Origin of the sequence: Lentilactobacillus kisonensis DSM 19906 = JCM 15041 (assembly GCF_001434135.1) — a bacterium.
Classification (GTDB): Bacteria; Bacillota; Bacilli; order Lactobacillales; family Lactobacillaceae; genus Lentilactobacillus; species Lentilactobacillus kisonensis.
Map to the genome: position 1 here is coordinate 1 of NZ_AZEB01000004.1, position 57,671 is coordinate 57,671.

Annotated in this window: 40 protein-coding genes and 1 pseudogene (1 of these 41 running past the window's edge); 27 read left to right on the top strand and 14 right to left on the bottom strand. The window is 42.6% G+C overall.

Annotated elements, in window-relative coordinates; translation table 11 throughout:
• A pseudogene (locus FC98_RS03110) lies at positions 1–230 on the top strand (IS30 family transposase); the annotation flags it as partial.
• Between the two features lie 224 nt (positions 231–454).
• Here FC98_RS03110 and FC98_RS03115 read toward each other — a convergent pair.
• Positions 455–1,411 (bottom strand): NADP-dependent oxidoreductase, encoded by a 957-nt coding sequence (locus FC98_RS03115; RefSeq protein ID WP_054654314.1) that lies wholly within the window; start codon positions 1,409–1,411, stop codon positions 455–457.
• 499 nt (positions 1,412–1,910) lie between these two features.
• Between FC98_RS03115 and FC98_RS03120 the strand changes: the two genes are divergently transcribed.
• Positions 1,911–2,270: an iron-sulfur cluster biosynthesis family protein gene (locus tag FC98_RS03120; protein ID WP_040470678.1), complete on the top strand. Its 360-nt coding sequence runs from the start codon at positions 1,911–1,913 to the stop codon at positions 2,268–2,270.
• Positions 2,271–2,346: 76 nt separating this feature from the next.
• Here FC98_RS03120 and add read toward each other — a convergent pair whose 3' ends face one another.
• On the bottom strand, positions 2,347–3,363 hold the full coding sequence (gene add / locus FC98_RS03125; RefSeq protein ID WP_008855384.1) for an adenosine deaminase: 1,017 nt from the start codon (positions 3,361–3,363) through the stop codon (positions 2,347–2,349).
• A gap of 165 nt (positions 3,364–3,528) precedes the next feature.
• Here add and FC98_RS03130 point away from each other — a divergent pair, with 165 nt between their 5' ends.
• The gene (locus FC98_RS03130; RefSeq protein WP_054654316.1) at positions 3,529–4,881 is read left to right on the top strand and encodes an NCS2 family permease; all 1,353 of its coding nucleotides are present in this window, start codon (positions 3,529–3,531) and stop codon (positions 4,879–4,881) included.
• Positions 4,882–4,920: 39 nt separating this feature from the next.
• The gene (locus FC98_RS03135; protein WP_056949185.1) at positions 4,921–6,696 is read left to right on the top strand and encodes an adenine deaminase C-terminal domain-containing protein; all 1,776 of its coding nucleotides are present in this window, start codon (positions 4,921–4,923) and stop codon (positions 6,694–6,696) included.
• 159 nt (positions 6,697–6,855) lie between these two features.
• Here FC98_RS03135 and FC98_RS03140 read toward each other — a convergent pair whose 3' ends face one another.
• Positions 6,856–7,434 (bottom strand): TMEM175 family protein, encoded by a 579-nt coding sequence (locus FC98_RS03140; RefSeq protein WP_056949186.1) that lies wholly within the window; start codon positions 7,432–7,434, stop codon positions 6,856–6,858.
• A gap of 202 nt (positions 7,435–7,636) precedes the next feature.
• Here FC98_RS03140 and FC98_RS03145 point away from each other — a divergent pair, with 202 nt between their 5' ends.
• Both FC98_RS03145 and FC98_RS03150 read left to right on the top strand, forming a co-directional pair.
• A complete protein-coding gene (locus FC98_RS03145; RefSeq protein WP_056949187.1) occupies positions 7,637–9,040 on the top strand; it encodes an APC family permease in 1,404 nt (467 codons plus the stop codon).
• Between the two features lie 333 nt (positions 9,041–9,373).
• Positions 9,374–10,702 (top strand): MFS transporter, encoded by a 1,329-nt coding sequence (locus tag FC98_RS03150; protein ID WP_081467771.1) that lies wholly within the window; start codon positions 9,374–9,376, stop codon positions 10,700–10,702.
• Between the two features lie 237 nt (positions 10,703–10,939).
• Here FC98_RS03150 and FC98_RS03155 read toward each other — a convergent pair whose 3' ends face one another.
• The 3 genes from FC98_RS03155 to FC98_RS03165 form a co-directional block, all read right to left on the bottom strand.
• Positions 10,940–12,118 carry an MDR family MFS transporter gene (locus FC98_RS03155; protein WP_056949213.1) on the bottom strand — a complete coding sequence of 393 codons (1,179 nt, stop codon included), beginning with the start codon at positions 12,116–12,118 and terminating at the stop codon, positions 10,940–10,942.
• A gap of 171 nt (positions 12,119–12,289) precedes the next feature.
• Entirely contained in the window at positions 12,290–13,471 is a 1,182-nt protein-coding gene (locus tag FC98_RS03160; RefSeq protein ID WP_056949188.1) for an RNA-guided endonuclease InsQ/TnpB family protein, read from the bottom strand.
• Positions 13,446–14,045, bottom strand: coding sequence for an IS607 family transposase (locus FC98_RS03165; protein ID WP_008855398.1), 600 nt, complete (start codon positions 14,043–14,045; stop codon positions 13,446–13,448). The genes FC98_RS03160 and FC98_RS03165 overlap by 26 nt, the downstream gene beginning before the upstream one ends.
• Before the next feature lie 246 nt (positions 14,046–14,291).
• Here FC98_RS03165 and FC98_RS03170 point away from each other — a divergent pair, with 246 nt between their 5' ends.
• From FC98_RS03170 to FC98_RS03185, 4 genes are all read left to right on the top strand, one after another.
• Positions 14,292–14,717, top strand: a complete 426-nt coding sequence (locus FC98_RS03170; RefSeq protein ID WP_008855399.1) for an OsmC family protein — start codon at positions 14,292–14,294, stop codon at positions 14,715–14,717.
• A gap of 307 nt (positions 14,718–15,024) precedes the next feature.
• Positions 15,025–16,023, top strand: a complete 999-nt coding sequence (locus FC98_RS03175) for an Ig-like domain-containing protein (RefSeq protein ID WP_054654319.1) — start codon at positions 15,025–15,027, stop codon at positions 16,021–16,023.
• Positions 15,926–17,047 (top strand): Cna B-type domain-containing protein, encoded by a 1,122-nt coding sequence (locus FC98_RS03180; RefSeq protein ID WP_082602737.1) that lies wholly within the window; start codon positions 15,926–15,928, stop codon positions 17,045–17,047. The genes FC98_RS03175 and FC98_RS03180 overlap by 98 nt, the downstream gene beginning before the upstream one ends.
• 289 nt (positions 17,048–17,336) lie before the next feature.
• Positions 17,337–19,718, top strand: coding sequence for a BspA family leucine-rich repeat surface protein (locus tag FC98_RS03185; RefSeq protein WP_008855402.1), 2,382 nt, complete (start codon positions 17,337–17,339; stop codon positions 19,716–19,718).
• A 143-nt stretch (positions 19,719–19,861) separates the two neighbouring features.
• Here FC98_RS03185 and FC98_RS03190 read toward each other — a convergent pair whose 3' ends face one another.
• Both FC98_RS03190 and FC98_RS03195 read right to left on the bottom strand, forming a co-directional pair.
• Complete coding sequence (locus FC98_RS03190) at positions 19,862–20,356, bottom strand: C40 family peptidase (protein WP_050806223.1); 495 nt, start codon at positions 20,354–20,356, stop codon at positions 19,862–19,864.
• Between the two features lie 28 nt (positions 20,357–20,384).
• Positions 20,385–21,290 carry a DUF5776 domain-containing protein gene (locus tag FC98_RS03195; protein WP_056949189.1) on the bottom strand — a complete coding sequence of 302 codons (906 nt, stop codon included), beginning with the start codon at positions 21,288–21,290 and terminating at the stop codon, positions 20,385–20,387.
• A 406-nt stretch (positions 21,291–21,696) separates the two neighbouring features.
• Here FC98_RS03195 and FC98_RS03200 point away from each other — a divergent pair, with 406 nt between their 5' ends.
• The 5 genes from FC98_RS03200 to FC98_RS03220 all read left to right on the top strand — a co-directional run bounded on the left by FC98_RS03200 (position 21,697) and on the right by FC98_RS03220 (position 33,041).
• Positions 21,697–24,285 carry a YfhO family protein gene (locus FC98_RS03200; protein WP_056949190.1) on the top strand — a complete coding sequence of 863 codons (2,589 nt, stop codon included), beginning with the start codon at positions 21,697–21,699 and terminating at the stop codon, positions 24,283–24,285.
• 238 nt (positions 24,286–24,523) lie between these two features.
• A complete protein-coding gene (gnd, locus tag FC98_RS03205) occupies positions 24,524–25,423 on the top strand; it encodes a phosphogluconate dehydrogenase (NAD(+)-dependent, decarboxylating) (RefSeq protein ID WP_008855407.1) in 900 nt (299 codons plus the stop codon).
• Positions 25,424–25,930: 507 nt separating this feature from the next.
• Positions 25,931–27,745, top strand: a complete 1,815-nt coding sequence (gene uidA / locus FC98_RS03210) for a beta-glucuronidase (RefSeq protein WP_056949191.1) — start codon at positions 25,931–25,933, stop codon at positions 27,743–27,745.
• A 147-nt stretch (positions 27,746–27,892) separates the two neighbouring features.
• The gene (locus tag FC98_RS03215) at positions 27,893–30,388 is read left to right on the top strand and encodes a glycoside hydrolase family 31 protein (RefSeq protein ID WP_056949192.1); all 2,496 of its coding nucleotides are present in this window, start codon (positions 27,893–27,895) and stop codon (positions 30,386–30,388) included.
• A 520-nt stretch (positions 30,389–30,908) separates the two neighbouring features.
• Positions 30,909–33,041 carry a DUF5776 domain-containing protein gene (locus FC98_RS03220; protein WP_054654332.1) on the top strand — a complete coding sequence of 711 codons (2,133 nt, stop codon included), beginning with the start codon at positions 30,909–30,911 and terminating at the stop codon, positions 33,039–33,041.
• Positions 33,042–33,151: 110 nt separating this feature from the next.
• On the opposite strand, the gene FC98_RS03225 is transcribed toward FC98_RS03220, so the two are convergent.
• Both FC98_RS03225 and FC98_RS03230 read right to left on the bottom strand, forming a co-directional pair.
• On the bottom strand, positions 33,152–34,486 hold the full coding sequence (locus FC98_RS03225) for an MATE family efflux transporter (RefSeq protein ID WP_008855415.1): 1,335 nt from the start codon (positions 34,484–34,486) through the stop codon (positions 33,152–33,154).
• Between the two features lie 94 nt (positions 34,487–34,580).
• Positions 34,581–35,282, bottom strand: coding sequence for a GntR family transcriptional regulator (locus tag FC98_RS03230; protein ID WP_040470662.1), 702 nt, complete (start codon positions 35,280–35,282; stop codon positions 34,581–34,583).
• Between the two features lie 195 nt (positions 35,283–35,477).
• Here FC98_RS03230 and FC98_RS03235 point away from each other — a divergent pair, with 195 nt between their 5' ends.
• The 3 genes from FC98_RS03235 to FC98_RS03245 are packed head-to-tail and all read left to right on the top strand — an operon-like array spanning position 35,478 to position 39,460.
• Positions 35,478–37,100: a mannitol dehydrogenase family protein gene (locus FC98_RS03235; RefSeq protein WP_056949193.1), complete on the top strand. Its 1,623-nt coding sequence runs from the start codon at positions 35,478–35,480 to the stop codon at positions 37,098–37,100.
• A gap of 30 nt (positions 37,101–37,130) precedes the next feature.
• Entirely contained in the window at positions 37,131–38,555 is a 1,425-nt protein-coding gene (gene uxaC, locus FC98_RS03240; protein WP_056949194.1) for a glucuronate isomerase, read from the top strand.
• A 23-nt stretch (positions 38,556–38,578) separates the two neighbouring features.
• On the top strand, positions 38,579–39,460 hold the full coding sequence (locus tag FC98_RS03245; protein ID WP_056949195.1) for an aldose 1-epimerase family protein: 882 nt from the start codon (positions 38,579–38,581) through the stop codon (positions 39,458–39,460).
• 282 nt (positions 39,461–39,742) lie between these two features.
• On the opposite strand, the gene FC98_RS03250 is transcribed toward FC98_RS03245, so the two are convergent.
• Both FC98_RS03250 and FC98_RS03255 read right to left on the bottom strand, forming a co-directional pair.
• Positions 39,743–41,188: an MFS transporter gene (locus FC98_RS03250; RefSeq protein WP_040470665.1), complete on the bottom strand. Its 1,446-nt coding sequence runs from the start codon at positions 41,186–41,188 to the stop codon at positions 39,743–39,745.
• 668 nt (positions 41,189–41,856) lie between these two features.
• A complete protein-coding gene (locus FC98_RS03255; RefSeq protein ID WP_008855911.1) occupies positions 41,857–42,723 on the bottom strand; it encodes a helix-turn-helix domain-containing protein in 867 nt (288 codons plus the stop codon).
• A 194-nt stretch (positions 42,724–42,917) separates the two neighbouring features.
• On the opposite strand from FC98_RS03255, the gene FC98_RS03260 reads away from it, so the two are divergent.
• The 3 genes from FC98_RS03260 to FC98_RS03270 are packed head-to-tail and all read left to right on the top strand — an operon-like array spanning position 42,918 to position 45,802.
• Complete coding sequence (locus tag FC98_RS03260) at positions 42,918–44,036, top strand: acyl-CoA dehydrogenase family protein (protein ID WP_056949196.1); 1,119 nt, start codon at positions 42,918–42,920, stop codon at positions 44,034–44,036.
• Between the two features lie 12 nt (positions 44,037–44,048).
• On the top strand, positions 44,049–44,822 hold the full coding sequence (locus FC98_RS03265; RefSeq protein WP_054654334.1) for an electron transfer flavoprotein subunit beta/FixA family protein: 774 nt from the start codon (positions 44,049–44,051) through the stop codon (positions 44,820–44,822).
• A 14-nt stretch (positions 44,823–44,836) separates the two neighbouring features.
• Positions 44,837–45,802 (top strand): electron transfer flavoprotein subunit alpha/FixB family protein, encoded by a 966-nt coding sequence (locus FC98_RS03270; protein WP_169788685.1) that lies wholly within the window; start codon positions 44,837–44,839, stop codon positions 45,800–45,802.
• 178 nt (positions 45,803–45,980) lie between these two features.
• On the opposite strand, the gene FC98_RS03275 is transcribed toward FC98_RS03270, so the two are convergent.
• The gene (locus FC98_RS03275; RefSeq protein ID WP_040470998.1) at positions 45,981–47,402 is read right to left on the bottom strand and encodes an MFS transporter; all 1,422 of its coding nucleotides are present in this window, start codon (positions 47,400–47,402) and stop codon (positions 45,981–45,983) included.
• 578 nt (positions 47,403–47,980) lie between these two features.
• On the opposite strand from FC98_RS03275, the gene FC98_RS03280 reads away from it, so the two are divergent.
• The 3 genes from FC98_RS03280 to FC98_RS03290 all read left to right on the top strand — a co-directional run bounded on the left by FC98_RS03280 (position 47,981) and on the right by FC98_RS03290 (position 52,433).
• Complete coding sequence (locus FC98_RS03280) at positions 47,981–48,973, top strand: D-isomer specific 2-hydroxyacid dehydrogenase family protein (RefSeq protein WP_008855916.1); 993 nt, start codon at positions 47,981–47,983, stop codon at positions 48,971–48,973.
• Between the two features lie 245 nt (positions 48,974–49,218).
• The gene (gene gntK / locus FC98_RS03285) at positions 49,219–50,757 is read left to right on the top strand and encodes a gluconokinase (protein WP_056949197.1); all 1,539 of its coding nucleotides are present in this window, start codon (positions 49,219–49,221) and stop codon (positions 50,755–50,757) included.
• A 128-nt stretch (positions 50,758–50,885) separates the two neighbouring features.
• Entirely contained in the window at positions 50,886–52,433 is a 1,548-nt protein-coding gene (locus FC98_RS03290; RefSeq protein ID WP_054654340.1) for a glycoside hydrolase family 30 protein, read from the top strand.
• 141 nt (positions 52,434–52,574) lie between these two features.
• Here FC98_RS03290 and FC98_RS03295 read toward each other — a convergent pair whose 3' ends face one another.
• On the bottom strand, positions 52,575–52,907 hold the full coding sequence (locus FC98_RS03295) for a hypothetical protein (protein WP_008855919.1): 333 nt from the start codon (positions 52,905–52,907) through the stop codon (positions 52,575–52,577).
• A 402-nt stretch (positions 52,908–53,309) separates the two neighbouring features.
• On the opposite strand from FC98_RS03295, the gene FC98_RS03300 reads away from it, so the two are divergent.
• The 3 genes in view from FC98_RS03300 to uxaC (FC98_RS03310) are tightly spaced (at most 52 nt apart) and all read left to right on the top strand, a layout consistent with a single transcriptional unit that may run on beyond the window.
• The gene (locus FC98_RS03300; RefSeq protein ID WP_008855920.1) at positions 53,310–54,761 is read left to right on the top strand and encodes a glycoside-pentoside-hexuronide (GPH):cation symporter; all 1,452 of its coding nucleotides are present in this window, start codon (positions 53,310–53,312) and stop codon (positions 54,759–54,761) included.
• A 52-nt stretch (positions 54,762–54,813) separates the two neighbouring features.
• The gene (locus FC98_RS03305; protein WP_054654342.1) at positions 54,814–56,439 is read left to right on the top strand and encodes a tagaturonate epimerase family protein; all 1,626 of its coding nucleotides are present in this window, start codon (positions 54,814–54,816) and stop codon (positions 56,437–56,439) included.
• Between the two features lie 15 nt (positions 56,440–56,454).
• Positions 56,455–57,671 carry the 5' portion of a glucuronate isomerase gene (gene uxaC / locus FC98_RS03310; protein WP_054654344.1) on the top strand. Its footprint extends 205 nt past the window's final position, so the window shows 1,217 of its 1,422 coding nt (coding positions 1–1,217); the start codon lies at positions 56,455–56,457; its stop codon lies off the right edge, out of view.

The following is a 57,671-nucleotide window of genomic DNA, read 5'->3' on the forward strand; positions in this document are numbered from 1 at the left end:
GTATTAAGACCTATTACTGCCATGCTTATACGCCAGCTGAGCGCGGCAGTAATGAACGATTTAATCGGAACTTACGCTATTTTTATCCTAAGGGGACTTATTTTGAGCACATTAGTGCTCAAGGCTTGAAAACCACCTTACTCGAAATTAATCAGAGACCACTTAAAATACTTGACTGGCAAACACCTTATCAGGTCATGCTGACCAATTTGTCAAAAAATTCGGATTAAATTTGCAATCTACCTTAAATTATGTTATTAATCTCAGTCCTATTATAGCGAAATCAGTAAAAATCGGATAGTTTCTAAAACTTCATATCGGTCTGGGGTGGCTAATTATAAAATTTAAGCTTCCTGATTCTAAAAGTGAGCTCATTATAATATCGTGGTCAGATCCTTCTTCCCACTCATTGATCTTAGGACAGCTCCAGTCTCTAACCGCTTTGCTCCGCTCACTACACGTTTAAAATCAGCTTGCCCACCACGTGGCCGGCCTTGCTCAATTGATGCATTGTCCGCACGTTTTCCACGGTAAACGGCAACTGCTTGGCAATCTTAACTTTCAGCTTGCCAGCTCCCAGCTGAGCGCTTAATTGGGCAATGATATCGTGGCTCGGGGCGGCATTGATCTTTTCAAAGTAAACATCGTGTTGCTGGCTCAAATCAGCCGTTTTGGGTAACGTTTCAACGATTGAAATGATTCGTCCGCCCGGTTTGACGGCTTTGAATGCATCTAGTTGATTCTGCCCACCTAGCGTATCAAACACGAGGTCCGCGTTTTTGACCACTTCGTCAAAATTAGTCGATGTATAATTGATGACTTTATCGGCGCCCAATTGTTTAACGAAAGTTGCGTTTGGCTGGCTGGTGGTTGTAATCACGTGCGCATCCGCGTTATGAGCGAGTTGGATTGCCATGGATCCCACGCTACCAGAGCCTGCTAGAATTAAGACGGTTTGTCCTGTCTTAAGGCTTCCAGCGTTAAACAATGCTTCCCAAGCTGTGGTACCAGCAAGTGACAGGCCAGCAGCCTCTTGAAACGAGACGGTAATTGGTTTATGGGCAATTTTGTCCGCATCGACTCTGTAAAATTCAGCGTAAGTGCCCCGGTTACTTGGGGTGCCATATCCCATTACCGCATCCCCAGGCTTAAATCCGGAAACGTTCTGTCCCACTTCGGAAACAATCCCAGCCATTTCCTGTCCTAATATAATCGGAAATTTAAATGGATAGCGAGCTTTTCGCAAGCCGCTTCTAGTTTTCCAATCAATGGGATTAACGCCAATGCTAATGACTTTAACCAGGACTTGATTTGGACCAAGCTCTGGGATCGGCATTGTTTGTTCGGTTAATTGAGTCTCATCGCCATAATCGTTAATGACGATTGCTTTCATTTTATCTGGATTAGTCATTTAATCACCTCGAAAACATTATAACCGTCAAAAGCAAAAAGTTGAAACGAAAGAATAGATTGTGTGCAATCTAATTGACATTGCTTCTAAGGAGCGTATGGTAATTATAGGACGGCTGCGTCAGGCAGAAACCTGCATGTAAGCACCTCCGAGAAAAATTCCAAACCCGGGAATTTCCCTCGAAGGAGACTTACATTCCGGCTTCTAACCGCCTGACTCCGCTCACTACTTTTAGGACAGCTGCTCCAGGCAGAAGTCTGCGCGTAAGCACCTCTAACAAAAATCCCAGAACCGGGGATTTCTGTTAGAGGAGACTTACACTCCGACTTCTAACCGCCTGGATCCGCTCACTTATTTTTAGGACAGCTGTACAAAGCAGGGATCTACACATAAGCATCCCACCCAGAAATCCCTGGGTTTGGGGGATTTCTGGGTGGGAAGACTTATGCTCCGATCCCTAACCGCTTTGCTTCGCTCACTTATGAAGGGAGTTGATAAAATGAAATTAACAATTACGGATAGTGCATTAGATCAACTACGCAAGGCCTTTTCAGGAGACCAGAAACTACTTTTGAGCCTTGACGATGGCGTTGGTCCGTTTTCTAAGGTGGGGGTTTGCTCACTAGATACAAGTTATGATGTCATTGCCGTAGATAAGGACGCAAAAGTACCCGATTATGAATCACGGCTGACGACGAATGCTGGTGACTGGTATTACAAGGGATATTCTAAGAGATACCTAGACGATGATATGAAGCTTGATTACACTAATAACCGATTTAAGTTATCCGGCGATGGTGGTATTTTGGATGGAAATGTCGATTTGAAAGATTTAACTACCCAGAAGACAGCAAAATAACTGGTACGAAAAAAAGACCAAATGGACATGGCAAAAAATGTCACGTTTATTTGGCCTTTTTAATATGCAAAATAGGTTAGTGTGAAGCAGCGTAATCAGTTAACTGTTGGATATAAAGAGCTTTCTTTTCGTCACTGATCCAAGAAGTTTCAAAAGAGTTTCTAGCCAGAGTGACGATCTGATCCTTGGTGAGGTTAAACTTATCAGCAATTGCGTAGTAGTTGTCACCAATGTAGCCGCCAAAGTAAGCGGGGTCGTCTGAATGAATTGATACCTTAACGTTCTTCGAAAGTAATTCCAAAACTTCTTTACCCTTCATTTCTGGTGACACAAAACTGTTAGACAGTGGGCAAGAAGTTAACCCAATATGCTTCTTGGCAACGAAGTCAACTAAGTCGGGATCTTCTACGATATTAGTTCCGTGGTCTAATCGCTCAACGCCCATAATTTCTAAGGCTTGGCGGATATGTTCGATTGAGTCCTTTTGATCGATATCGCAGTGGGTAGTGAGGTGCAGGCCAGCCGCAGCAGCATCCTCAAATTGACGGGCAAATTTCAATGGTGGGTTGTTGTGCTCATCAGAGTCTAGCCCGATACCAACGATCATATCTTTGTAGTTCATGGCTTCAAGTAGGGTCTTGCGAGCCGATTCCTTTGAAAAGTCGCGTAAGAAACACATGATGAGCGAAGCGTCGACGTTTAATGCCCGGGCGTCAACCACTGCCCGGTGGAGGCCGTGAATAACCGTTTCAAAAGCAACTCCTCGGCTGGTATGGGCCTGAGGATCAAAGAAGATCTCCACATGGCGGACGTTATTTGCGGCCGCCCTTTGAAGGTAAGCAAAAGCAAGATCGTAGAAATCCTGTTCGTGTTGTAAAACGTTCATAGCGGGATAATAAACTGCTAAAAAGGAAGCTAAGTCATCGTATTGATATGTTTTTTGAACTTCTTCAATCGTTGATTGGCCAATATCAATGTGATTACGCTGCGCCAACTTTAATTTTAGATCAGGTTCTAAAGTACCTTCAATATGTAGGTGTAGTTCGGCTTTTGGTAGATTCTTGGTAAATTCTGGGGTTACATCAGTTGCCATTATTTATTCCTCCAAAAATGTTCGTGTTTTGATTACAAACAATAGTTTAACATATTATATGTAATCGTCAACATGATAAAATCCGAATAATGGTATTGAAATATTCCTAAAAATGTGGAATAATACGAAGCATAAATTATTTATTGGAAAGGGATTTTAGCTATTATGCAAAAGTTGAGTGACAGTACCATGGTGGGCGGAGGCCTGCTAGATCGCACCTTCCATCTAACGGATCAGAATACAACAGTTGGTCGGGAGCTTTTGGCCGGATTGACAACATTTGTCTCGATGGCGTACATTTTGTTCGTAAATCCCAGTGTCTTAGGTGCCGCCGGAATGAATAAAGGGGCAATTTTTACCGTTACCGCCGTTACTTCAATTCTAGGGTGTCTATTAATGGCATTTCTTGCCAATTACCCCATTGCAATTGCCCCTGGTTTGGGCGACAACGCCTTCTTTACATTCTCCGTTGTGTTAGGAATGGGGATTCCATGGCCAAAAGCAATGGCTGGCGTGTTTGTTGCTTCGGTACTCTTCACGATCCTATCATTCCTGAAAGTTCGAGAGATCGTGATTGACGCCATTCCAAAGGACTTAAAGATGGCCATGGCTGCTGGAATTGGAATCTTTATTGCCTTCGTTGGTTTACAGGGTGGTGGCATTATTGTTGCCAGCAAGACGTCATTAGTTGCGATTGGCTCGCTCACCGTTCCAACCACTTGGTTAACGATTTTTGGTATTTTTGTAATTGCAATTTTGATGGCGCGAAAAGTGCCTGGGGCCATTTTTATCGGCTTAGTTGCCACGACTATTTTAGGATTAGTCACTGGCTTGATTGCAATGCCTACCCATATTATTTCACTAGCACCAAGCATGGCGCCGACCTTTGGCGTTGGGGTTATGCACTTATCATCTGTTATGGATCCGCAAATGTGGGCGGTCGTATTGATCTTCCTGCTGGTTGCGTTCTTTGATACTGCTGGTACTTTGATTGGTTTGGCACAACAAGCTGGGATAATGAAGGATAACAAGATGCCCCGAATTGGCCGGGCATTGATGTCTGATTCGATTTCAATGTTAGCCGGTTCAGTTATGGGAACCACGCCAACCGCTGCTTACGTTGAGTCTTCAGCAGGAATTGCCGTTGGTGGTCGGACGGGATTAACTTCACTGACCGTAGCCGTATTATTTGGATTTAGCATGCTGTTTTCACCACTTTTAACCGTTGTGACTGATCAAGTAACTGCTCCAGCTTTAATTATTGTTGGTGTTTTGATGGTTTCAGCCTTGAAGGAAATCCACTGGGATAAGTTTGAAATTGCGATGCCAGCTTTCTTAACGGTTGTTGGAATGCCATTGACTTATAATATTTCCTATGGAATTGCCTTTGGCTTTTTGACTTACCCGATCTTGATGACGGTTGCTGGACGATGTAAAGAAGTGAATTACATCATGTGGATTCTGTTCTTTGTCTTTATTCTCTTGTTGTATGTATTGAATATTGTTCCAAAAGCGTAATTTGGTCTATCAATACAATTAATAGAACGGAGAAAACGAATGACAACGATTAAAGAACTTGAACAATATATTGATGCTGGCGCTGCTAAGCTTCCCGCTGATATGGTGATTGAACACGGTACCTTAGTTAATGTTGATACGTCTGAGTATTATCCAGCGGATGTTGCCATCTTTAACGGTAAAATTGTGGCTGTCGATGGTGATGTCAGCGATTATGTTGGTCCCAATACGAAGCATCTTGATGCCACTGGTAAGTACCTCGTTCCCGGAATGATTGATGGCCATATTCACGTCGAGTGTAGCAAAATGAGTATGACCCGGTTTGCCCAGGCGGTTGTGCCGCATGGAACAACCAGTATTGTTTCAGGCCTGGATGAATATATTTCAACCATTGGTATCAAAGGTTTAGACGAGATTTTTGCCGAAATTGATCGGAGCCCATTAAAGGTATTCTGGGGGCTGCCATACAAAACACCGTACACAATCCCCAAGTCAACGATCAGTTATGACGTTTCTGCCAAGGACCATGAAGCAATTCAGCCAAATGAAAACTGTTATGGCGTTTGGGAAACCGTCCGAGAAGCGGTTGAAATGAAGGATCCTGATACCCTCAAGGCAATCCTGACTGCTCAGAAGTATCACAAACCAATCTTTGGTTGTTCTCCCATGGCGACTGGCAAGGCGTTAAATCAATTCTTGATGAGTGGGGTTCATGTCGATCACGAAAGCTATTCTCATGAAGAATTTTTGGAAAAAGCCCGTAAAGGCATCCATGTAGTGATTCGTGAATCTTCAGTCACTAAATTTTTAAAAGAAAATATTCGTGCCATTACAGAAGGGGCAGCCGGGGTTGCCCGCCATACCAGTTTCTGTACCGATGATGTTAATGCCAGAGATATTTTAAATCATGGGCATCTTGATTATATGGTTCGATTGGCGATTAAAGCTGGCGTTTCTCCAATGACCGCCATTCAGATGGCAACCGTTAACGGCGCCGAAGCTTACCATATTGATGATAAAGTCGGCTCAATCGCTCCGGGAAAGGATGCCGATATTCTTCTGATCGACCAACCGGGCTCATTTAACGTTGAAACAGTCGTCAGCAAGGGGCAGTTGGTTTCCGAAAACCAAACTGAAGTGATGAGCTTCAATCCACCCAAACGATCTGCTCACATCCAAGGGAAACTGAAACACGCCCCAATGCAGCCAGCAGACTTTGACTATCGAGTTGATCAATCTGCTGGGACGGCATTGGTTCGGACAATTCACAGTGTTGGACCATTCGTGCGTAAGGCTCAAGATATTGAGCTAACGATTAATAATGGTGTCGTTATTCCAGATCCTGAAAAAGACGTTGCTTCTGTCTCAGTGATTGAACGATACGGCATCAATGGCAACCAATCACATGGGTTCATTTCCGGCTGGTCATTCAAACGGGGAGCGATTGCAACTTCCGCATCTCCAGATGATAATAATTTGGTGGTCGCAGGTGTGAACACCAATGATATGGCTGTAGCTGTCAACACGCTGATTGAGTGTGGTGGCGGTCAAGTTGTTGTGGTTGATGGCAAGGTGGTTGCTTTATTGGAATTACCAATCGCGGGGATTACAACCGATTTAACCCCAACTCAACTCGCTCAAAAAGAAATCGAATTAAAACATGCTGCTGAACAACTTGGCAGCACGTTACCAGATCCGCTGTTCTACTTATCGTTTCTCCCAATTACCGCTATTCCAGATTTAGCGATTACGGATAGCGGGAACGTTGATTATACGAAGCTGACATATTTTAATCCAATTCAGGCGGTTAAATAAGTAAGCCGACTCAAACACTTAAGGACTAATTTTTGTTCTACAGAGTGGTCCGATCTTCGAAGTCAAAATTTGATACCTATATAAATTAAAACGACCCCCATATAGCGTTATCGTTTGCGATAAGGGGGTCGTTTCGGTTTAAAAGAGTGCGATTGTAAGCTACAGTCGTTTAATATTATTTTCAATCCGTTTATAGGGCATGATCCAACCCATCATGACCAGGAAAGTACCAATCATTCCGAATTCATGCCAGACAAACGTGAGCAGAAATACAACGATGAAGGCAGCTAAGGTAATGAGGCTCTTGGGTTCATGGCGTAAAGAAGCAACCAAAATCTTGTGGTCTTTGTTAGCGTGTAACAGGCTGATTCTGAGAAAATTCCAGGCTAGGTTTACGAAAATAAATAGCAGCGTGTACAATTGAGAACCAAATAAGCTTTTGGGATCATTATTGACAATTTCGGTTGCAAAGGGAATAAACGATAAGAAGAAAAGGAGGACGGTGTTAGCCCAAATAACCAAGCCATCAATTTGTTTAACAATTTGAAACATATGATGGTGATTTCCCCAAACAATGGCGAGGAGAAAAAAGGAAATGGCATAGGCAATCAATTGCTCATGCATGTCCCAAAGGCCTGACCAGGTATACGTTTTAGGTGTTCCAAGTTCCAATACTAGGACGGTCATGATAATTGGAATGATGGCATCTGTAAATGCTTCAAGTCGATTTTTAGTCATGAATTTGCTCCTCTGTGCAGCTTTCTTGATAGATCACTAACATAAGCATACAATATTTAGCGCTTTCCTTTCCAAATAATGACTTTATTTTCGATGGAATCGGTTTCAACTGCCGTGATGAATTGACTTTTAATGTCCCAGAAAGTTAAAATAGACTAATAATTCTAATCAAGAGTTAATTTTCCATCTGGAGGTTACATATATGTCATTAGGTTCAAGAATTTTTAAGCGGGAAAAAATTGATCGCTACCTTGAGACCGATAAAAAATTCGTTAAAACCATGTCGGCTTTTGACCTGATTTCGCTTGGAATTGGGGCGGTGATTGGGACTGGTATCTTTATTTTACCCGGGACGGTTGCCGCTACTAAGGCGGGACCAGGAATTATTTTATCCTTTATTGTTGCCGCGATTGTCTGTTCGACCGCTGCGATGTGCTACGCTGAATTCGCATCCGCATTACCAGTTGCTGGAAGTGCTTATTCATATGGTAACTTGGTGTTTGGTGAAATTATTGGCTGGGTATTAGGCTGGGCGTTAATTTTGGAATACGTTTTAGCGGTCGCTGCGGTTTCAAGTGCTTGGGGAGCTTACTTCCAGTCGTTCCTGGCTGGGTTTCACATTGGGTTTCCTAAAGCGATTTCTGGACCATTTGTCCCAAGCCAAGGGACTTATGGAAATGTGATTGCCATTATTATTGTTATTTTTATTTCATGGATGTTGAATCACGGAATGCGGTCGTCAGTGCGACTAAATAACGTGATTGTGCTTGTCAAAATTGGGATCATTTTACTGTTTATCTTGGTTGGAGCGTTCTATATTAAGCCAACTAACTGGCATCCCTTCCTGCCATTCGGTTGGCATGGCAGCAATGGTACTGGCGTAATGGGTGGCGCGGCTGCTGTCTTCTTTGCATACCTGGGCTTTGATGCCGTTTCGAGTTCAGCGGCTGAAGTGAAGGATCCAAAGAAAAATATGCCGATCGGAATTATTGGGACGTTAATTGTGGCAACGATTTTGTACGTTGGTGTTTCGATCGTCTTAACGGGAATGGTTTCATACACCAAGCTTAACGTGGCCGACCCGGTTGCCTTTGCCTTACAATTTGTTAAATTAAATTGGGTTGCCGGTATTATATCTCTGGGTGCTTTAGCAGGGATGTTTACAATGATGGTGACGATGACGTACAGTTCATCACGGTTAATTTATTCGATTGGTCGTGACGGTTTGCTGCCTAAGTTCTTGGGCAAATTAGACAAGAACGGTAGTCCTCGAAACAGCCTCATTACCATTACGATTGTGATTGCCTTCATGGGCGGCTTCGTTCCGCTGGATCAACTGACTAACTTGGTTAATATTGGCACCTTGATTGCTTTCTTATTCGTATCGTTTGGGATTATTCCATTGAGAAGAAATAAGGAAATCCAAAACCATCATGGGTATCAAGTGCCGTGGTACCCGGTATTGCCGATTATTTCAGGGATACTATGTATGGTTATGCTATCTCAGCTACAGGCAGAAACTTGGATTGCTTCTGGCGTCTGGTTTGTGTTCGGACTCATTCTCTACTTTGGGTACGGGATGAGGCATAGTCGATTAAATGAGTAATAGATTGGATTTAACAAACTACGTCTGAGCTGGAAATAGGCTCTCAAAAACAAACATAAATAGGAATAATTCGGGAATCTACCTAGATCCTCGAGTTATTCCTATTTTTTTGAATCAAAGTGATAATTAGTGAATTAAGTTAATCCATTGTCTGAAATAAGTGACAATACCCAAAATTCGTAAGATTAACTAGATTGTAAGTATCGGCAAAGCTTTGGGGCTTATTATGGTACGATTGTTTGTGATATTAATTTTTAGAAAAGGGGCCTTCCTGTGACAGCTTCAACTAAACCTCACAATCATCCACTCCTGGCGATTTCTGCCATCGCCGCAATGACTTTTCTGGGCATCTTAATCGAGACATCGATGAACGTCACTTTTCCTACCTTGATGAACCAATTTAACGTTTCACTAAGCACAGTTCAGTGGGTAACCACGGGATATTTATTGACGGTCGCGCTATTGATGCTGGTATCAGCATTCTTGAAACGTCGATTTAAAAATAAGCAACTATTCATTTGGGCGGTCATGCTGTTCATTATTGGCGATGTGACGTGTGCACTTGCTTCAACATACTGGGTATTGTTAGGTGGCCGGTTGATTCAAGCAGGTTGTGTGGGCATTTCCGCGCCCTTGATGACTAACATTATTTTAGAACTAGTTCCCAGAAACAAGCTCGGCACTTACATGGGATTTGCTAACTTAATTCTAATTGTTGCGCCTGCACTCGGCCCAACGTTCGGCGGTGCGGTTGTTTCTTTAGCTAGCTGGCGAATGATCTTCTGGATAACGCTGCCAATAGCAATTATCTTCCTTATTTTAGGAATGATTGCGATTGAACAATACACCCCAACCGAAAAATACCCGTTTGACTGGCTGCGGTTTGGCCTGTTATCAGTAACGATGGTTATGCTGCTAGTGGCGATGAATGCATTGACACTGCCAAATGGCATTCAGCGGTTTGGTAGCGATATTATGATTACTGCAGTTGCGTTGACGTTGTTTATTTGGCGCTCGAAGTACAGCCATCGGGAGCTATTTAACTTAACCGTATTCAAGCGGCCGGCCTTTGTCTATAGCTTCTTACCGTATGTATTGTTGCAGTTTTCTAACCTGGGGATTAATTTCATGCTGCCCAATTATGTTCAGATGGTCAATGGTGCAACGGCCTTCATCGGTGGCATTATTCTATTTCCTGGGAGTGTTTTAAACGCCTCTGGTCAACCATTTTATGGCGTAATGCTGGATCGTTATGGCGGTAAATTGCCATTGTATATGGGAAATACGTTCTACTTTGTCATAATGGTCTGCTTTATGATTTTCGCCCGCCAATTATCCGTATTGTGGGTGACAATTTTCTATGCCATTTATGCTGGTGGCCGGGCAATGGCCTTTGGAAACACCATGACCTATGGCCTAAAAAATCTTAGTCAACGGGAACAAAATGATGCCAACGCCCTCTACGGAACGGGTCAGCAAATTGCCGGTTCGATTGGAACAACCGTCATGGCCGTTTTCATGACCATGTTTAAATCACCGCACGTGGCTGCATCACAGGCCGTTGTTAGTGGTACCCAACTTGCATTCACGTTACTGGCAGTGATAGGGCTGCTGAATTATTGGCTGTACAGACAGCTATTCAAAGCAACGGTGAAAAAATAAGCGGGCCACGTGGCATTTCAAGCTGAGAAATGCCAACGTGACCCGCTTAATTTGTTGAGGGATGAATAGCACAGAGACTACGTTATGGCTGGTTGGGTTATTATTTGTTGATATGGATTAGGACCGCTCCGCAAAGCAATAACCTGCGTGTAAGCACCTTTGAGAAAAATTCCAGGCCCGGGAATTTCTCTCAAAGGAGACTTACACTCCGGTTATTAACCGCTTTGCTCCGCTCACTTACTGATATTCAGTTAATTTTCCATGCAGCGCGTTCCACAGCACCACGGTGGCAGCTAGTACTACTAGTACCGCCACGGTTGCAATGACAAACAATGCTGTATAGGAGGTCGTTTCGATAATCATACCACCGAATAATGGCCCAATAGCACGGCCAGCCGATGCATATGATTGAATTAATCCTTGATAGCGGCCCTTTGCCTCAACTGGGGTTAAGACGTTGACCAACGCGGGGATGGTTGGGAGTGCCGTTGCCTCACCAATTGTTAGGATTACCATTGCCAGCACGAACGTTGGATAGGTTTTGGCGAAAATTAACGTAATAAACGAAACCGCAAACATTGAGAATCCGAAGAAGATTTGCATAATGAGATTTTCGTGATATCTGGCAATCCAGTTTATAATAATTTGGCTAATCACAATCAGGCCAGCGTTAACCGTCCAAAGAAAACTGTAGTTACGAAGCGGAATTCCAAGACCAGTCATGTAAACTGACAAATTTGAAACCCATTGCTGGTACATAATCCAAATAATAAATAGGGACATGAAGAAGGTTATTAGAATAATGGTATTCGCCCTTGGGAGGTGTTTAGCATCCCAAGTCGTTTTTTCAGTATCAGAAACGCGTTTTCGGGATTCATTAGCTGCTGGTTTGTATTTGGTGATGACAATTCCCAAGAAGATGATGAATAGGAGGCTTGCAACTACGAACATGAGGGTGACGCTGATGCTATAAATGAAGCCCACCAGTGAAGTTCCGATCACAATTCCCAGGTTTTGGACAAAATACAGCATGTTAAAGACGTAACGGCTGTCCTTTGTTTTAATGCTGGTTCCAATTGAATTGACAATCGCCAAATTCCAGCCACCGGAGATACCATTAAAGAACAGTACGATCCCAAAGACCGGCCAGCCATGAAAAAAGATGAGGACTAGCAGCGTAATGGTTGAAGCAACGACCCCACCCACTAGTAGATGATAGGGATTTTTGCGGTCGTATAAATAGCCGCCCAAGTAACTCCCCAACACGCTGGCAAGTGAATTGAACAGTAGAACAACCCCAATCCAAGTGAGCGAAACCCCCAATCGGTTATGTAGGTAAACACTGGTTAACGGCCAGACAAAGCTCATGCCAATACTACTGAATAAAGCACCGGTAATTAACCATTTAAAATTCATTTCTTTTGTGGCCAACTGAAAGCCCTGCTACTGAAAATATACCTGAATGTATATCCAGATTTTTCTTGCTTCATCCTATCCCACCTCGACACAAGCACTCTACTATGGTTGATATGATAGTCCACAAGCGTAAATTCCCGGCTAGCCACCGGTACATCCTTTGTTGCCTGGTTAGTAGGCTAAAACAAAGTTGTCAGTATCTCTAATATTCAACGCGGCATTAATATCGCGATCAACCACATTGCCACAATTTGGGCATTTATAAATGCGCTCACCCAAAGATAAATCGACTTTTTTATCCTCACATTGATGGCAAATCTTAGACGTGGGTTCAAAGCGATTGACTAGGTGAACGGGGATTCCCAATTGTTGGCACTTATTAATTAATTTGGTTCTGAATCTGTAGAATCCCTGTTGGTTAACAGCTTTAGCTAAATGGCAATTCTTAATCATACCTTTAACATTCAAATCCTCAATTGACACCCAATTCGGTTTGGTTCTCACCAAGTTAGCGACAATTTTATTTTGATAATCGGCTTGAATGTTGTGTAGTCGTTGATACAGACGTTGCACTTTCCGCTCTGTTTTGGCTAGGTTAAGATCAGTAGCAGATCTTCCTTCTTTCGTTTTACGAGCTTTATATGCAATATACTGACGGGATAATTTTCGTTGCGTGCGTCTTAATCGTTTTCGAATTCGTTTAACTTGACGATCCTTGTTCCGGTTGCGATAAATAGTGCCATCGTCGATAATGGCAAATTCTTTGACCCCGAGATCAACCCCAATTGGATCACCTAACAAGCGTTCATGGAGTTGTTCGGGTTGTTCAACCAGACACGTGAGATAATAACGTCCCGCTTGTTCTTTGATCCGGCCGGACTTAATCACATAATATTTAGTATCCGTTGGAAGGTAACCATACTCCTTGAACCGGACCCAACCAAGTTTCGGGAGTTTAATTCGGTGACGTTCACAAGCAATGACTTGTTTGGCACCGTTTTTTACAAAATAATAGGATCCTTGATGTCGTTTATATGATCGCCATCTGGGATACCCGCTTTGATGCTTAAAAAAACGCTTCATCGCCGTATCAGCGTCGATAAACGCCTGTTTAGTTGATTTGGCGTAATCGTCTTTGATCCATAAATCGTCCGGATTGGCCGGTAAATATTCATTATTAAACCATTTGGCGAACTCGTAAGCGCCCATATACCAATAGCCGTCTTGGTATCGTTTTTGATTCATTTCCAGAAAAAGGTTATATGCCCAACGGCTACCGCCAATATGGCGATCAATTAGATAAGCTTGTTCATTGGTGGGTTTAATCTCAATTTTGTAAGTGATCAAGGTCATGATCGTCACTCACTTTCTTTTTGTACTTTTGCAGTCCGTCTACCCGACTGGAAAACACCTGAATAATTGAAATTAAATCCTGAACAACTTCCGCTTCGGGGGAAAAATGTTCATTATTGACCACCACGATTTCCGTGCCGAATTTCGCACAAAGTTGCTGGAACCAATCAAAGCCAAATCTGATAAATCGGTCTGGGTAGGCGATATAGATCTGATTAATTTTCGATTGCATGACCTCATCAAGCAATCGGTTCCACTTTTTGCGTTTATAATTCATACCGCTACCAATATCGGTGATGACTTGATCAACGATGATTCCTTTTGCATTAACATATTGTCGCAAGAATTCGACTTGATCCTGTAAATCATCTTTTTGAGCGGCAACTGATACGCGGGCATAAATAACATTTTGGCGGTTGGCGGTGGGTTTTCCAATTGCTTTTAAATAATCAGTTTCAGTATAGTACCGACGATTCGTGACGGTACGCTTAGCGGGGAGTTTTCCTTGACGATCCCATTTTTGCAAGGTTTTAACGGATACCCCTAAACGTCCAGCCAATTCTTTTGGTTTCATGTATACTCACCTCGTATACATTATATCACGTTGGAACACTTTAATCCATATTATTGATAATAGTTTTCTCCTTCTTTAATTGGTTTTAAGCATCGTGTTCTAGTGTATCAAAAAAAGCTGGTAGCATGGGAAGGCTTCGATGAAGTATCCGCTTTCAACTTGTAAATACTATTTAATGGACTTACTAATTTAAATCACATATGATGAACCTGTAGATGGAAAATCAATTAATGGGAGGAATTATCTATGGCTGTTGACGGATCTCTTTATCATACAGAAGTTGTTAACGAGCATGGCTTGACCGGCCAAAGTTATGTTAGGGGTAATGAAGGATTGGCACTTGGGGTAAGCAGTTCATTGATGGATAGCCCAGGTACTAACCCAGAACAGTTTATTGGCTTTGCATTGAGTACGTGTTTTAACGCAACGATTGGCATTGTTGAGCGCCAGAACAAGATTAAGCCTGATAGTATTATTCATACCGCTGTGGATATTGTTAAGGATACCAAGGGCTATAAGTTTATTGTTCGCTGTCAAATTTTATTCCATGACCTGGATAATGAGCAGGCCCAAAAGATGGTTGATGAAGCGTTAGATCAATGCCCAGTAGCTAAGCTTTTAAAGGCTAATGAAAATGTTTCGTTTGAGATTGTGGACCAGTTTAGTTTCTAGGTGGTTTGTCATTAATGGCTAAATGTTGATGGGATGCTGGCTGACTGAATTTTGGTGCTTAGGCAAGCAGATAGGATAAAGCAGTTAGTTTCCAGGTTTCTGAAGGATAACATTTGGAATTAGAAATTAAGGGTGAGACAGTTAATACCTTTGTCCCACCCGTTTTTTGATGTAGTTGATCACTGTTCTTGAGATATCAGCTCTAAATCTTTAAGTATAAGTAAATTACAACCGAATTGTTGCATTTAAATAACGTGAGTGATATAAGAACAATAGATACATATTTAATATAGAAGAGGTCAGTGTCATGGAAGCGAAATATCGTGGGGTAAGAATTGCGCAAATCAAGGACTGGTTAAATGTGGTCCTGTTTTTAGTCGTTGCTTTGATTGGCATCAGCTGCCGAACACAGGTTGTCCAGGCGGCGGATATTTCAAGCAACATTACCGGAATATCTGGTCAGGATGCACGTTATAATGGTCAGCCGATTGATCCAACTGAAGTTGCAAAATGGGACCAATCGACAAGCTATGAATTAAGCTATCATTTTACAATTAAACCGGGCACTCAGGTTAAGGCCGGGGATACGGCAACGGTTAGTTTGCCCACTGGGACGAAATTTCAGGATGATCAGGATTTTGATCTTCCTAGTCCTGATGGGACGATTGTCGCCCACTTTTCGGCAACTACTGGGGCTTCTTCAGGTCAGCTGACCTTCACTAATTACTTTACAACTCATAATAACAATATGACTGGTTCAATTAATCTCTTCGTTAACGGTGAAGTATCTGGAGGTGGCAAGGGAAACGACAGTTATATTTTGAAGAATGGGTTTCCGTGGAGTGGCCAGTGGTCAGATGGCAAGACTTATCCGAAAGACGCAAATCAGCGTTACCAGTATGTTGAATGGGATGTCAAAATTAACCCAAACAATAAGTCTTTGAGTAACGTCGTGGTTACTGATAATCTACAAAACACTGGTAGTCAAGAACTAATGCCTGATACGTTAACCCTCCAATGGGATGATGGTCATTATACACCGGTTCCCATCCGAGACTATTCACTTATTTTCTCACCAGCTAGTGGGACACCAACTTCGTTTACGCTTAATTGGAAGGGGACGCTGAACAAGGCTGTCAATCTGTTATACCTGGCAAAAGTAACCGATTCGGCTTATCGAACGACAGGGTCAGCAACCACCCTTAATAATGAAGCTAAGATTACTGGAAACGATGCTGGGTGGTGGGGCGATCACCGACAAGGCTGCCACGGCGGATGCATACGTCAAATTGGGCGGCAATGGTAACGGTGGCGGCACGGTTTATAATGTGAACGTCAAAAAGTTGTGGGAGAATGTGCCTACTGGGGTAACGACGCCAGCCATTGAAGCGCAACTATATAGTGACGGGAAAGCAACCAACCAAATCATGACGTTGAACCACGATAATAATTACAGTGGCACGTTTAAGTATTTAAGCGAGTATGATGCCAACAACCAACCAATTAAGTACACTGTTGCCGAAGTTAATGTGCCAACGGACTACACCGGAACAACGACGCCACAGCCGCTTAATGCGAAAGATAATACGGCAACGCTAGTTAATCGTTATAGTTTGCCAGCAACGACAAGTATCAAGGTTAATAAAGTTTGGGCGGCCGTTCCGACAGGGACAACACCACCGTCAATCACAGCCGTCCTATATAAAAATGGTCAAGCAACTCAAACGACCGTTACATTATCTGCCAGTAATCAATATTCGGCGCAATTTACTGATTTACCAGTAACGGATAGCACTGGGAAACCAATTAGTTATTCAGTCGCCGAAGAAAAGGTACCCACTGGGTATAAATCAACAACCGTTGGCCCGCAACCAGTTAACAACGGGATTGTGACGTTGAAAAACACGTATGTTCCGACTATACCAGTAACGCCGGACACACCGATAACACCCAACACACCAGTAACACCGGATACGCCAGTGACACCGATAACGCCAAATACACCGGTGACTCCCAGTACGCCAAGCACGCCAGCAACTCCTGGAACACCAAATAAACCAGTATCCCCAAAGAAACCCAAGAAACCAACGATGGGTCACAAACGGCCTAATACAAAGACTACGACAACATCTCAAGCAAGTTTGGCGACCAAGCAGCCGACGCCAAAAGCCTCAACTGACAGTGAAACGCCAGCGGTTAGCTCGTCTGGAAAATTACCGCAGACTAGTGATAATAAGAAACAAGCGCTAGTAGTCAGCCTCGTTGGAATGATTTTGCTTAGTTTTATTGGGATTGCAGCGGTTGTCAGCCACAAGTTCAAAATGAACTAAATCATCCCTTTTGTGAGTGGATACAAAATAATCTAAGAATAGGTCTAGTTAGAAGCTGAAATTTGTCGGTTTCTAACTGGCCTTTTTGTATCCAGGCAGTTAATGAGTTGCCGCCACTTGGTATTAGTGACTCAAATAATCTACCAATTAACCACCATGATAATAATTAAAATGTTATTGAATCAGGAATTAGTTTGGTAATTTCATTTGATGACGAATGTAATTATAATGAGGGTGTTAATCAGAGTGAGGGCGATGATGACGAATAAACTTATTGGAGGATACGAATATGGGGCTTAGAGGGGATTTAAAAGGCAGTTTCATTACGGCTGTGGCACTGACTACATTTGCGGTTGGCGGACCGCTGACGGTTAATGCCAGTACGACGCCACAGAGTGCCCAGGCGACAACGTCACAAACGGCAAGCTATTATCAAGACGGCAAGATTGGGGATGTGGCCTTTAGCTTGAGCGATAACGATACTGGGAAAACGTTGACCCTGAACACGGGAGATTCTGGGGTTATTAATAGTACTGATGTTGAACGGGTAACAGCATCTGATAATTCACAAATTAATATTTTCCCGTGGAACAACACTGCCGATAAGGCTGCAATTACTAAAGTGGAAATTGTGGGGGCTGCCAAATTGCAGCTAAACGGAACGGCTGCCGAATATTTCTTTGCCAACCTACCTAATCTAACTGAAATTAGCGGGATGGATAAGGTCGATACTTCCGGGGCAACGAGCCTTAACGCCACATTTGCGAGTGATCCTAAGTTGAAGAACTTGGACATTTCAAGTTTAAGAACGCCAATTGTGACTGATATGCAGTTCATCTTTGATGGTGATGAGGCGTTAACCAGCCTCGATGTGAGCAATCTGGATACCAGCAAGGTCACTGACCTGAGTTACATGTTTAATGATCTCCCTGGGATAACCAGCCTTGATGTCTCCAAATTCAACACGCAATCGGCAACTGATATGCGCAATATATTCGGGAACGATTCTACATTGACCAACATTAACATTGATAACACAAAGTTTGATACCAGCAGCGTAACTGACATGAGTGGTATGTTTACAGGCGATCATGCCCTAACAACAGTTGATGTCTCGAAGTTTAACACGCAAAATGTGGTAAACATGGGTTGGATGTTTGAGGATGACTGGGAACTGAATGCGGTTGACGTGTCCCATTTTGATACCCAAAAAGTAACTAATATGAATGCGATGTTTGCCAATGATTTAAGTTTGCCGAACCTTGACGTATCCCATTTTAATACTAAAGGCGTTGCTGATCTGAGCGCAATGTTCTTTTACGACAAAAAATTGGCGACACTCGATTTATCAAGTTTTGATACAGCAAGCTTGACGGCAGCCCGACCAGCAGTTGAGCTGGATAGTATGTTGGCAGGACTGAATTTATCTGAATTGGTTCTAGGGCCCAACACCCAACTGACTGATGCTGTCAAGCTCGGTGCGCCCAATGGTTCCGATCAGTGGCAAGCAGTTGCTGGTGGCACCGTTGCGAATCCTCTAGGGGACCGGGGATACCTTCCTAACGACTTGGTAGCTTTATACAATAACACTAATAATAAGTTGGAAACTTGGGTGCCGTATTCTAAAGTGACATTGAAAGTTAAGTCGCCAATTTATCTCTATGTGGGAGACCATTTTGAGCCAAAGACGGCCTTCGTTTCGGCAACCAGTGCTGATGGCGTTAATAAGACCTATGATGAGGCAACCGCTGACGGTATGACTTATGATGCCGGTAATCTTGATACATCAAAACCCAGTCATTATTTTGTTACCTATACCTACCACTTACGGACGGCTACCGTTGAGGTAATTGTTCAGGATAAATCAACGCCAATCCCGCCGACACCGGGTCCGATGCCAACTCCTACGCCTGAACCCGCACCAAGCCCGACACCAACACCTAATCCCCAGACAAGTTCTCAGGCAGCAACGCCACAGAACCTGGCACCGAAAGGATCGGCGGTTTACGCACTTAATAAGATTTATTTATACAAGCGCGCCAACTTCAATAAGCGCGATCGGGTTGCTCAATACGTTCAGAAGCCACGAGTTTACTGGCCAATGTTTGTGGTAACGGGTTATAGTCATTCTACTAACGGCACGTTGCGCTATCAAGTCCGGGATGTTAACCACTTGAGCAAGACGGCTGGCAAACGAGGATACATCACTGCTAATTGGAAATATATTCGTCCTGTATACTATCAGAGTAAGCATCAGACACTGACAGTGATTAATCCGCGTGGGGTGAATGCTTACAAGAAAGTCAATCTGACTGGCAAGGTGAAGAATTACAAGCAGGGAACCATTTTACACGTTACCAGGTTTGTTCATCATAACCTCACCACCCGATACGTGCTAAGTAATGGGCAATATATCACCGGTAACCGAAAACTGGTTGAGATGGCTAAACACAAACCAGCTCGCTATGTGAAGGTTAAACGGACGATTAATCGTTATCAGACGGTTAACTTGACTGGTCATAAAAAACGGATCAAGAAGGGAACCCAAATTAAGATTAAGAACTACGATTTTTCACACGCTACTAATTTGAATCAGAAAGGTGCGCTGAGATATCGAGTTGCTGGTGGGTATATCACTGGAAATGTGAAGTATGTGAAGGTTATTAAATAAAGTCAGTTTTGAACCCAACAAAAGAGGCTTTAACCGTTATGGTTGAAGCCTCTTTGTTTATTCCTAAATAGGATTATTGATATTAAATTTTTTGATTATGTAGATTGGATTGTACCAATCCATTATGCTTTGTTCGTTTACGACTAATCGTCATAACTCAAAGTAGTTGGTCGAGAAAATCCAACAACGTGCCACCATGGTGAGTAAACATTTTCAGTTACAACACCGCGGTTTTGGGAATCAATCATCCGACCATTACCGATGTACATCCCAACGTGGGAAATACTGTGTTTACTACCACCAAAGTATACTAAATCGCCCTTTTGAACGGTGCTCTTAGAAACCTTTTTAGTACCATTGTATTGTGCTTGGGCAGTTCTAGGAATTGTCTTTTTGATTGACTTCTTATAAACGTACTTCGTGAAGCCTGAACAATCAAAATTAGTAGGACCAACGGCACCAAATACGTAACGGGAACCCATGTGTTTCTTGGCTTCGTTATAAACTGATGAATACGAAGGATCTGAGCTATCTGCCTTTGCACTGGTTGCAGCTGAATAGGCAGCAACGGCGAAAGCAAATAATGCAACGAACAATAAGAATGGTTTTAAGACTGATTTAATAGCTTTGTGTGTCACGATTATAATATTCCCCTTTTTAAATACGTTAGTTAGATACAAATTCTTTATTAGCAGTGATGTAATTTCCGTTTGTTAGTTGAAGGCGATAAGTACCATGATCTGATTTACTAATACCTTTAACGGTTAATTTTGTACCAGTGTTAACTTTAGTTAGCCGGGACTTGAAATTAACATCTTGATATTGATAGATCTTTTTGGAAACCGTTACCTGCTTACTTACTGGAATTGAAGTGAAGTAGGTTGGCTTGGCCTTGTCAGCTGATGATTGTTTGAGCCAAGTATTGACGGTTGAGGCATTAACGACTTTACTCAAGTCAACGTTGCCCTTGATGCCACTTAAACGTCCCGTTGATGTGTATTGCCATAAGTCAGTTGGCACGTTTGGTTTCTGGGAGTAATTAGCAATCCAGGAACCGTCAAACTTGGAATAATTGACTTTATGGACATTCACATAGTTTTGGTATGAATAGTAAACTAACGGTTTGTTGGTTAATTTACGCATTGTGGCTAGCCAAGCATTGACGTAAGATTGCTCAGAACCCTTACCCTTACGATGCTCGTTATCCAAAACGTAGAACCTTGCTTTGGCATTAGACCGCTTGTAGAAGTCTTTGGCCTCTTTTTTGGCATCGGCAACGCTTGAAAACTCCGCGTAACCATATTGGCCAAATGGTACGTTATATTTATATGCGCCATTTGCGTTAATATCTTTATGAGTATCAATTCGGAAGTCCGCATCACCGGTGTCACCATGTTGGACCCGAATGATCGCAAATTTTAATTGCTTAGACGCCTTACTCCAATTGATGGTGCCTTGATATTGGGAAACATCCGCAATCTTTGTTTTGCTGGCAGATACGTTTGTACTAATCGTAAATGCTGCCATCGCACCCATGAATAGGCCGGCTATTTTTTTAAAGTTCAATTTCATGTAATAGTCCTCCTTTAAAGCTACAAGAAGTATTATAGGGAATTAATGCTACCAAACAGTCTCAGGAGTGTTTCATAAAGGTTAAAAAAGATTTCAGTGATTCATTAATTGGCCTTAATCGCCGAAACGAAAGGGATTCAGCTGCCATAAAAGGACTAAACAAACAGAAGTTTTAACAAAAATTAACCAGTTTTAACACAGATTTGAGGAAATAAGTCAAAAATAATGCCTATTATTACAAGTTAAGGCGGTTAAGTGTAACATTCACCTAAAGAAATATAATAGTTGGTTAAAATATGCGCTGAGATGATAACGAGTAACCATGAATTGTATACTAAGCATAGAAATAAATGGGCGGACTAAGCGATCTAGTCGCCCCAAATAAAAGATAGAAAGTGGAATTATCATGTTACGAAAGAACCTGAGCGCTCATAAGCTGGCCTATTATATTTGGACAATCATGGTGCCATTAATCATTATTAGTGGGGTGTTTATGACCATCGGAATTGCCCCCTTTGGGAATCACAATCTATTGATAAGTGACCTTTCAACGCAATACCTACAGTTTTTTGCTGAGTTGAGAAGGGAATTGTTACACCTCTCGTTTCCTAGTTACTCCTTTCTGATTTCAATTGGGGATAGTTTAGTGCCGATCTATTCTTACTATCTGTTAAGCCCACTGAACCTGATTATTGTCTTTTTCCGACCTGCTCAGCTGCCAATCGCCATTGATTTGATTATTTGGATGAAGATTATTCTATGTAGCGTTTCGATGAGCATCTTTTTGGGTAAAAAGTATCAATCGTATGATTTTATGGGGATTTGTGGCGGCCTAGCCTATGGTCTATGTGGCTTTGTGGCAATGTATTTTTATGATTTGATGTGGTTGGACGCCTTAATATGGTTGCCAGTGATGGTTTACGGTCTTGAGAAACTCTTTTACCGTAATAAGGGCGGGATATATGTCATCGGCTTAGTTGCAATTATTCTTACCAATTATTATATGGGTTATATTATCTGCGTTTTTGCCATTATCTATTTTGCCTACTTAATGAAACAAAGTCAGCCAATTAGGCAGCCATTTTTCCAGCACATTAAGGCTCATTCACGGAAGGTTAGCCAATTTCTGTGGTATTCGCTAATCTCGGGGATGCTGGCGGCGGTTGTCCTGATTCCAACGGTGGTTGCAATGCTTTCAACCGGGAAAAAGGATATTTCACTGACTAACTTCTTACTTAAGGGCACCTTTGGCCCCAGTTTTGCCGTTAACCTTGGCGTGGGGGGAAACGATTTTGCCGGTCGGTTGGTTCATAATCCCAGCCTTTTTACCGGTTCGTTGTTCATTATCGGGGCGGTAGCGTATTTCTTTTCAAGAAAAATCAAGTTGAGAAATAAGCAAGCAGCCGGCATTTTGCTTGGAAGCATTTTGATTGGGATGTGGTTGTTACCATTGAATACGTTTTGGCATATGATGCAGCAGCCAGCTGGCTTTCCATTTAGAATGGTCTTCTTATTTAGCTTTGCGTTGATCATGGTTGCCTATGAAGGTTATCTCAAGGGGGTATTTGCGGAGCGGAAAGTCATTTTGTGGTCAGCAATTGGAATTGGGGCCGCACTCCTGATTGGCTATGTAACGGCCAATCTGTTTCAGCAAAAAATGGATCCATTTAAATTTCAGATTCCTCAATTAATGGTTAGCAATTCAGCTGCCGTTTTAGCAATCGGTTTTTTAGTGGTTACAACCTTGGCGATCTTAGCAGTTGCAGCGAAACGGCCAGCAAGTAAGGCTTTCCTAGTCGTTATTTTGGCCCTTGAACTCATGGTTAATTTTTCTATTGCAACATCAGGGGCCCCGTTTGGCAACCAGCAAAGCTTTGAACGAACCTATGCAAAATCCGAACGGTTAGTTGGCAAAGTTGAGAGCAAAGAGCGCGCCCATCACCGCTTTTATCGGATGTTGGTCATCAACCAACCATTTAGACAACTATTTAAAGTGCCATATAGTGGATACAACGATTCGTTTATCTTCCAAAATCATGGCTTAAGTTCGTACAGTTCCACGCTAAATTCCCATACGCATCATGTGTTGGCAAACTTAGGCTTTTCCAGTCGAAATATTCGTCGGATTGATATGTTTGGCAGCACGCGAATTACGCAACACTTACTGGGACTGAAATATGTTTATTACATTGGGGCCCATGAACACCTCTTAATGACCCAGAAGAACGTTGCCGGCCTGGGCTTTATGACCAGTAGTCGAATGCAACACCTTAAGTTTATTAAGGATCAGCCGTTTAGAAATCAAAATCGCTTGGTTCAAGCGGAAATGGGGAATTCTGAACAGTATTTTGAACGACCAACAATTGTTAAGACGAGTCAGCAAACCTTCCGCGACTTTTATCAATATCAAGTTGAGTTACGGGCAAGGACAACCGGACCGCACTATTTATACTTGCCTAAGGTTCGGCTTCACGGCGTTAAGTTTTATATTAATGGTAGAAAACTCTCTAGCTTATACAGTGGTTTAGGAACTGAAATGATTCCGGTTGGCAACCTGCAGCGGAATCAAGCGACGACGATTACGGTTAAATCGACGAAGAAATTACCCGATCCAGCCAGCCACGTTGATGGGATTAATGCTGCTAAATTTGATCGGGCAGCTAATACGTTGAACCGGCATCAGCTTAAGCTACAGGATAATAATCAATTAGACTGGCATGGTGGCCATTTTAGAGGGAAGGCCAGGGCCACGAACCAGAAGCGGATTTTGTTAATGAGTATGCCATACGATAAGGGATGGCAGGTGAAGGTTGACGGTCGGAATCGTCCAGTTAAGAAGGTGGCATCCGGCCTAGTAGGGGTTGAGTTGCCGGTGGGAACCCATCGCTTAGCGTTTAATTATCATATTCGTGGGTTACTCACAGGGGCAATCTTTTCATTGGTAGGACTACTTTTATTAATTGGTACGGTAGTTTTAAAGCGAACCGGGGATTAAATGTAAAACATTTTCAGATATTGTGAAATTATTTTGCAAAATAGCTAATTCTAAATGGTTGATTGACCGCCGCCATAATAAGGATGTTAGCCTTACCAATTATTTTATCCTAATTGTTCAGCAAATATCCTAAAAAACTTTATCTAAATCACTTGCGAAAATTCTTTTCAGATAATATAATGTTCTTGTAAGAGTTAGCAGTTAACTAGTATATTAGATGAAAGAGGTATGATTGCTTATGCAAATCGGTATGATTGGTCTTGGAAAAATGGGTCTTAACCTGGTTAAGAACATCATTCGTAATGGTAACGAAGTTGTTGCATTTGATTTGAATCCAGATAACGTTAAATTAGCTCAAGAAGCTGGGGCAACTCCTGCTTCAAGTAATGAAGACCTTGTTAATAAGTTAAGTACACCTCGCACCGTTTGGATTATGGTGCCTGCAGGAAAGCCAACTGATTCGACTGTTAATGAACTTGTCGGCTTTCTTTCAACCGGAGATTATTTAATTGATGGTGGGAACTCATATTACGAAGACTCGATTAGACATAGCAAAATTGCCGAAGAAAAAGGGGTTAACTTCTTTGATTGTGGGACATCAGGTGGTAAGAACGGTGCCCTGAATGGTGGTAACTTCATGATTGGTGGCCCCAGTGCCGAGAAGTTTGAACATTTGAAACCATTGTTCGAAGATATTTCCCTCAAAGACGGATACTTATATACGGGCAAGCCCGGTTCAGGCCATTATTTGAAGATGGTTCATAATGGGATTGAATATGGCATGATGGAAGCAATCGGAGAGGGTTATGATGTTTTGGATCATAGTCCATATGATTACAATAACGAAGCAGTTGCCAAAGTTTGGGTAAATGGTTCAGTTATTCGTGGCTGGCTCATGGAATTAGCCCAAGAAGCATTTGCTAAAGATGCTAATTTGGATGAAATCACTGGTAAGATGTTCTCATCAGGCGAAGGTAAATGGACGGTTCAAGAGGCCTTAAAACAAGGCATCCCAGTGCCAGTTATCACTGACTCACTATACGCCCGTCAACGATCAGAAGAAGAAGATACGTTCACAGGAAAAGTTGTATCAGCATTGCGCCACGGATTTGGTGGGCATGCGATGGAAAAGAAGTAAGTGCGCGGAGCAAAGCGTTTAGACGCGGTCATATAAGGGGAATATCCCTAAAATCCTGGTTTTGGATTTTAGGGATATTCCCCTTATATGTTTAGCGTCTGCTTTGCGGAGCGGTCCTAATCTATATAGTTAAAAGGATCATCCTGGTTTTGGAATTTTAGGGATATTCCCTTATATCGTTAGAGAAGATTCAATTCTTGAGCACTAACAAAATAAAGTAGCATGCTGCAATAATAAAAAATGTCCCTAAAATTTTGGGGACATTTTTATATATAAGTAACGATCTCTCGGCACACATTGCAACTACGCAATGGCGATGACGGCTTTTGACATTCCTACTAAGTGATGAAGTAGAGAATCTGGTAGTTACTTATAATCAGTAAATCTCCCTCAATAGCATTGAAAGCGCTACCTAAATGTGATATATTTTGTGATGTAATAATACTGATGTATTAGTTTTGGTCACGCAGGTTGTCACGTTTAGAAGTATGTGAAGGAGACGGAAATATGCTATATCCAACTAACACAACAAGTAGAACCGTAACTGATTTAAACGGAGTATGGAAGTTTATGGTTGATCCAGAAACGACGCCAATTGATCCAGGAAAACCACTGCCAACCAATGACGTAATGGCTGTTCCGGCATCGTTTAACGATCAGACCGCGGAGGCTAAAATTAGGAGTCACACTGGTTACTTCTGGTATCAACGGTCCTTCACGGTGGCAAAACCCTTAAGAGCGCAACGATTAGTTTTGAGATTCGGGTCGGCCACTCATGAAGCTTGGGTCTATTTAAATGGTAAGGAGATTACGCATCACAAAGGTGGCTTTACACCCTTTGAAGTTGAGATTAACGACTACCTTAAAGACGAAGACAACTTATTAACTGTCAAACTAAGTAATATTTTGGACTATTCGACCATCCCGGTTGGTAACTATAGTGAAACTAAGGACGTCGATGGTCATATTACCCGTAAGGTGGACGAAAACTTTGATTTCTTTAACTATGCTGGCTTGAATCGGCCGATTAAAATTTATTCAACGCCTAAAGCCCACATTGATGATATTGTGATTGCCCCCGATGTCGACTTGGCCCATAAGCAGGCCGATGTTCATATTATGGTTCAAACTGGTGGTGAGCCGTTTGATGAAGTTCGAACGATCATTCTTGATGAAGAGGGTCACCAAGTTGGTGAGGGTTCAGGAACGGATGAGCAAATTACCCTCAGTCGTGTTCACTTGTGGCAGCCGTTGCACGCTTACCTCTATACTGCCAAGGTTGAAGGGATGCTTAATGGTCAGCCGGTAGATATCTACGAAGAACCATTTGGTGTTCGGACAGTCAAGGTCACTGACGGGAAATTTCTTATTAACGGCCAGCCATTTTACTTTAAAGGATTTGGAAAACATGAGGATACCTATATTAATGGCAAGGGTCTCAATGAAGCGTACAATGTTTTAGATCTTAACCTAATGAAGAAAATGGGGGCTAATTCCTTTCGAACGTCACATTACCCATATTCCGATGAAATGATGCGGCTGTGTGATCGGGAGGGAATTGTCGTGATTGATGAAACGCCAGCAGTTGGGCTGATGGTGTCATTTACCTTTGACAACTCTGAGATTTCCAAGCCTGGTTATCAAGATGACACTTGGAAGGATCTCAAAACAGCAACGGCTCACCGGCAAGCAATTCACGAAATTATCGACCGGGACAAGAATCACGCCTGTGTTGTAATGTGGTCGATTGCCAATGAAGCGGCTAACTATTCAAAAGGGGCTCATGAGTATTTTGAACCGTTGTTTAAATTAGCCCGCCAGCTCGATCCACAGAAGCGGCCGCTAACATATATTGATCTGGTTTGGTCCAACCCACAGTCGGATAAGAGTAGCGATTTACTAGACGTGATCTGTTTGAATCGATACTACGGGTGGTATCTAGACACCGGTGATTTGGAAATCTCTGAAGAGAAGACCAGAGCCGAACTTAAAGCTTGGCAGGCTAAGTACCCAGACAAACCGATTATGTATACGGAATATGGTGCTGATACAATTCCTGGGCTTCACAGCGCTTACGATGAACCGTGGTCAGAAGAATTTCAAGAAGACTATTACAGAATGAATAGCAGGGTGTTTGATGAGATCCCGAATTTTGTCGGGGAACAATTATGGAACTTCGCGGATTTCCAGACTAAGTATGGTATCCAACGGGTTCAGGGAAATAAAAAGGGCGTCTTTACCCGCTCACGGGAACCTAAATCGGTTGTCAGGTATCTTAGCCAACGCTGGCATTCGATTCCGAATTTTGGCTATAAAAAATAGTGGATCAGGACGGCTGCACAAAGCAGAAACTGGAACGTAAGCACCTCTGACAAAAATCTCCCAAAACCAGGGATTTCTGTCAGAGGAGACTTATGTTCCAGTTTCTAAGCGCCTGGATCCACTCACTTATTGAAAGAGGATTATCAAATGAAAGTAAGTCGAAAATTATTATCAGTTACCCCAGAAGACAATTATTTATTGGTTAAAACGGATGGGGCTCAGTTCCAAGTTTATTTGCTGGATGAAAACATCATTCGTATTCGGGGAACGTTCAAGGATCAGTTTGATACCGAGGAGTCATATGCGCTGGTTAAAACAGCGTGGGATGACCAATTAGATGACTTGTTTAAGGATGAACGGCAAAAGGTTGCCCCATTGGCAATTAAGGCTGAGGATAAGGGGAAGGAATATCTCATTGCTGGGCCCAAGTACGATTTGCATATCAACAAAGAACCCTTTGAGTTTAAGATTACTAACAAAAACGGCACCGTACTTCACGAGGATTTAGCTAAACGGTCGTTTATGCAGGACGATCACGGGCGATCCTACCATTATACTAAAATGGGCGATCATAACTTCTTCTATGGATTTGGTGAAAAATCAGGTGAGTTAAATAAATTTAAACGACGAATGCGGATGCATAACACCGATTCTCTTGGTTGGAACGCAACTAAATCCGATCCGCTTTATAAAATGATTCCCTTCTACATTAACTTGGACGCCTCACTGAACACAGCAACGGGAATGTTTTACAACAACTCGTATGATTCTGTATTTGATATGGATAGTGAGCATAGCAATTATTGGAAACGGTTTAGCTACTTTGAGTGTGATGGTGGTGATATTGACCTATTCTTTATTGGTGGGCCAACGGTTAAGGACGTCGTTGAACATTACACTGATTTGACTGGAAGGAGTGCGATGGCGCCATTAGCTTCACTGGGTTATATGGGATCAACGATGTACTACACTGAGTTAGATACCAATTCAGATCAAGCGATTTTAGACTTTGTCGATACGTGTAAGAAAAACGGCATTCCGTGTGACGGCTTTTTCCTTTCGTCAGGTTATACATCAGGTAGTGATGGCAAACGATACGTGTTTAATTGGAACAAAAAGCGTTTTCCAGATCCAAACAACTTTGTTGAAGAGCTAAAACAGCGTGGGGTTTTGCTGGCACCAAATATTAAGCCGGGGATGTTATTAACCCATCCATTTATGAAGGATTTTGAAGCTGGAAATGCTTTCGTAAAGACGCCAGATAAAAAAGGTTATGAAGTCGATCAATATTGGGGTGGTGACGCTCACTTTATTGACTTTACCAGCGAGGATGGTCGTAATACTTGGAATGATTTTATGACTAAGGCGCTTTTGTCCAAAGGAATCACGTCAATTTGGAACGATAATAACGAGTACGAAATTAACGATGGGCAAGCTCAAGTGGCTGCCGATGGGTTAGGGAAGCCGATTGAGAGTCTTAAGCCAATTATGTCCACGATGATGGCGAAGTCAGCTCGGAAGGCAATTCATGATTACAATCCAAATGTTCGGCCATACATTACCAACCGAGCCGGGTTTGCGGGAATTCAACGGTATGCGCAAACTTGGGCGGGTGATAACCGGACGTCTTGGACAAATGTGAAGTACAACGTCCCGACGATCTTAGGAATGGGGTTATCAGGAGTTGCTAACCAGGGGTGTGATATTGGTGGCTTTGATGGCCCCGCACCAGAGCCAGAACTCTTTGTTCGCTGGGTTCAAAATGGGATTTTCCAGCCACGATTCTCGATTCATTCTTCAAATGATGACAATACAGTGACGGAACCGTGGATGTACCCTAAGTTTATGTCATACATTCGGGATGCCATCCGCTTGCGGTACCGATTAGTGCCTTATTTCTACTCCCTATTATTTGAAGCCTCAACGAAGGGATCACCAATCATGCGCCCACTGGTATATGAATTTCAAGAAGACCCTAAAGTTCTAGAAGAGAGTTTCGAATTTATGCTGGGGTCGTCATTGCTAGTTGCAAACGTATTGGATAAAGGCCAGACGATTAAATCAGTGTACCTGCCAAAGGGTGCAAACTGGGTTAATTTATCTGATGGGCACTATTACGACGGTGGGCAAACGATTCAGGTACCAGTTGACTTGCACAGTATCCCAATGTTCCTGAGAACCGGTGGTATTATCCCAACCGCACCGGGATTGATGAATATTCATAATCAGGTTATTGATAGTTTGAACCTGTTGATTGAGCCATCGGAGGCAAGTTCCTTCACTCTCTATGAAGATGATGGGAAGACTAATGATTACCAAAGTGGCAATTATTTAACCACGAATTACCAGGTGTCGAGCTCAAACGATGGCGTTGTGGTTGACGTTCATAACGCCGGCAGTTACGCATCAAAGGTAAAGCAGTTCAAATTGGAGGTATTATGTCCCCAAACAGCCCCAGCTCAAGTTTCAATTTTGGGCAAGGAAATTGAGCAGTTCTTGAACTATGATAAATTTGTGAATGCAAGTCAAGGCTGGTTCTTCAATGGTGAAAACCGGCGGGTAATTGTGAAATTTGAACGACCGAGTGAAGCAGATTATCAGGTGGCTCTTAATTTCAAGGTGAAGGATTTGATTTCGATTTAAGTAAGTGTGCGGAGAAAAGCGGTTAGCTGCGGTAATATAAGGGCCCTCCCTCTAAAATCCTGGTTTTGGGGATTTTAGAGGGAGGGCCCTTATATTGTTAGCAGCTGCTTTTCGGATCACCATTCCACTAGATAGCGGCGGAAATTCCATCTTAAAGGGGGCAGAGTGCCATTTTATGTCAGATTTTCAATGGTCAGCGGTTAAATGTTTCGGTTAAACAACAAATTATTATTCTGATCATCGCAATTATTATCGGGATTATTATCGTTATTCTAAATTCAATCGCTGGGTATTAATCGCTCGCAAATTGGATGTGGATGCTCAGCAATCTACGTTCACTAGAAAAAGAGTTGCCTCATCAATACGTTATCAAACAATCCATAACGGTTAAAGCATTGATCTTGACAAAGTCAATCCCAAAAATCATACTAATCTAGTTAACTAATATAAAGGGTTAGCTTGGCGATACAGAGCTGGGTTAAGCAGGACGGTACGCTGTATTTTGAGGGGGAGAATTAAAATGAAATCACAAAAGCATTTATTGACGGCACTTATCTTAATGTGCTCAACTATTTTATTAACAACCACTATCACCCAGTTCACAACCACGCCAGTTACAATCATCGCTCGGGCCGATTCATCAGCTTATCAGAGCATTTCTGATATTATGCCAAATCAGAAATTGCAGGAGCTTGTCCTGTATAACATGAAGGAACAAGGATTGGTGGACAGCAGTACCACACTAGCTACTATTAGTACAGCGGATTTTACAACTGCGCTGGGTCAATTGACCTCGTTGACTTGGGATCCCGGTACCCCCGGCAAGGACCAAACCTATAACAATTTAGACACCGTTGTCAAAAATAGTAACGGTGCCATCGAGCCAGAGGTCAACCCGGGTAACTATTCTCTGAAGGGGTTAGAATATGCTACCAACTTGAAAACATTAAAACTGGCAGCTGACTCAAATTATGGGTCAAAATTTTATCGAGGGGATATCATTGATGTAACCCCCTTAGAGAACTTGACTCATTTAGAGCACATTAATTTAGCTGGCAATCGAATTACAGATGTTTCACCCATTGATCATCAACATCTCCCAAATGTAACCTGGTTGGATGTTAGCGGTAATTGTATTGCTAACCTAAATGTGCTTGATGCTAATGATTACACACAAAACTTTGCTTGGTCCGAGCAGATAATCTTTCACTCACCGATTACGCTACATGGCAATTCCTATACCTGGGAAAATGTTTTTAAGGATGCATTGCCTAAGAATTCCACAAATTCTGCCGTTGGTGCCCCCTATCAATCTAAAAATATCGAGTTGGCCCCCGATGTAATGGGCTACTTCATTCCCGATTACCCGCATTATCAACAACTAGAAGTTTGGCAAAACGGAATTGCACGGGGTGGAACTCAGACGATAACGGGAGATACGAAAGATAATATAACGTTTACCGGGCTTGCCCAACAAATTAAACCCAATTACGTTAAAAATGATCCATGGGGAACTACGGCTACAGTTATTAACACCGGTTCTAAAACGGATTCGTATTATATGATTGCTTGTTACGGAACTTCAATCAGTAGTGATACCATTGATTATTATCTCCCCTATACCATCGCTTCTGAAATCAATTACACCATTCACCTAGTTGATGAAAATGGTCAGTCATTGAACAAAGACGTTAGTGGTAAAGGCTATGCTGGCGATAAAGTTAATGTTCCAACCATTCCGGGTTATACCGTCAACGATAGCAAAGTTGTCAGCGGCCAAGTCGTCATCCCAGAGGCCGGTGGGACAATTACCGTTGTTTACAAGAAGAACGCTAACCCGGTTACCCCGGTTAATCCCGATACACCAAGCGTTACGTCTGACACAAACCCGGCTGTTACGCCAAGCAGTGAGTCAACAGTCCCATCAAAAACCGAATCGCGGCCAGCAACTCCTACCAAAGAAAGTTTTGTGGGCCAAGCCGTTTATTCATTACGAAAAATTCACCTCTATAAAAACACCAATTTCACGAAGGCTGCTCGAAAAGCCAGCTACTCAAAGAAGCCTCGTCCTTACCGGCCAATGTTTGTGGTCACAGGTTACCGGAGATCAGCAACTGGTAAATTAAGATACAAAGTCCGCGATGTGAATCATGCCAGCAAAACAGATGGGTTAGTTGGTTACATCACCGCTAATTGGAATTATGTTCGCCCTGTGTACTATCAAAGTAAATACAAGACGCTTACTGTCATTAATCCCCGGGGTGTTAATGCTTATAAGAAGGTCAATTTAACTAAGAAGGTTCGCAACTACAAGCAAGGCACTGTCCTCCACGTCACCAAGTTTATCCATCATAACTTAACCACTCGCTATGTTTTGAGTAACGGGAATTACATTACTGGAAACCGCAAGCTGGTTAAGATGGGTAAGCAAAAGATGCCACGTTACGTCAGGGCTAAGAAGGACCTTAAGCGTTACAAGACAATTAACTTAACCGAACGTAATAAACACATCAAGCGTGGTACCAAGATTCGAATTAAGAATTACGATTTCTCACACGCCAATAGCGTTACCAAGGCTGGTACTTTGAGATATCACATTGCTGGTGGGTACATCACTGGCAATACCAAATACGTTAAAGTAATCAAGCGATAAATCCTAAAAATCGGACTTACCACTTTTGTTAAAAGCTCCCAGCCATTCATGTTTTGTGAATGGTTGGGAGCTTTTAATTTTGAAGAGATTGGTTGCCACTTTTTAAAACTCTAGCTTAACTCGTCCCGGATAAATAGCTGCCACACTGTGAAGACGCAATAAACCAACGAAATTGCCCAGGCAATCGGATTTGAATAACAAATCGCCACAAAGCCTGCTGAACCCAGCGCAATGAAACTACCGATTGAACGGCCCAACAGTTCACCAAAACCAGAGATGATGGCATAAAGACTGTGACCCCATCCCTGCAGTGTGTTTCGAAAAATCATTAATAGTCCGTGAATTGGGAAGAAAAAGGAAATAATGGTGAGATATTCGACTGCGCTTTTGGTTGTTGCTGGCGAATCAGTTCCTAGAACCATCGTGACTAAAGGAACCTTAGCCAAGTTGACGACGATAAATGAGATGATTGAGTAAGCAACTTGGATGAGGACGCCGTTAGTGATCCCTCTTTTTATTCGCTGCCGGTTTTTAGCACCAAAGTTTTGGGCTTGGTAAGTGGCCATGGCCGCCCCAACGCTTTCCATCGGTAGGGTGAACAGCTGCCGAATTTTATCGGCAGCTGATTGTGCAGCTACAATGCTGGAGCCCAGCCGGTTAATGGCGTCTTGCATAATAATAGCGCCAATTGCCGAGACACAATACTCAAAGCCCATGGGGATGCCAATGACACTCATTTTACGAACGTGGGGTAGTGAGAATCGCCAATGCGCCTTTTGAAGTGATAACTTTGAATGGCCAACGAAGAAAAGAGCAATGTTTAATAAGCCACCAACAAACTCGCTGATCACCGTTGCCCATGCAGCTCCGGCAACCCCCATATGGAATTGCAGGATAAAAACCAGATCAAGGATCACGTTGAGAACTAAGGAAATTATTAAGAAGTGCAGAGGGTGAATCGAATCACCAAATGCGCGTAATGCCGCGGCAGAGTAATTGTAAAGAATGTTGGCGGGGATGCCAATGAAAGAAATGGTGGTAAAGGTTAGCGCCATTGACATAATATTGGTGGGCGTATTGAGCCCCTTCAATAGAGGTGAGGCCACGACGATCATTAATGGCGTTAAGACAATGGCATAAATGACGCTTAGCCAAACGCCATTAGTGAAAAATTGCTTGGTTGCTAACTCATCATGAGCGCCAACACTTTGGGACAGAGGGATACTAAACCCAATTGAACTTCCCTGAATAAAGCCGATGATTAAAAAGCTGAGTGGATAATAAGCCCCAACCGCAGCCACCGCGTCAATGCCAATTAAACGGCCCACAATTAGGGTATCGATGAAGTTGTAGAGCTGTTGAAATAGTGAACCGCCGACCAGTGGTAAAGAGAATAGGATGAGTTTGGTCAGGGGATTACCAACCGTAAGGTCCTGTTTATTCATAAATCCGGAAACCTTTCCAATGACTGAAGACTAAATAATGGGCGAAAAGCGGCTAAAACTGCTTTCGCCCATTAAATATATTTCAGAAATTTACTTAATTTGACGTATCTGATGCCGAATTGCTTTCCTCATCATAGTTTCGGAAATAGTCTGGGTAAGCCTCTAAGACTTGGCCCTTTTCCAACAACATTAAATGCAGATGTTCATTAACCAAATATTCCAAATCATCGATGTTTTTCTCAACCACGGCATCAAAAATATGCTTGTGTTGGGTGTAAATGGTACTCCAGTTCAAGTCCATTTCCTTCAAACGGAGTCGACGGAACCGGTTTAACTGGGTGTTATTAATCTGGAGCCAATCCCAAACGGTATCCTTATCAACGACTTTATAGAATTCATGATGAAAATCCTGATCAAGGTCGAAAAAGCTATCGGGGTTGATTTCACTCGCCGTTTTGTCTTGCTCCTTTAAGTTTTCCCGTAAAGTAGCAAGTGCGTCTTCTGAAATATTGGCAGCGGCGTTAATCATAATCTTGGGTTCGATACATTCCCGGACGAAGCGGGCGTCCTTGGCATCTGCCATATCAATTCTCGTAATATAGGTCCCACTCTGGGGAATAACTTCAATTAAGCCTTCCCGTTCAATTCGGATGATCGCTTCTCTGACAGGGGTTCTCCCTAATCCGAGTTCTTGAGAAATGGTTTTTTCAGATATTTTTTGGCCAGGGATGTAGTCAAAGTGAATGATTTTGTATTTAATTTCGTGGTAAGCATCGCTTCTCATATTATCCATCATCATAATCTCCTTTATAACACCACACATTATAGCATACTGAGTATGACCGGCGCGTCTCGAAATGTGGGTATTGACAATCTGATATATCAGAATATAATTAACCTGTAAGCGGATTCAGAATACTGGTGTATTAGTTTCGCTTTTAACATCGCTTGGCGGTACAGTCTATAAAGATTGCAATAGGAGGATCAATTGATGGTAAAAATTACTGATAATTATTTGACAAATAAAAAAGAATTTACGGACGCTGACATCAAGGTTCCTGATTATGATATTAGTACGAAGACGGGGGCAACCCGCTGGGTTCATTTTGGTGGTGGTAACTTATTTAGAGCTTTCCACGCCGCAATTGCTAACCGATTAATTGAATCAGGAGATCTCGATTCGGGAATTGTCGTTGCTGAAACCCATGATAAGGGTGTCGTTGACGATGTTTACCGCAAGTTCAATAATCGAATTTTACGGGTAATTACTCATGAAGATGGTAAATTTGAAAAAGAGTTGTTTGCGTCGGTTGCCGATGCGTTGTTTTTTGATCAGAGCAATCCAGACGGTTGGGGAAAATTATTCAAGATTTTTGAAAACCCAGCCCTTCAATTAGCAACCTTTTCAATCACTGAAAAGGGTTATAACCTTTGGGACAGCCAAGGCAACCTATTGCCAATGATTGAAGATGACATTAAGAATGGGCCTGAAGCCCCTAAAAACAACATGGCTTCATTGACTGCTTTAATGTTTGCTCGCTTTAAAGCTGGCAAGTACCCAATGGCATTGCTGAGCACTGATAACTTCTCTCAAAATGGGGAAAAGCTTGAAAAGAGCGTCTTAACGATTGCGAACGGCTGGGCAGAAAATGGGTTGGTACCATCTGAATTTATCGATTATTTGAAAGATGATAAGGCCGTTAGTTTCCCACTGTCAATGATTGACCGAATTACGCCCAATCCTTCAGAAGCCGTTTCAGAAAAGCTCAAGGAAGATGGTTTCGACGATTATAAGATCTACCATACACCAGGCCACACTAATATTGCCGCATTTACTAATACGGAAGAGGTCCATTACTTAGTGGTTGAAGATGATTTTCCAAATGGCCGGCCAGCATTGGACAAGGCCGGGGTTATCCTAACTGATCGCGACACCGTTAATGATGCCGACGAAATGAAGGTTACCACTTGCTTAAACCCACTACACACTGCTTTAGCCGTTAACGGGAGCTTATTAGGGTTTAATTCGATTGCTAAGGAAGTTAGCGATAAGGATATGCTTAACTTAATCAAGCAAATTGGTTACGTGGAAGGGTTGCCAGTTGTGAAGGATCCCAAGGTAATTAACCCCAAGACCTTTATCGATCAGTTGGTTAACAAACGTCTCCCTAACCCATACATCCCTGATATGCCGCAACGAATTGCGTCAGATACGTCGCAGAAATTGTCAGTCCGTTATGGGGTTACAATTCAACACTATATTGATGATCCTAAGCGTGATCCAAAAGACCTACACTTCATTCCACTCGTTCTGGCAACTTGGTGCCGTTACTTAATGGCAATTGATGATCAAGGCAACTCATTTGAACCAAGTCCAGATCCATTGCTAGCAGAGCTTCAACCTAAAGTGAGCGATATTAGGCTAGGTGAAAAGACCGACGTTCATGCGCACTTGAAAGACATTCTTGCTAACAAGTCAATCTTTGGTCATGACTTATACGAAATTGGCATGGGCGAAACGGTTGAGAATTACTTTGCGCAACAAATTAGTGGTACTGGTGCCGTTCGTAAGACACTGGAAGACACGTTGTCTAAATACGCACAAATTGTTTAATGAATACACTTCTAAGAGGAGACTTTATTGATGACTTTACTAAATGATGATTTCTTATTAACCACGCCAATGGCAAAAAAATTGTTCCACGATCACGCTTCAAAAATGCCAATTATCGATTACCATTGTCACTTGGATCCTAAGGAAATTTATGACAACCGCAACTACGACAACATTACCCGAATTTGGGTAAATGATGGTAGTGTTGGTGACCATTATAAATGGCGCCTAATGCGGGCGAACGGAGTGCCTGAAGACCTGATTACGGGTGATGGCGATGATTACGAGAAGTTTATTGCCTGGGCCGGAACCATCGAAAAATCACTGGGAAATCCACTGTATGAGTGGACCCACTTGGAATTAAAGCGTTTCTTTGGTATTGATGACGTCTTTAATAAAAAGTCAGCTCCCGATATTTGGAAGAAAGCCAATGAGATGTTGGCAACTGACGATTTCAAGCCACGCAACCTCATCAAACGGATGAACGTTAAAGCAGTTTGCACGACTGATGACCCAGCATCTGACTTGAAGTATCACAAGTTATTGAAGAAAGAAGAGGCTGACAACGGCTTCAAAGTATTGCCAGCAATGCGTCCAGATAAGGCTTTGCATTTAACTGATACTACATTTGGCGAATATTTGGATCGATTGTCAGCTGTTTCTGGCGTTCAGATTGATTCTTTCAAGCATTTAATGGCGGCCTTACGGCAACGGTTTGAATACTTTAACAGTGTTGGTGGCCGACTATCTGACCATGGCTTGAATTTCTTTAGATTTGAAAAGGCTAGTGACGATGAATTAAACGATATCATTGAGCGTGCCTGTGATAACAAACCATTATCCACGTCAGACATTGATAAGTATCAAACGATGTTGGTTGAAGGTTTGATGAAATTGAACAAGGAATTCAATTGGACCATGCAATTCCACATGAACGTTACGCGAAATGCCAACAAGCCAATGTTTAAGAGCTTCGGTCCCGATGGTGGCTTTGATTCTATGGGAACCCAACCAGATATCGCGCAAGAATTCATGAAGTTATTAATTGATATGCAAACTGAAAACGAAATTCCACGCACCATTCTTTATTCATTGAACCCTAATGACTGGATGGAATTAGCGACCGGAATGGGTGATTTCCAACAAGACGGTGTTCAAAAATTACAACTTGGCGCTGCTTGGTGGTTCAATGATACCTTTGATGGCATGAAACGTCAGTTGACGATTATGGCTGAACAGAGCTTGCTACCTAACTTTGTTGGGATGCTAACTGATTCTCGAAGCTTCCTATCATATCCCCGCCATGAATACTTCCGCCGGGTACTTTGCAACGTTATTGGCGAATGGGTTGAGCGTGGTCAGGCACCTGATGATGAAGACTACCTGGGCCAAATTGTTGAGGACATCTCTTACAACAATGCCTATAATCAATTTGGATTCTTCAATAAGGACTAGCTTTCAGAAGAGGAGTATCTACGATGCAAAAAATTGAAAATGCTCATTTTAGTGTGGAAATTGACGAACACGGGTGCCAATTGACTCATCTGATTAATAAGAGTGGTCACTTTGATTATATTTGGAATAATGATTTGTGGCCAAAGCACGCACCAATTTTGTTTCCAGCAATTGGCCGTTCAAATGACGATGCTTATTTGATTAATGGTCACAAGTACGAAATGCCTCAGCACGGGTTTGTTGCTGATTTCGACTTTGACGTCACTGATAAAAAAGGTGATCAGGTGACGTTGTCGTTAAAATCAAACGAGGCAACCAAGAACTATTATCCGTTTGATTTTGAATTTAGTGTTACCTTCACTTTAACGGATGCAGGTTTAGACGTTGTGTTTGCCGTTCAAAACAATGGCAATAGCGATCTCTCGTACTCACTGGGTTATCATCCAGCCTTCAATGTGCCAATAGATGGCGAAGGTTCTTTTGATGACTATCGATTAGATTTGGAACCAGCGCAAGATTCACTGAGTACCTATGAAATTGTTAAGAAGCCAAATCCTTATCGCTCTGGTAAGCTTGAAAAGCTGCCTAACTATCATAATGGGATCGTTGAATTGGATCACGACATGTTTGCTAAAGGGTTACTGATTATTAAGAATACCGGGATCAAGACGGTTAAGCTCTATTCAAAGGTGACAAAACATGCAGTTACGGTGGATGTTGCTGATTTTGATCATGTAACCTTGTGGACTAAGGAGGGCGCCAACGCACCGTTCTTATGTATTGAACCATTTAACGGGTTGCCTGATGTCTATGGTGATTTAGTTGAATTGCAATCAAAGGAAGGTAACCATCACCTTGCTGCCAATGATTCTAAGAGTTATCACGTTAACCTTAAGTTACAATAAGCGCGTTTTAAAGAGATTGGAATAATAGGGGCTTCTCGCCAGTTATCCTTACCTCATCCAGCGTGCAAAAAAGCAACCATTCCAGATTTGGGATGGTTGCTTTTTTGGTACATTGGGAAATGGATTGGCGGGTACAGCCTTAGGCACATCATAATAATTTTCTACTGTAAAGAATGCAGAATCGCCTTAACTGATTGGACAATAAAGCGGTAGGAATCGAAATTGAGGGTTACCAGTCCGAACTTCCTACCGCCAATAGATTAAAGCTAAAGATTAAATAGCTTATTTATTTGTTGAATCTGAATTGTCTGTCTTTTCTTCTTCCTCAGTGTTCTCCATATGGATTCTCCGAAGGGTGGCCGCATTCTCAAGCACTTTCTTCTTACTCAATGGGTAGAAGAAGAACAGAATAATGGCATCTAGTGTTAAACAAACGGTTGGAACACCAGTTGCTAGTTCATAAATCCGGTTAACAACGGCTGTGGTTTGCTGAACGCCACCGCTGGTTGATGAAACGTAGCCGATGAAGGTTAACATGAAGCCACCGAAACCACCGGCAATGGCCTGGGCAACTTTACGAGCAAAAGAATTAACCCCATAGACTATCCCGTCTTCACGGACGCCGGTAATCACTTCATGATTATCGATAACATCGGTAATAAATGCCCAAATCATTAAGTTGAAGACACCGGCTCCTAATGACCCTAATACCAGCATAATTAAGTAAAATTCAACGCTGTGGGTGTGGGAAACAAGCAGAATGCCATACATGATGGCTCCAAATATCAAGGCAGTGACAGAAGCTTCTTTTCGGCCAAATCGGCGGGTCATCCAGTTACTAAAGGGCGCTAATAGGAGGACGGTGGCGAAATTGACAATCAAAGCTAGTGACATGGCTGCTTTGTTTTGGAAGTAGTCGTTAAATAGATACGAAATTAGGGTTCCAGATAGGTTTTGGAAAATAACCAAGATGAGGTCAGCAAGAACTAGGATTAGCAAAGCCCGGTTTTCAAGCATTCCCTTTACCAAACGACCCATTGGGACTTTTTCACTTTTTTCAGTTCGTACCCGTTCAGTTGTTAAATGAGTTGTTAATTCATAACAGATGTAGCCAAGAATTGCACAAGCAACAACCACCCAGAAGAATCGGTTACCAGAGATTTTTTGAGTGGCACCAATATACATAAACATTGGAATGATATAGCTGGTAATGGCACTACCTAACGCAGACCCCATTGCCCGGAACGTTGAAAGCGATGTTTTGTCGTTAGGGTCACTACTGATAGCAGAAGCCATTGAGCCATAAGGAATATTAACGGATGAGTAAAAGATCCCCCATGCTAGGTAGGTAATGAAGACGTAGGTCAGTCGTAATGGCATTCCCCAAGTCTTAACGATTGGAACAAAGAGCAGTACCAGTGAAATCAGCAGTGGATACTTCATGCGAACCATCCACGGTTTGAAACGGCCGCTCTTATGAAGTTTACTGTTATCAACTAGCCGGCCAACTGTTATATCAGCGAAGGCATCCACAAAACGCGCAATAATGAATAGTGTCCCAACTTGCGCGCCGGTTAGGCCAAGCACGTTGGTGTAAAAGATCATCAGGAATGAGTTAACAACGTTAAATGAAAAGTTGTTACCAATGTCACCAAACATATAGCCAATCTTATCTTTAATATTAAATGGATGGCTATCTATAAAAACGGTTTTTTGAGTCTTATCCAAAATGGCCACTTCCTCTAAAATAAATATCGTCAATAATCGAATAATTTCAACAACAAAAAAATGAATAAAAACCGGAATGGTCGAGCAAAAAAATGATTAAGGCATGGCGAATCCCTCCTAAGTAAGTGAGCGGAGCAAAGCGGTTAGAAACTGGAACATAAGTTTCCTCTGGCAGAAATCCCTGGTTTTGGGGGATTTTTGCCAGAGGTGCTTATGTGGAAGTTTCTGCTTTGCGCAGCTGTCCTAAAAACAAGTGAGCGGATCCAGGCGATTAGCAATCGGAGTGTAAGTCTCCTCCGGCGGAAATTCCCGGTTTTGGAATTTTTGCTGGAGGTGCTTACGCGCAGATTGCTGCCTGGAGGAGATGTCCTAAGGTAAGCGAGCAGGACTCTGCTTTGCACAGATATCCTAACTGATACATCAGTCAAAAAGAGAATACCATGTTCTGTTAGCGCTTTCAACTATTTGTGCGAATTAAATTTTTGTAAACTTTGCAGTTGAGAAAAATACCGAACAATCATTGGTATATGGACAATAGTAAACCCTTAAGCCAATAAGAGAATTGGCATAGAATAGCATGATGGTTATTTTAAAATAAGAAAAAAGTTCGAGCATAAAAGGACTAACTCGAACTTTGACCATCAGATATGAAATTTAAATAGAAAAACTCAACGGCTTATATTATTACTGTGACTGAATAATTGGATTTTATCGAGAAGATTTTGATTGTGGTTGAAGCGGGCAAATGCCTCGGCATCTCTCAGTAAGGCAGTGACCTCAGAGGTGGCGCCCTTATCTGTGAAAATATTCAGGGCTAACTGGAATTGGGCTCTAGCGACGTAAAAAGTTACATGGCGATTGGAACTTAGATGAATTAAAGAAGTTAGGAGCGAGTCACTTGTCTTAAGATCTTTGATTAAGGCATAGAAGCTACCAGTATAAAAGAGCATTGTTAATGTTTTCCAGACATCAGCTACGTCATCGGTGGGATGCTCAGCGAGCTGTTTAGGCATTTTAGCAAAATAAAATTGGGCTTTGTCAAGATTTTTAACTTGCTGGTAGGCGATTCCTAAGCCAACGTAAGCAAGTTGTGAATAAATGGTATTGTGAGGTTCATCGTAGCCATTTAGGATTTGGTCAAAACAGAAAACAGCTTCATCAGTGCCTTGATTACTGAGGGCTAATCCGTAACCCTTAATAATGAGATACGTCATTTTGGTTGTATCGTTTATGATTGTTTCAAAATTAATTGATTGTAAGATCGCAATGGCCTCATCGTATTCAGTCGTGATGAGATCAAATTCTGCCGTTTGCAGTCGGTGTTGGACCTCGGAATCGGTATCAATTGGATTGGGAAAAATTTCACTTATTGAGATTCCTAATCGCTGACAGAGTTGAGAAAGAATCTTAGTAGAAATCATTTTACCGTTATTTTCAAATTTACTAATGGTTGCCTGCGTACAGATCCCTTTAGCTAGATCGCTCTGCGAATAGCCAAGTTCTTTTCGGCGTTCAACAAATCTTGTGATATTCATGACGATTCTCCCTTTTTTGAGTGGGTGTTATGGACCTAACCGGTAAGTTGCCGTGATAGATTGAAAATGACTACTCTCATACATAATATCTGAAAATATAATAATTTCAACTTTGAATGTATTGACATTTGGAATATTTAATTATATAGTTTTGGAATATAAGGGATTGTGAAAAAATACACAGGAGGAAAGATATGACAGTCATTGAAGATCAGAACCGGATGCTTATTCAAATGGTTAAGGAATTTACCGCTAACGAGTTGGCACCGCTTGACATGGAAATTGATCAAAAGGGTGATTACCCCGCGGGACTCTTTCAAAGGGTTATTGATAATGGCCTACTTAAGATTACGTTACCCAGCCAATATGGTGGCGCTGGCTTTGACTATACGGCCGCTGCTGACGCGTTGAACAAAATGGCAATTGGGAATGCGAGTATGGCCGTGACGCTGGAAGGTCATTTTAAGACAATTGAACAGTTTACTAAATATGGGCAACCATCGTTAAATGATAAGTATCTTCCGAGTGCCGGTCACCGAATCTTTGCGTTTTCAATGACTGAACCTTCTGGTGGTTCAAATCCAAAGGGCATCTCAACTCGTGCCGTTAAACAGGGAGATAATTGGGTCATTACCGGCGATAAAATTATGATTACTAATGGCGGATTGGCTGAAGTTTACTGTATTTTATCAAAGACTGAGGATGACCAAATGGCGGTATTCGTTGTTGATAAGGATATGCCCGGTTTCCAATTTGGCAAACGCGAAGATTTCATTGGGCTGCGAGGGACGCCAGTTGGTGAAGTGGTTCTTGATCATGTTGTGGTACCGGCAGATCATTTACTAGGAAAAGTTGGTCAGGGCCTTGAAATTGGTGATAACGCGCATGCCGACGCTCGGGTACTAATGGGCGCAATTCTTGCAGGAATTATCGAACACGAACTTGGGATTGCCATTAATTATTCCAAAGAACGAAAGGCATTAACGACACCGCTCTACCAACTGCAGGTTATCCAAGAGAAAATCGCTGATATTGCAATTGCGCGCCAGAACACCAGGGCGCTTTACCAAAAAGGGGCACAACAAAAAGTGGCTAATCAGCTTTATGCCGAAACCGCGGCGATGGCTAAATCATATGGCAGCCGGGCAGCAGTTCGATCTGGCGATGAAGCCCTTCAAGTTCTAGGCGGCTACGGCTATAGTCGCGAGTATCCGGTAGAACATTTAATTCGGGATGCCCGGGCCATGGAACTTGCTGAGGGAACCATTGAAAAAATGAATTTAGAAATTACCAATGCCGAAATCGCAAAGTAGGGGGTTATCAAAATGAAAATTGTTGTTGGAATTAAACAGGTACCACAAGCTGATTCAGTCAAGATTGATCCCCAAACGAATAATTTAATCAGATCCGGAATTCAAGGGGTTATCAATCCGTTTGATAAGAATGCAATTGAGGCGGCTTTGCGGTTGAGGGCGCAAGCAGGTGGTGAAGTGATTCTGCTTAGCATGGGACCCGATAGTTACGTGACCTCTTTGCGCGATGGCCTTGCTATGGACGCGGATCAGGCTGTTCTTGTTAGTTCCCGCGCACTTGGTGGGGCCGATACGTTGGCAACTGGCTACACGTTGGCAAAAGCCATTGAAGCGATTGGCGATGTTGACTTAGTCCTATTGGGCCGGCAATCAGTTGATGCCGATACCGGTCAAGTTGGCCCAATCGTGGCGGCGTATTTGGGATTGCCACAGGTCACGTTTGCCGAATCAATTAGTCTGGAATCAGCGAATACAATTATTGCAAAGCGTCAGCTGGATACGGTTATTCAGGACATTAAGGTCACAACGCCAGCGGTTATCACGGTAAGAAGCGAGCTTAATCGGCCCCGTTACGAAACACCAGTTAACATCAAACAAAGCTTCGACAAAGCAGTTACCGTTTGGTCAGAAACCGACCTTAACCTGGATCCTGAACAAATTGGCCAGGCTGGGTCACCAACCAAGGTTACGAGCGTTTATGCGCCGGAGAAAAAGGGGCGGCAAACAACGACTTTGCCTACGGACCCCACTCAAGCTGTAGTGGAATTACTTAATAAGTTAAACTGATGGGAGTGAAAATAGTGGATAATAATGAAATTTGGGTATATGTAGAATTGAGCGGCAGCCGAATCGAACCAACGAGCCTCCAGCTAATTACCAAAGCGAAGGCAATTGCTGATGGCCGACCAGTTGTGGCGGTTATTCCAGAAGCAACAACGGTTCAGGCAGAAACCATCGTTAGCCAGTATGGGCCCGATAAAATCGAAATCCTAGTTGATGATCGATTTGCGGAGGCAACCGATGAAGAAGTTTCAGATGCGCTATTCCAAGTAATGGATAAGCAGCGGCCAAATACATTGCTGTTTCCAGCGACGATTCTGGGCCGGTCAATTGCACCAAGATTACAAGCCAAGCTCCAGACAGGGCTGACTGGTGATTGTCTGGATATTTACTTTAAAGATACTTTACTTGTTCAAGTAAAACCAACCTATGGCGACAATATTATGTGTGACATTGTTTGCCCGGACCGACGGCCGCAAATGGCAACGGTCCGGCCAAACACGTTTCGGGCGGTGCAGGATTCTTCAGCAACAACCAAAATTGAAAAGCCAATCTTTGAGTTTCATAAGGAAGAGGCTGCCAGTATCCTATCAACTAAGCCAATCATTAATAGTTCCGCTAATATCAGTGATGCAAAGACGGTAATTGCGCTTGGCCGGGGTGCTTATAGTGAAAAGAACGTTAAATTGGCAAACCAGCTAGCTGCCAAATTAGGTGGTATGGTGGGCGTTTCGCGACCGTTAACTGATAAACCGGAATTTGGTCACGATGATCAAATTGGGCAAAGTGGCAATACGATTGCCCCAGACTTGCTAATTAACCTGGGAATTTCGGGAGCTGTACAGTACGCCGTAGGAATTAAAAATGCCAAGAAAGTGGTCTCAGTAAATACAGATAAAGATGCACCGATATTTGCCCAGTCTGATTTTGCCTATGTTGGTGATGCAACGGAATTTCTGACGGCGATGTTGGGACAAGTGAGGTAATACGTTAATTACGTTGATTCCAGGGCCAACGGTTAAAACGTTGGCTATCCGTAATCGTTAGTCTCGGTTTCGCCAAACACAATTTATTGAAAATCAGGCAAACCTTAAAAATCCAGGAACCCTTCATCGCATAACGGTGAAGGGTTCCTGGATTTTTGGTATCAAGATGATTTAGAAGTTATTTAGCTTCTTCATCCTCAGTATTTTGGGTATGAATTTTTTCGAGCTTTGCAGCGTTTGCTAATACCCGTTTTTTATTCAATGGGTAAAGGAAAATTAATACTAAAGCTGCCAGGGTTAGGCAAGCTGTTGGGACGCCAGTTGCCAAACTGTAAATTCGGTTCACAACGGCGGCTGTCTGGTGAACCCCACCATTTGTGGAAGATACATAACCGATGAAAGTCAACATGAACCCACCGAAACCACCGGCAATGGCCTGGGCAACTTTACGGGCGAAGGAATTAACACCGTAAACAATGCCGTCTTCACGAACACCGGTAAGGACTTCATGGTTATCAATCACGTCGGTAATGAACGCCCAAACCATTAGGTTAAAGACACCGGCACCAAGGGAACCAAGGAATAACATTACCAGATAGAAAATAGCACTGTGCGTGTGGGATACCAGTAAGATCGCGTACATTGCAGCACCAAAAATTAGTGCCGTAACGGTACTTTCCTTTCGTCCAAATCGTTGCGTCATCCAGTTACTGAATGGGGCAAGTAACAGAACGGTCGCAAAGTTAACAATGAGAGCAAGTGACATGGCGCCTTTGTTTTGGAAGTAGTCATTAAATAAGTATGAAATCAATGTACCAGAAAGATTTTGGTTGACGACTAAGATTAAATCGACAATGACCAGAATAATCAAAGCTTTGTTTTCAAGCATTCCTTTAACTAAACGGCCCATTGGTACCTTTTCACTTTTTTCAGTTCGGACCCGTTCAGTGGTGAGGTGGGTTGTTAGTTCATAACAGCCATAGCCGAGGATGGCACAGACAACAACCACCCAGAAGAAACGGTTACCAGAGATCTTTTGGGAAGCGCCAACGTACATGAACATTGGAATGATGTAACTGGTAATGGCACTACCTAAAGCAGAACCCATGGCCCGGAAAGTTGATAACGAGGTTTTATCGTTAGGACTGCTGCTGATAGCGGAGGCCATTGAGCCATAAGGGATATTAACGGATGAGTAGAAAATGCCCCATGCCAGGTAGGTAACGAAGACGTAAACTAATCGAGCACCCAGCGCCCAGTCTTTAACGATTGGAACGAATAGCAGAACTAGGGCAATTAACAGTGGATACTTCATTCGGTTGATCCATGGTTTGAAACGACCAATCTTATGAAGCTTACTATTATCAACCAATCGACCAACGGTGATGTCAGCGAAGGCATCAACGAATCGGGCGGTAATAAACAGCACCCCAACTTGAGCGCCGGTTAAGCCAAGGACGTTGGTGTAAAAGATCATCAGGAACGAATTAACGACGTTGAACGAGAAGTTGTTCCCGATATCGCCGAACATATACCCAATTTTATCCTTAATACCAAATGGGTGGGCGTCAACAAGAATTGTTTTTTGTGTTTTATCCAATCTAGTCACTCCTAAAATCAATAATTTTTGAATAATGTCATTTTTGAGATGCTTGTAATAATCATGGATGATCAAAAGAATAAATGGCAAAGGACAATCATCAAGCAACTACTCATTCCCAAAACTGATACATCAGACAAATAGAATGATAGCACTTTCATTAACCGCTTACAACAAGAAAAGTCATAATTTTGCTAATTTCTTTGCTTTTGGTATATTAGAAATTGAAGTTGGTGATTATTAAACATACGTTGGGAACTGCTGAATATATTGCACTCTATAATGAAATACAGCGAATAATGATGTGATTTTCATTCCCGTTTTAATAAATCAAAACACATCAAATATGGCTTAGATGAACTAAATTACGACAGAACTTGTACACAAGTAGTCTTAGACAAAATTGAATATCTAACATATCACTTTTTGTAAGCAATAAAAGCCCCTACCTAATAGGAAAGACTTATGAATCCGTTACCAATCTTGTAAAAAAGGCTTTGACAAGTGCTAGTTAAAGAACTAATATACCAGTGTAGACATAAATAATCATCATAATTTTTATTAAAGGAGAATTTGAGATGGAATACAACATCGCAGTCGTTAATTCAAATAGTTTTGGTCAGGTATTTACCGAACATTGGAAGGAACTTGAGGGAATTGGAACCGTTAAGCGTTTCATGTTACCAACCGATATTGATGGTAAATCATTAGCTGAAAAGTTGACTGGTTTCAACATTGTTATCGCCAGTGTGACCCCGTTCTTTAATAAGGAGTTCTTTGACAACAAGGATGATCTGCTATTGATTTCCCGTCACGGAATTGGGTTTAACAACGTTGACCTCGAAGCCGCAAAGGCCCACGGAACGCAAGTAGCAATTGTCCCACAAACCGTTGAACGAAATTCAGTTGCTGAAAATGAACTCGCTAATTTAATGGCTTTGGTTCGACAAGTTGTGCCATCTTCAGAACGTGAACGGGCTGGTCGTTATGAAGACCGGGCTCAATTTATGGGTAACGAATTTAGTGGCAAGACCTTTGGGGTTATCGGTTGTGGCAATATTGGCAGCCGGGTTGCTGAACTGTTCAGTATCTTTGGTGGTCCTGTATTAGTTAACGATCCCCATCCTGCTGCAGATTCAGAATGGTTCACTAACAACAATGTTGAACGGGTTGACCTTGAGACATTGCTCAAACGCTGTGATTATATTTCACTTAATGCGTCATTAGATGATAACAGCTTGCATATGATCAATGCTAAGACCATCAAGAACCTCAAGAAGGGTGCCTATATTTGTAATAATGCCCGAGGTGCTTTGGTTGAAGAAGATGCGATTCTTGATGCCATTAAGTCCGGTCAATTGTCTGGCTACGCTGCTGATGCCATGGAAGTTGAACCAGTTAAGGCTGATCATCCATTCTTGAAGAACGACCGAATTCTAGTAACACCGCATACTTCTGCTTATACGTACGAATGCTTGCACGGCATGGGTGAAAAGTGTGTGAGTGATGTTAAAGCCATTGTTGCTGGCAAACGACCAGTTCGTGAGTTGACCCATACTTTAAGCGACTGAGGTTACGGGAAATTTAAGAGCGGCTGTATAAAGCACGGATTTGCGCGTATGTCCTGACAACATAAATCTTAAGACAGGTGATTTTGGTTATCAGAAAATGATACGCCGGTTCCGAACGGCTTTGTTTCAGTCACTTCTTATCGAGTAACGCGGTCAATCGCCCGGTTTCGCAAGTTACGCCGATTAACTGATATATTTGATAGATATTCTGATGTATCGGCCATTATTAGAACGGAGATTATAATATGGATTATATTATTGGAATTGACGTTGGTACTACCAGCACAAAGGCGTTGCTGTACGATACCGATGGTCACATTTACGCAAAAGCAAATAAAGGGTATCCACTATACCAAGACACGCCCGATATGGCTGAAGAAGACCCAGATGAAATTTTTAACGCCACCGTTTCGGCACTTCAAGAGGTAACTGCTAAAGCGACTGACGGCAAGGTGATTGCGATTTCTTGGTCAGCACAACAGCATAGTTTGATTGCGCTCGACAAGGACTTTAAGCCACTGACCCGATCGTTAACTTGGGCGGATAATCGCTCTGGCAAGTATGCCGCTGAGTACAAAGAAAACGGTCGCGGGTTTGAGATGTATAAGCGAACGGGGTTGCCCGTTCACCCAATGGGGCCGTTTTACAAGCTACTCTATTTTAAGAATGAACAGCCAGCAATCTTTAATCAAGCGGCTTATTGGGTTGGTATCAAGGAATACATTATTTGGAAGTATACCGGGGTTCTCAAAGAAGAAATCTCAATGGCGGCCGCAACTGGTTTGCTGAATATGAAAACGGCAAAATGGGATGAAGTGGCGCTAAAAGAAGTTGGCGTTAAGCGTGAACAACTCCCGGAATTAGTTGAGACGACTGATAAATTTCAAGGAATTAAGTCTGAATATGCAAAGGTGATTGGCTTAGATAATGACGTTTACTTCGTCATGGGAGCCACTGATGGTGCCTTATCGACGATTGGCGTTGGTGCAATTGAAACCGGTGTGTTGGCAATTAATATTGGCACTTCCGCCGCTGTTCGAACCTTCGTTGATAAGCCACGGGTTGACCCCAAAGCTCGATTGTACTGTTACCCAATTATGAAGGGTAAGTACCTCATTGGCGGCCCCATCAATAATGGTGGGATTGTCTTAAATTGGGCTCATGATTCACTATTTGGGGGCGAGCAGGAAGCTGCTAAGCTGTTGAATATTGATTCTTATGATATGTTGAGTAAAATTGCCGCAACGGTTCCGGCTGGCTCTGATGGTTTGATTTTCCACCCTTACCTTGGTGGTGAGCGGGCGCCGCTATGGGATGCTAACGCGCGTGGATCGTTCTTTGGCCTAAACCGTAAGCACACCCGGGCGCATATGATTCGGGCTGTCCTTGAAGGAATTATGTATAATCTCTATTCAGTGACATTGGCACTGAAGGAAGTTACGGGGGACCCCAAGGCAATTTTGGCTGCTGGTGGATTTGCCAGGTCAACCCTTTGGACCCAAATGATGGCTGATATTTTTGAGAATGACATTATCATCCCTGAATCTTACGAAAGTGGTAGTCTAGCTGCGATGTTTTTGGCGAAGATGGCGTTGGGGATGGAAGATAATCTTGAAGACATCAAGAAGTACATGGGAAAAGAGACCGTGTACAAGCCTAACGAAAAAGTCTTTGCGCGTTATCGGAAGCTCATTCCAATATACTTGCGATTAAGCCGAGATTTATCGAAAGAATATAAGGGCATTGCCGATTATCAACGAGAATTTACTGATGATAACGACTAAACTGATTTGATTAATAATTCCAAACTGAACAACTAATAAGAGGGACGTTAACTCTATGTTGGGTCGGTTTGGAATTTTATTTTTAATTGATTTGTAACCGCTTAACAAATTAAAGGAGATTGATTGATATGACAAATGATGAATCTGAGAATGGCTTTTCAACCGAATTTTGGACGGCAACGTCAGGTGACCTGAAACAACGGCGTGACCATATTGAAACACCCAAGTTTGGCGATGCAAAAGCTGACGCTGCTAAGATTGTGATTGATCCTTCTGAACGTCATCAAGATTGGTTAGGTCAAGGAGCAGCTATCACTGATTCGGCTGCTTCCTTGATTTGGGGAGCAATGACCAAGACACAACGGGATTCCCTACTTCACGAGCTATTTGATCCAGCCCAGGGCGGTTTTTCCAGCGTCCGGGTGCCACTAGGATCCTGCGATTTTTCAAGTCAATACTACTACACCTATGATGACGTGCCGTTTGGTGAACATGATTTCAAGTTGGAAAAGTTCTCGGTCGGTGAAGGAAAGCCTGGCGCTGCGGATGCGACCAAAGATTTGAAATATATCGTACCCGTATTGCAAGAAATTCTTCAAATTAACCCCGCTTTGAAGATTATTGCATCACCATGGTCAGCACCTGCTTGGATGAAGGATACTGGTCATTTAACCTATGGTGGTCGCCTTCGGTTTGGGCAGTACACTGGCAATGGGTATGGCAAAGACTTTACCTTTGATGCCGTTTATGCCCGCTACTTTGTTAAGTACATCGAAGCCTATCAGCAATTAGGCATTCCAATTTATGGCATCACAATCCAAAATGAGCCGTCCAATGCCGCTCATTGGCCAGCTATGATTTGGACACCTAAAGAAATCGCTAAGTTTGGTTATCAATACTTACGACCGGCTTTAAATAAGACTTTTCCGGCAACGAAAATCTACTTCCTAGACGATAGCTTTAGCGCTTTAAATGAACCGATTACTGATAACGTTACCCCAGAAGAGGCAGCAGCGTTTGATGGCCTGGCAGTTCACACCTACAGTGGCCCTTACGATAATCTGTTTAACGCGAACCGAGCCTTTCCTAATTGGCAAATGGTGATGACCGAACGGCGATGCATGATGGAAGAATCCACCGAAAATGCATCTCATATTATGCCCGGAATTATTGGTAACTGGCTGGTTCGAAACGGCCTGAACATGATCACCCTGTGGAACTTGGCGCTAGATGAACGTGGTTTGCCTAACGCGGCCGATTCAACTGGTAGGGAAGGGGTCGTAACGATCGATCACACTACCGGCAAGGTGCAACGAAACCTCGAATACTTTATGCTGCGAAACTTTGGTCAGGATGTTCCGGTTGGCTCAAAGGTTATTGGTTCATCAAACTACACGCCAGATGGGTTTAGTGGTGGATTGGGATCGGTTGCCTTTGAAGCGTCGGATGGCTCGATTTCTGCCCATTTGTATAATCCAACAGGCAAACCATTATCTGCTGCAGTGAACGTGAGCGGTCACGGAACCGATTGGCAGAACGTCACGGTGCCAGCATGGGGAACGATTACGTTGCACAAGGCAAACCATGCTGTTAACGAGTCAAGTGTGCCAACGGATGATGCCTTTAAGCTGAATCCGTCGCCTTATAATACGGATGATGTGGCGCCGGGAAAGTAGTATAGAATGCGCAAGGCGGTTAGGGGTCGGAGTAGCTCTAATCTCCATATATAATATCGGATCATAACTTAATCTAAATACAAGAGCAAACTAGCCACAAGCGATTTTAACCGTTTGTGGCTAGTTTGCTCTTGTATTTGGCTACTGTGGCTCACAGCTCAACGCATTTTCAAAAACATCCGCTAGGGTAACATTGATATCCGAAACCTTTTTATTGAGAATTAACCGGCGAAGATCGGAGACAGCAATGTTCTCTGTTTTATTTGACGGGATGATGGCTGCAGAAATATTAAGACACGTTGTGGTTGTTAGGATTAAGCCGTGTCGCTTGTTCCAACGAATCTGATAGTTTTTAAAATAGTCGTTGGTTTCGTATGAGCCATTTAATTCCTTGTGGTCACGGAGGTAGGTCTTCAGATAGGTTTCAAATTGTTGATCAGTTGCTAATGATGATCTAAAAGTTAAAGCAGGCATTTAAGTACTCCTTTATTTTCATGATTATTTTCAGAGGCGAATGGAAATTTATTAGTCAAATGCCATTGTACCGACCTTTTAATGCTAATGCAAACGTGAAACACCATTGAAAACGCTATCTATCAAGGATATCTACATAATAACCGGTTGGTTCTGACCAACTGACAAATAATAAATAAAAAAATATTAAGAAATACTCATGCCATAAAGCGGATTAGCTGGCGCTTTATGGTTGCCGTGGAGATTACTGAATTGAAAAAAGCAGAAAGGTGTTCACGTGTGCATTAAGGTGTGCTATACTTGTAAGCGTTAACAAAGTAGTGCTGATGACGTCATGAATGTATGCAATAAAATAACTATTATTAGGATCAGTTGATGAAGATCAGTTGATGGAGGTGCACTATGGAAAGCGAAGATGTCAAAGTCGCTGCCGAAAGTTCCGATCCAAAGGAATCTAAAGAGAAATTGATGAATGATTCCTCGAAGCGGATTCCCACTCGGCAAAAGATTGCCTATGGATTTGGAGATTTCGGAAATGGGTTCATGTTTGACCTTGGACAAGCGTATTTAACGAAGTTTTGGATTGATGGTATTGGAATTGGCGCTGGGGTTGTTGGTGGCATATTTGCGTTCACCAAGATCTTTGATGCGTTCATGGATCCAATCGCCGGTTCGGTCGTTGATAACCGAAAGAAAATTGGTAAGCGGGGAAAATTCCGACCGGTTATGATGATTTCAGCGGTTATCTTGGGTATTTTGACCGTTTTAACCTTTATGATGCCAGATGGCTTGTCAATGACTCAGAAAATCATCTACGCGTATGCAGCTTATATGATTTGGGGCTTGGTTTACTCGTTTACGAATGACCCATATGGCTCACTTGCTTCAGTCATGTCGCGAAATACACAGGATCGTAGTTTCATGGCAACGACCCGCCAAATTGGCTCCGTTGGGGCACAATTTGTTGCTGGGGTTGCGTTTATTCCACTGACCGTTTTAATCGGTGGTAGTGACCAACGGCTTGGCTACTTCTGGGCAGCTGCAATTTTTGCCGCATTTGGTGTTTTGATGTTTGGTGTCTGCTACCTTGGTACCAAAGAAAATGTTCACGTTCACAGAAACAAGAGTGCTCAAAAAGAAGGATTTAAGGATTACTTCAAGGTAATCTTTAAGAACGGGCCTCTAGGTGCCTTAATCTTGATGACCATCTTCACCATTTCAGCAATGAACACGAATAACCAGATGATGGTGTTTTACGCTGAGTATAACCTTGGTAACATCGGTCTTCAGCCGATTATTAATGCAATTATGATGGGCTGCTCCATTGTTGGGGTGTTCATGATTCCAATGCTAACAAAGCACTTTGGTCAGAAACGAACTGCTATGGTGAGTTTCGTTGTTGGCGCGTGTGCCAACCTATTGAACTTTGTGCTTCCAGATCATGTCGTTGTCTTCGTTATTCTTGTCACGATTGGTTACACTGCGCTAGCAATTCCAAACGGGATTACCTGGGCAATGGTTTCCAACGCAATTGATTATGGTGAATGGCGTTCCGGTATCCGGAAAGAAGGAATTACTTACGCCGCGTTCAACTTTTCTAGGAAGATTGCTCAATCCATTGCAGCCCTTGTATCCGCTGGAATCTTAGCTTTAACCGGCTATGTTGCTAATGCACATCAAACGGCTGGTGCCCTTCGCGGAATCAAAGCCGCAATGACGCTTTACCCAGGAATTTGTTTGGTAATGGCGGCTGTTATCATTGGCTTCCTGTACAAGCTAGATGATGAGCGCTTCGGTAAGATTGCTGACGATTTGGATCATGGTCGTTGGGAAGGCGGCAAGATTGGTAAATAGTGGTTATCAGAATATTAATAACAGAATCAAATAAAATTGGAGGAATATTATTATGGATTTAACTAATTTATTATCAGATGTCAAAAAAATTTTGGCTGCAGATGGCAACTATGAGAACTTAAGTAACAAGGAGATCTATACCCCTTCAATTCAAGTAGACCGAAGAAACGTCTACTTCATTCTCCACCAAACCAATGCTGATGGGATTGTTGAAAAGTCATTGGTCGTTTACGAAAACCGATTGACATCAGGTGATTTTGAAGCGGTTGACTCGTTAGATGATGTGGATTCAACGTTGATTGTTGGTGAACTTAATGAACACAATAATGATGCATTGGCTAAACGGTTCCAATGGATGCGGCCAACTTCCCGTCGAAATTACAAGTACACCTTTGGACTAGGGGATCGACTCGGTAATGCTTCTAATGCCCATCTACGTTTAATTAAGGGCCGCGGCATTATGCCAGTATTAGCACAACAATCAATCCGTGAGTTGGTTTTAATGCACCGAACCAATACCGACGTTTTCCAATCTGCATCATGGGCTGTTTTTGAAGAAGGCTTCACGTATGGTTGGGGTGCTGACGGTGATCATGTTAAGACGCCATACGAAGTTGATTATGCCGTTAAAATTGGCTGCTCAATGATTACCCTGGATTGTACTGAAGAGATCAACAATGAAATTGTCACTTTGGACGATGCAGAACTTGACAAGCGGTTCAATCAACTAGACCCAGACCAAATCAAATACTTTAATGATACTTATTTGAACAAGACGTTTGATCTTGGTGATGGTCGTTCAGTTAAATTCACCAAGCACGATGTTGAAGAATCAGTTCTGACATTCTATGGTGCTATTCTGTTTGCTGCTGGTATTTATGAGAAGTTCGTGGTTCCTTACAACTTGGACTTTGAAATTTCAATGGACGAAACCCCATATCAAACGACTAATCCAAACCACTACTTCTTCGCTAACGAACTCAACCGTCGTGGGATCACCCCGGTTACAATGGCCCCTCGATTCTATGGTGAATTCCAGAAAGCCATCGACTACATTGGTGATACTAAGCGTTTTGAACGTGAATACATCATCCACGAAGCCATCGCAGAACACTTTGGCTACAAGCTCAGTATTCACTCAGGTTCAGATAAATTATCCGTATACGAAATTATCGGCCGCGTATCCAAACAACACGGCTGGCACGTTAAGACTGCCGGTACTAACTGGTTGGAAGCTTTGCGGGTTGTGGCCCACAAGGACCCAGACTTCATGCTGGAACTCTACAAGTTCTCATATGAAAACCTTGACGATGTAAAGGCCTTCTATGTCTTTAACGCCCAAACTGACGGTACTGCACCAAAGCCAGCAGACATGAACAAGGACAACGTTATGGATCTTCTAGACAACGATGATGCCCGTCAAGTCTTGCACACAATGTACGGATCAATCATGAACTTGAAGCACAACTACCACTATGTATACCGTGACAAGCTCTGGAACATCATCTTGAAGAACCAAGCTCTTTACGACAGATACTTGAATATCCATATCGCAGAACATTTGGACTTGCTTCAGGGCGTTGTTAAGACAAAGCAGGAAGCCCAAGAGAAGCATGAACCTAAAACGGACATTTCAAAGGAAAGCAACCAAGAACTTCAAGCAAGTACGAATAAATAGGAGGCATTAGTCGGCATGACGCTATTAAATGATGATTTTCTGTTAGGAAACGAGACGGCAAAGACCTTATTTCATGATTACGCAGCTAAAATGCCAATCATTGATTTTCACTGCCACTTAAACCCACAGGAAATTTATGAAAATAAGAACTATCCAAACATCACTCGAATTTGGCTCAATGAAGGCACCTATGGGGATCACTATAAGTGGCGCCTAATGCGGGCGAACGGTGTGGATGAAAAATACATCACTGGTGATGGTGACGAATACAAGAAGTTCGTTGAATGGGCTAAAACCATTGAGAATTCATATGGCAACCCACTATATGAGTGGACCCATCTCGAATTACGGCGGTTCTTCCACATTGACGAAGAACTAACGGAAGAGTCCGCACCAAGAATTTGGGATAAGGCCAATGAATTATTACAAACCGATGCCTTTAAGCCCCGCAACTTGATTAAGAATTCTAACGTACAGGTTGTCTGCACAACGGATGATCCAGCTTCCAACCTTCGCTATCACAAACTGTTAAAGAGGGAAGAAGCTAGCAGTGGTTTCAAGACGTTACCAGCTATGCGACCGGATAAGTTAATTCAAATTGACCGAGATGGATTTGCGGACTACTTGAAGACCCTGAGCGCCGTGTCGCAAGTGCCAATCAATAGTTTTGCGGATATCATCAAAGCTTTGCATCAACGCTTTGAATTCTTCAACGAGATGGGTGGTCGTCTTTCAGATCATTCATTACTGACCTATCACTTTAACGAGGCCAGCGAGGACGAACTAAATGAGATCGTCAACAAGGGTGTCCAAAACAAGCTGTTGAGTCAAATTGAGATCGATAAGTACTTGACGATGTTGCTAGAAAATCTAATGAAGCTAAACACAGAATTCAATTGGACGATGCAGTTTCATATCAATTCGAATCGGGATTTGAACCGGCCAATGTTTGATAAAATTGGGCCTGATACGGGCTATGATGCAGTGGGAACCCAACCTGACATTGTTGACCACATTACAAAGCTCTATACCAAGATGCAAGATACCAACGACGTGCCTAAGACAATCTTTTATTCATTGAATAATAATGATTGGATGCAACTGGCAACCATGATGGGCTGTTTCCAGGGCGGTACGGTTCAAAAGCTGCAGCTGGGTGCTGGTTGGTGGTTTAACGATACTGCTGAAGGTATGGATAATCAGCTGAGAATTTTTGCCCAGGAAAGTCTATT

Bases quoted from the DNA above. Each gene is read 5' to 3' on its own strand.
- FC98_RS03135 (WP_056949185.1), top strand. From the start codon at position 4,921: ATGACAACGATTAAAGAACTTGAACAATATATTGATGCTGGCGCTGCT.
- FC98_RS03245 (WP_056949195.1), top strand. From the start codon at position 38,579: ATGCAAAAAATTGAAAATGCTCATTTTAGTGTGGAAATTGACGAACAC.
- FC98_RS03165 (WP_008855398.1), bottom strand. From the start codon at position 14,045: ATGAAACCAAAAGAATTGGCTGGACGTTTAGGGGTATCCGTTAAAACC.
- FC98_RS03260 (WP_056949196.1), top strand. From the start codon at position 42,918: ATGACAGTCATTGAAGATCAGAACCGGATGCTTATTCAAATGGTTAAG.
- FC98_RS03140 (WP_056949186.1), bottom strand. From the start codon at position 7,434: ATGACTAAAAATCGACTTGAAGCATTTACAGATGCCATCATTCCAATT.
- FC98_RS03220 (WP_054654332.1), top strand. From the start codon at position 30,909: ATGAAATCACAAAAGCATTTATTGACGGCACTTATCTTAATGTGCTCA.
- FC98_RS03120 (WP_040470678.1), top strand. From the start codon at position 1,911: ATGAAATTAACAATTACGGATAGTGCATTAGATCAACTACGCAAGGCC.
- FC98_RS03160 (WP_056949188.1), bottom strand. From the start codon at position 13,471: ATGACCTTGATCACTTACAAAATTGAGATTAAACCCACCAATGAACAA.
- FC98_RS03230 (WP_040470662.1), bottom strand. From the start codon at position 35,282: ATGATGGATAATATGAGAAGCGATGCTTACCACGAAATTAAATACAAA.
- gntK (WP_056949197.1), top strand. From the start codon at position 49,219: ATGGATTATATTATTGGAATTGACGTTGGTACTACCAGCACAAAGGCG.
- FC98_RS03255 (WP_008855911.1), bottom strand. From the start codon at position 42,723: ATGAATATCACAAGATTTGTTGAACGCCGAAAAGAACTTGGCTATTCG.
- gnd (WP_008855407.1), top strand. From the start codon at position 24,524: ATGCAAATCGGTATGATTGGTCTTGGAAAAATGGGTCTTAACCTGGTT.
- FC98_RS03185 (WP_008855402.1), top strand. From the start codon at position 17,337: ATGGGGCTTAGAGGGGATTTAAAAGGCAGTTTCATTACGGCTGTGGCA.
- FC98_RS03130 (WP_054654316.1), top strand. From the start codon at position 3,529: ATGCAAAAGTTGAGTGACAGTACCATGGTGGGCGGAGGCCTGCTAGAT.
- FC98_RS03145 (WP_056949187.1), top strand. From the start codon at position 7,637: ATGTCATTAGGTTCAAGAATTTTTAAGCGGGAAAAAATTGATCGCTAC.
- FC98_RS03170 (WP_008855399.1), top strand. From the start codon at position 14,292: ATGGCTGTTGACGGATCTCTTTATCATACAGAAGTTGTTAACGAGCAT.
- FC98_RS03155 (WP_056949213.1), bottom strand. From the start codon at position 12,118: ATGAATTTTAAATGGTTAATTACCGGTGCTTTATTCAGTAGTATTGGC.
- FC98_RS03295 (WP_008855919.1), bottom strand. From the start codon at position 52,907: ATGCCTGCTTTAACTTTTAGATCATCATTAGCAACTGATCAACAATTT.
- FC98_RS03280 (WP_008855916.1), top strand. From the start codon at position 47,981: ATGGAATACAACATCGCAGTCGTTAATTCAAATAGTTTTGGTCAGGTA.
- FC98_RS03235 (WP_056949193.1), top strand. From the start codon at position 35,478: ATGGTAAAAATTACTGATAATTATTTGACAAATAAAAAAGAATTTACG.
- FC98_RS03115 (WP_054654314.1), bottom strand. From the start codon at position 1,411: ATGACTAATCCAGATAAAATGAAAGCAATCGTCATTAACGATTATGGC.
- uidA (WP_056949191.1), top strand. From the start codon at position 25,931: ATGCTATATCCAACTAACACAACAAGTAGAACCGTAACTGATTTAAAC.
- FC98_RS03300 (WP_008855920.1), top strand. From the start codon at position 53,310: ATGGAAAGCGAAGATGTCAAAGTCGCTGCCGAAAGTTCCGATCCAAAG.
- FC98_RS03195 (WP_056949189.1), bottom strand. From the start codon at position 21,290: ATGAAATTGAACTTTAAAAAAATAGCCGGCCTATTCATGGGTGCGATG.
- uxaC (WP_056949194.1), top strand. From the start codon at position 37,131: ATGACTTTACTAAATGATGATTTCTTATTAACCACGCCAATGGCAAAA.
- FC98_RS03150 (WP_081467771.1), top strand. From the start codon at position 9,374: ATGACTTTTCTGGGCATCTTAATCGAGACATCGATGAACGTCACTTTT.
- FC98_RS03215 (WP_056949192.1), top strand. From the start codon at position 27,893: ATGAAAGTAAGTCGAAAATTATTATCAGTTACCCCAGAAGACAATTAT.
- add (WP_008855384.1), bottom strand. From the start codon at position 3,363: ATGGCAACTGATGTAACCCCAGAATTTACCAAGAATCTACCAAAAGCC.
- FC98_RS03175 (WP_054654319.1), top strand. From the start codon at position 15,025: ATGGAAGCGAAATATCGTGGGGTAAGAATTGCGCAAATCAAGGACTGG.
- FC98_RS03265 (WP_054654334.1), top strand. From the start codon at position 44,049: ATGAAAATTGTTGTTGGAATTAAACAGGTACCACAAGCTGATTCAGTC.
- FC98_RS03305 (WP_054654342.1), top strand. From the start codon at position 54,814: ATGGATTTAACTAATTTATTATCAGATGTCAAAAAAATTTTGGCTGCA.
- FC98_RS03290 (WP_054654340.1), top strand. From the start codon at position 50,886: ATGACAAATGATGAATCTGAGAATGGCTTTTCAACCGAATTTTGGACG.
- FC98_RS03225 (WP_008855415.1), bottom strand. From the start codon at position 34,486: ATGAATAAACAGGACCTTACGGTTGGTAATCCCCTGACCAAACTCATC.
- FC98_RS03180 (WP_082602737.1), top strand. From the start codon at position 15,926: ATGAAGCTAAGATTACTGGAAACGATGCTGGGTGGTGGGGCGATCACC.
- FC98_RS03200 (WP_056949190.1), top strand. From the start codon at position 21,697: ATGTTACGAAAGAACCTGAGCGCTCATAAGCTGGCCTATTATATTTGG.